Raw genomic sequence first — 57,671 nt, forward strand, 5'->3', positions numbered from 1 at the left:
TTTACTATGGCACCAGATAACGCTTTTGCCAAACCCTGACTGAAAAGTCTTTTTTGTGCATTCTACACCTTAATGGCCGGTTCAGTGTTTTGTGTTGTTCGATTCAACTTGTGTATAATGCAATACTCTCAATCAGAAAAAACAGACTAAAAAATGTCACAAGAAAATCATCTCGCGTTAGTCTGCGCCCTCAGTAAATGGGTCGAAACCCACTTAGGAAGGGTCATCTACCTCGAAGAGCTAGCTGCTTACTCAGGCTATTCACTTTGGCATATGCAAAAAATATTCAAAGAAGTTACCGGCGTATCACTAGGTAAGTACATCAGAGAAAGGCGTTTGGCGGGAGCCGTTTATCAACTAAGAAGCAGTGAGAGCACTATTTTCGATATTGCTTTGGATTTTGGCTTTGGCTCACAGTCACACTTTACATACATGTTCAGAAAACGCTACGGCATAACGCCGTATGACTTCAGACAAAATACAGATATTGATCTGAATATCGCACTACCACTGCATGCGATTAATCAGAAGCTAGCATGACATGCCGCTATTCCTCATTTCGCCTGAGATGCGTACAAGTGCAATCCGGCGAATAATACCCTTCAGTCCTTTTTGTAGCAATTTTGCACATCGATGAATTGTACTTCGTTACGTTGACGATCAGCCATGTACGTCATCACAAACATTACGCTAACGACGATGAGTGCAGCCATCAATAAACCAATCAGTGCGATGACTTTATTATCATCAAACAAACTCTTATCCACATAGTCTCCCTAATATCTGTAGTTCATCAAATCAACCACAGGATCGCAATCAAGGTCATTGCAATCAGCAAACATGATGTTGTTAGTAAAACCACGAGCGCAAACTGCGCATCGCCAATGCCCGTGGGGTAATCACTACCTTGGGCGATATCTTTTTGTTTTTTCAAAGCAATACCTGCAAATGAACGCTCATCAGCCACAACTCGCATAAGAAGAATCGTGCTTATTATCAAATACCGTCAGTGATAAAAGAACATCAGACCATTTCAATATTGAGTTATAACCACACGATCCTGTCGTAGTCTGCGTTATAGATCAAGCCCATCCATTGTAAAGTTAAAGGCATTAGACAGACACATTAATAACTATTAAGTATTTTGACCTCTAGAAAGAGCACACGATGCCACGTACTTCATTTAACCGTTTCGCGATAAACAGCCGAATCGTAACGCGACATAGATAGATCGAATCGCCATTATACCGAGATAATGCCCGTCGCCAGACTGTATATCGCAGCAGTGGCAGCAATAATTGCCACCGCAAAAAGGCACTTTTCAATCGGCATAAATACGGGTTTATTCTGCTCACGCTTTGCAATAATGAACAACATAGTTCCTGGGCCGTAAATCACCGCCGATAACAAGATATACTTCAGGCCACCCGCATAGACCATTAATAGCGCATATAGCGTTGCTATCAATGCAAGGATGAGATCTTTTTTATGGCTGGATGAGCCAGGCAGGTAAGTTTCCTGAGTCCAGGCAAGTTTCAGCCCATAAGCGGCAACCAAAAGATACGGGATCAAAACCAGTGAACTGGTTAATTCCAGAGCAAGTTGGAAAGCATATTCAGTAAAGAGAGTGACAATTAAGAATAACTGGATGAAAATATTCGACATCCACACGGCTGCTGAAGGCACTCCACGCTTATTCTCGGTTGCAAATATCTGCGGCATGATGTCGCTTTTCGCGGCAGAATATAGCGCTTCAGCCGCCAGCAGCGTCCAGGACAGATAAGCGCCCATGACCGAAATAATCAGGCCAACACTGATAAATATCGCTCCCCAGCGGCCAACAATATGCTCCAATACACCGGCCATTGAAGGCTGGCGTAAAGCTGCAAGCTCCGGGCGCAGCAGCACACCATAAGAGAGCATGGTGACCAATACCAACAGGCATAGCACACCAATAAAGCCCAATACCGTTGCGATACCAACGTGCTTTCTATCCTTGGCATAGCGGGAATATACACTCGCCCCTTCAATACCCACGAATACAAATACCGTGACCAGCATTGTGCTACGAACCTGCGAGAATAAAGATTGGGATGTCGCGCCTATTTCCAGCGCCGCATGGCCGGTATAGCCATAATCATCAAGATGGGAGAGATCCCCCACAGCGCCCAACGCATCACTACCCCAGAAATTCAATGCAAAAGTGTCAGTGCGAAAGGCAAATGCCAGCACGATAACAAAGATAAATATCGGAATAACTTTAGCAAACGTGGCTATAGTATTAATCGCCGCGGCTTCTTTGATACCGCGCAGCACCATAAAATGAAAACTCCACAAGATACATGAAGCAATCAAAACGGCCAATAATGTATTACCATCACCAAATATCGGGAAAAAAGCCCCCAGTGTGGATTTGATCAAAACAAAATAGGATACGCTGCCAATACAGGCTCCAGCCCAAAAACCAATTGCAGAAGCGAAGCCAGCATAATCACCAAAACCCGTTTTAGCATAAATATAAACGCCAGAGTCCAGATCAGGCTTACGTTGTGCTAACGTCTGGAATACAAAAGCCAGCGCGAGCATCCCTCCCCCCGCAATAATCCAGGCAATAATGGCACCGAACCCTCCGGTTGCACGGCCAAATGTAGCAGGTAAAGAAAAAATGCCAGCACCGATCATGGAACCTACTACCAAAGAGGTTAATGACCATAATGACAGTTTTTTAATTGATAAATCCGCCATATTCAGTTCCATATACATTGGTTAATACAATGTAAAACAGAATAGCCTAATAGGTGACGAAGTCCTATAGATGCTATTCAGGGAATAGGTAAGCGTCTCATAAAATTTTGACTAAATAATAACGATGGTAGCCCCCAACCACATTCTCTAATGTCATTTTTAATTGGTAACCGTGCTTTTCATAGAAAGGCCGGGCCTGGAAGCTGAATGTATCTACTTGAGCGAATTGACATCCGCGTGAAATAGCCTCCTGCTCTGCCGCCTGCATCAATTTACTGCCTGCCCCCGAAAGACGTAATGTGTCGGATACCCATAGATATTCAATACTTAGGCAATTCCCTAAGGTATAACCGGCAATTCCGCCCAGCTTCTCATCTTGTTCGCCGGTGATAAATACAGCTAAAGGCTTACGGCCATTATCCCCCACGAATTTACGGTTAAACGCTTTTAGTCCATCTATGATTTCCGCTATATCCGCAGACGTTGGGGTATCAGTTATCGTCAGTTTCATTGCTATTACTCCTCTCTATTAGCTCACTAACAATACTCGATATAATGCAGACTTCAATGGCTATTCCTGTAAGTATCCCAGCTTTAGTTCCACGCACTTTTTGAGATTTCCGGGTTTTCAGCCATCAGCCGGTATTCTTCCGGTGTCAGGTTATTCAGGGATTCATGGGGCCGCTCACTGTTATATTCATTCAGCCAACGTTCCGTAATTTCCCGTGCTTCGTTCAACGTTCTAAACAGGTAAAAATCCAGTATTTCTGTCCGGTACGTCCTGTTAAACCGTTCGATAAATGCGTTTTGCGTCGGTTTGCCCGGCTTGATAAATTCCAGCATCACGCCATGCTCTTCGGCCCATTGCGCCAGAGCCAGTGATATCAGTTCCGGCCCATTATCCATCCGCATCTTCAGCGGATATCCACGGTTTGCTACTATTCTGTCTAGCACCCGCACGACCCGTTGCGCCGGGATATTTAGGTCAATTTCGATAGCCAGAGCTTCACGGTTAAAATCATCGACAACATTGAAAGTCCGAAAACGTCGGCCACATGTCAGCGCGTCGTGCATAAAATCAATCGACCAACTTTGGTTCAGGGCTTCCGGCGTTGCCAGCGGAGCCGGATTGCGTATCGGCAGACGTTGTTTACCCTTACGACGAAAATTCAGTTTCAGCAGACAGTAAATCCGGTGTACGCGCTTGTGGTTCCAGACGTGTCCCTGCCTGCGAAGTACCTGAAAAAGCTTCTTAAAGCCGTAGCGGGGATAGCGCTCGGCCACCTCTGTCAGCATTTGGATCACCGGTTCATCACGTCGTGTATCCGGTTGATAACGAAACACCGTCCTGCTCAGCGATAACGTCCTGCATGTCTGGCGTATGCTCATCGTAAACTGCGTGGTCAGATAGTTGACGAGCTCACGCTTTATCGCTGGTTTTAAAGCTTTTTTTCGATGACGTCTTTCAGTGCCCGGCATTCCAGACTCAGATCGGCAAACATCTGCTTCAGACGACGATTCTCGTCCTCAAGATCTTTGATTTTTTTGATGTCAGCGGCTTCCATCCCGCCATATTTCGCCTTCCAGTTGTAATAGCTGGCTTCGGAAATAGCAGCCTCACGGCACACATCTTTGACGGTCCTGCCCGCTTCGACTGATTTCAGTACGGCGATGATCTGGTGCTCTGTGAATCGGATCTTACGCATAGCGATCTCCTCAGGTGACATAATCAGTATGTCGGAAGATCTCTAAAAGTGAATGGGCCGTTTTGAGGGGATACTTACACTCCCATCGAAAATATTTTTATTGGCGGCCAATAATCACCAAAATTAATGCTATTAATAACCATTTACATTTATAATGCTGCAAACCGTTTCTCTTCGATACTGACACTGAATTCTTCATTTGTAACTGCTAAGGATGCCTTAATGCTCCGCCGTTTCTTTTCTTACTACGCCCCGTATAAAGGGCTTTTCTACCTGGATTTTGGCTGCGCTATTCTGGCGGGATTACTGGAACTGAGCTTCCCAATGGCGGTAAAGTTATTTATCGATAAGTTGTTACCTAATCAGGACTGGGTGCTGATTCTATGGGCAGCAACCGGTTTGTTACTGATTTATCTGCTAAATACCGCGCTGATGGCAATTGTGAATTATTGGGGTCATGCTCTTGGGGTCGGCATCGAAACCGACATGCGCCGTCAGGCATTTAGTCACCTGCAAAAGTTGTCATTCAGTTATTACGACAATACCAAAACCGGACACATCATTACTCATGTCACTAAAGACCTCGAAGAAGTGGGGGAGATTGCTCATCACGGCCCGGAAGATCTCTTCATCGCGATAATGACCTTTATTGGCGCATTTATCCTGATGGCTTCCGTTCATCTTCCGCTGGCGATGGTTACCATCATTATCGTGCCCTTTATGACTTATCTGGTCAGCCGTTACGGTGCGCAAATGACAGACACCTGGCGGCAGCTTTTCGGCCAGGTAGGGAATTTCAATGCACGCATAGAAGAGAGCATCGGTGGAATCCGGGTAGTGAAAGCCTTCGCCAATGAATCGCACGAGAAAAAGCTGTTCGCAAAAGATAACGAAGACTATCGCACCACTAAGCTGCGCGCTTATCGCATCATGACCACCAGCATGACCATGAGCTATCTCAGCACCCGTTTGGTACAGCTAATCGTCATGGTGGTGGGAACTTGGTATGTGGTACATGGCCAATTGAGCTACGGTGGATTTGTCGGTTTCTTGCTGTTGGTTGAGGTCTTTTTCCGCCCTGTGGCAAAAATCACCTCGGTATTGGAAAGTTATCCCAAAGGGATCGCCGGTTTCAAACGATTCACTCAACTGATTGATACATTGCCTGATATTGTTGATAAACCTCATGCAAAGTCGGTAGGACATTTGCACGGAGATATTCACTATCAGCATGTTAACTTTGGTTATTCACCCCATAATCCAATTTTTATTAACATGAACCTGCAAATTCGCGCGGGTGAAACGGTGGCATTCGTCGGGCCATCAGGGGCGGGTAAAACTACATTGTGCGCATTATTACCCCGTTTCTACGAGCTGGATTCTGGCAAAATCACCATTGATGGTATTGATATCCGTGATATGACCCAACAATCTCTGCGCAATAATATCGGTATTGTGCAGCAGGACGTCTTCCTGTTTGGTGGTTCAATCAGAGAGAACATTGCCTACGGCAAGCTGGATGCCACTGACGACGAAATCATGGCGGCAGCACGGCAAGCGCGGCTGGATGAATTGATCGAGAACCTACCCGATGGGTTAGATACCGTCGTCGGTGAGCGTGGTGTGAAACTCTCTGGCGGCCAGAAACAACGGTTATCCATCGCCCGTATTTTCCTGAAAAATCCGCCAATTCTGATCTTGGACGAGGCGACATCGGCGTTAGATACGGCAACTGAGCAGGCCATTCAGCTCGCATTGACCGCGCTATCGCAAGGTCGGACTACGTTAGTGATTGCCCATCGCCTGGCGACAATTCAAAATGCCGATCGTATCATTGTGGTCGATAAAGAAGGCATTGTAGAACAAGGGGATCACCACGAGTTACTGGCCCGTAAAGGGGCTTACGCCAAACTGCATAATGCTCAGTTCAGTGCCGCTGGATAATCAGTAAAAACCCCCCGTTAACCCTTACGGGTGGTAAACTGGAGGAAAATTCAGCCAAAGCCATTCCATCGCGGGCATAAATAGGGTACAAGGACGCCATGAAAATTCCAAAACGAATCCAACCGCTGGTTGATGACGGCTTGGTTGACGAAGTCATCCGTCGTTTGAAAAGTGGCAAAGAAGCTGATGTGTACGTTGTCCGTTGTGGATCTGAGATCCGCTGCGCAAAAGTTTACAAAGAAGCAGAGAACCGCAGTTTCAAGCAGGCTGTTCAGTATCAAGAGGGGCGTAAGGTACGTAATAGTCGCAACGCCCGCGCAATGGCCAAAGGCTCCAAATTTGGCCGTAAGCAACAAGAAGAAACCTGGCAAACCGCTGAGGTGGATGCGCTGTTCCTATTAGCCAACGCCGGTGTGCGTGTTCCACAACCCTATGCATGTCTTGATGGTGTTTTGTTGATGGAGCTGGTGACCGATGAAGATGGTCTGGCAGCGCCGCGCCTCAGTGACGTGCCATTTACTAAAGAGCAGGCTCTGACTGACCACGCAATAATGATTCAGTATGTGGTACGCATGTTGTGTGCTGGGGTGGTTCACGGCGACTTGTCTGAGTTTAACGTCCTGATGGATAAAGACGGGCCGGTGATTATTGATTTGCCACAAGCCGTCAATGCCGCAGCCAATAACCACGCCAAAGCTATGCTGGAGCGTGATGTCGAAAATATGACGCAGTATTATGGTCAATATGCCCCTGAGTTACTTCATCGTAAATACGCCAAAGAGATGTGGGCGCTTTATGAAGATGGCAAATTGCATCCGGAAACTGAGCTAACCGGCGAGTTTGCTGAGAGCACCGAGGCCGTCGATGTCGAGGGCGTGCTTGATGAAATTAAAGCCGTCATTGCGGAAGAAGAAGAGCGCTTACGCGAGGCCCAGGATCACAACAGCTAAGCCGTTTACTCTTGCTACGAACACATTGCGGCTTGCCTCTGGCCCATGTTGACGTAGCAAGTTTTCTTTTAGCGCCAACTTCAATATCTGTAAGGTAAGTTATCGCCCCCCTCCCCCACATTAACTATTGTGGTACGGCAATCCAGGCAGGTCGTAATGATAGACCATATTTCCTGGCATCCCGTAACAGAGCGAGATAAAAGTACCCTCAATGACTATCGCGTCACTTGAAGCATTGAAATCGCTGTAGCGTGGGTAATACACCACATCATTGATGTATCAATGCACCAGATACCCGCGGGCAGCGGTTAAGACTCTGCCCGTGGTTGCCTTTGCGCCATAATACGATGCAAGTTCTCCTCCAGCCATACCGCCAGCCCTTCCACTTGCTGCTGAATCTCTTTCCCCAACGGCGTCAGCTTATATTCCACATGCGGCGGTACTACCGGATAAGCTATCCGCTCAACAAAACCGTCTTCTTCCAGATTCTGTAGCGTTTGTGCCAACATCTTCTCGCTGACACCACCGATTTTGCGTCTCAGCGCACTAAATCGCAGAGTTTCATTGCTCAAGGCAATCAATACCAATACCCCCCAACGGCTGGTGACTCGCTTGAGAATCTCTCGTGACGGGCAATCTACATTGAGTAACTCACCGCGCCGTACCCGTTCCGGGAATGAAATGTGGCGGTTCAAATTTTGCGATCCCATTATTTCGATACTAACCTTTTGGTGCGTACTTACGTAAAGTTAGTATATTGCATATGATGATCTTAAGAATGAATTTTTGGTGAGAAAACGGTTCCTTTTTGTCATCAACAGTCACCTTTTCCTATAAATGCAAACGTGGAGTTTCATTATGATCGCAGTTACTGGTGCCACCGGCCAATTAGGCCGTCTTGTTATCGACGCATTATTAAAAAAAGTCCCTGCCAGCGAAATCATTGCCGCCGTGCGCAGCCCTGAAAAAGCCAAAGATCTGGCAGACTTAGGCATCCAGGTGCGTAAAGCTGATTATAACTTACCCGCCACACTGGATTCCGCTTTTAGCGGCGTCGATAAGCTACTGCTTATTTCATCCAGTGAAGTCGGTCAGCGGATAGCACAACATACTGCCGTGATAGCCGCAGCCAAACGTGCCGGAGTCAAACTGTTGGCGTACACCAGCTTGTTACATGCCGATAAATCGCCATTGGGTTTGGGTGAGGAGCACCGGGCAACTGAGGCGCTGTTGCATGAATCTGGCTTGCCAGTCGTATTACTGCGCAATGGTTGGTACAGCGAGAACTATGCTGCGAGTATCGCGCCTGCGATGGCTCACGGCGTATTTATTGGGGCCACTGGCACTGGGCGGATCGCCTCAGCCGCGCGTGAAGATTATGCACAAGCAGCGGCTACCGTGCTGTTAATGGAAAATCAGGCAGGTAAGACCTACGAACTGGCGGGTGATGACATTTATACGTTGGCTGAATTCTCCGCTGAGATTGCCCGTCAAGTCGGTAAACCTATAGAATATCAGGATTTATCACAAGCTGACTTTAAGCAAGCCCTCATTGGCGCAGGTTTACCTGAAGGTTTTGCCAGTTTATTGGCAGATTCTGACGCGGGGGCAGCTAAAGGTGGGTTATTTGATGACAGCCATACCTTAAGCAAACTGATTGGCCGCCCGACAGCACCTTATGCTGATGTGATAGCCGCAACACTGGCGACACGTTAAGCCTTAGAATGGTATAAAGGGGCGTATGTCCACGGTAGAAGACATACGCCATTTCTACTCAACATAACTGTTATTTATGTCTTTAACTCTAACTTACAGTGAAAATTTAATTTCATCGGCCAAGATATCACTGATATTCTCATGCGTTTTTGTCGTTGGATGCATATTATCCCAGAAAACGAATGCTCCATTGCTATTTTTACATTCCTCTCTCGGTGATGCTCCTGCAATATAATCAAGACTCGAATCTCTCAGATTAAGACAAGTATCCTTAGAATTTACATAATTAAAGCTTGCAGGATTTTTTATTATTTTATCAAAAGCTGAACTTAGATCGGGTATAATCCATTTAACATCCGGATAAGTTAATTTTAACATGTTGATTAACGAACTTAGTTTTGTATTAAACTCAATAGACTTGTTTTTTAATTTATTCTTTTCGGACAGACTCCAGTTTTTGACCGCAGGGATAGTTGAAAAATCAGGGAGAGTAAATATCGCGATCTGTTTAGCCCCCAGATTTTTCAATCGGACTAAAGAGGTTTTATAGTTATTAATAATATCATCCGGTGATTTACTTCCCGTGATAAAATCATTGCCGCCAAACATAGCAAGAAAAAGAGTTTGGCCGATATCGTATCCATTAGACTTTTTCAGATAAGACTCAAATGAGTCTAATTGTTGGCCCAACCCAGAGAATATCAGGTTATTACCACTCTCTGCATTTCCGGTTGCCCACGTATAGCCAGGCACCTTGATATGCTTTTTACTCAGGTATTCATGCCAAACGAGTCCGTTTGAAAAATGCCCTAAAAACCATGTATTACTGTTTGGCACTGTTCCATAAGAGCCGTTATAAACATTAATCGTATCAGATAAACTATCACCAAAAATAACCATTCTATCCAGTTTCGTTTTACCAATATCGATTGAGGGCATATTACCCCCCTCATTCCAGAATGAGTAGTAATAAGAAAGAGTGTAATCAGATGCGTAAGGTATTAAATCACTATAGTTAATGCCTTTATTACTTAGTGTATTAATACAAACATCTTTTATTTCCTGATGACTGGCTTTTGTATAGAACATATTAGATAAAATGGCGCCGGAATACCAATGACCGCTAACTGTAGCATAATTACTGGCTGAACTACCCATCCGCCCCCATTCCCAAGATGAAGTTACATCAAACTCTTTATCTTTATTTTTCCTATAAACACACTTTATGTAGGTATAGGTTTCACTATTCCTGATAGATTTTTGCATACTCCTTTCTGGTGGGATATTTGTTTCTGAAATTGAACTCATTTCTTCCACTGCATAGGCTGAAATGCAAAAAGTATATAAAAATAAAGCCAGAGGCATCTTATTCATTTCTACTTCCTTTTTATAATTAACTTAATATAAAGCTGCGAAATGCAGCTTTATATAGATTAGATTATTTATTTCACTGTTTCTGATGATAAGAAACACAAATATTTGCAGCTTGGCCGGCAAGTTCACTTCGATCGCTGGCAATAAAAATGCCAGAAATATAGTGTCCCTCAAGTGCAAACTTTCTGTAATTTGTTGAATAACGTTGACCGACAGTAAAGGTACGGCCATCGCTTAAGGTAAATTTAGCTTCGTCAATTGCGCCACTACCCCAAGTTTCCATTGTTTCAATGACACTCCCATTAAGGTCAATTGAACTAAATTCACCAGTAACAGTTCCTTGCGAGTACTTACTACCATTCTCAAAGGTGATTTCTAATCCACCTACCCGTAAAGCACCTCCGATACGTCGTATATAGCCTTTAACTGACTTAACTTGGTTTATACGGCCATTTATTAATTTTGGCTTAAATGGCTCCGGCATATTTATTTCGTCTTTTAATGCGAGAATTCGCGCCTGACTGGTTGGCCAACCAAAGAAAGTCGAGTAGCTCAGTATTTTTGAATACAGTCCCTGTGTATTGCTTCTATTCTTCTGAATACTTTGAATGATCTCGGTATACTCCAAACCATGCACCCGACAGTAGCCATGTACATACATAACATTGTTGGCTACAGTATTAGGTGCCGAGTCGTTGTATTGGATCTCTAATTCTGTATCGTAAATCTCTTGAATATAATCCTCGACATGTGTAACCAATAGATTAATATTTCGTTGAAGTTGCCCAACTTCATTACTGTTCAATCCGATATCGTCTTTACGCTCAATGCCCATGGTCCAGTACATTATTTGCATCAACGCGGTTGCTGAATACATCGGCAGGATATGGTAATTAGTTTTGTGATCAAAAGTAGTAAACTTGCGTTGTACGCTATCCAAATGTACCGATACGCTCATAAATAAACTTTTGGCTTCCGGTGTACCAGGATGGTCCTGCAAGGCCGCGACAACGGATGCAACCTTCCCTTTAAGTTCAGCAATATCGCCCAATAAAATGCCTTTAATAGCTTTAAGCACATTCTCTTCGATAAGTTGCTGTACCCGGCCCAAAATTTCCTGCCAGATATCTCTCTCTTGGTCTTTCCAAAAGAAGCCAATAATAGAGGATAAATAATCACCGACATAAGGAATGAATGATATACCTTTAAGCACTGCTTGCTTAAGAATGGCTGAAGAATCCCAGTCAAATTCAAAGGCTGAAGTAGCGTATACATTATAAGGGACAAAGTTCTCTGTATTGTTATATTCTGTAATGTTATTCATTTAATAGACCTTATAGTTGAAATTTAAAATAAAACTCACCTCACACCCTAGAAGTGATTGATTTATTTTTGACAATAAGCGGCCTCATTTCTGCTTAAACAGAAATCCAAACGTGAACGTGAATATTGGATCTTCATTATTATGAAGATGAGACCAATTAAATACTCACTTTCTTCCGTGGTAAAACCCAATTATATTAATTTGGATTCTATTTTTCCTCGGCAGTAACATATGCTTTACGGTTTGTGTTATTAATCAGAACAACCTTACTGTAATACAATGAGTTGGAGGGTGAGACTAATAGCTTAGAATCACCAACATTGACGTCAATAGACGTATATAAGAACCATTGACTCGTGAAACTATGCGACCAGTAGTATTGGGCTGTAATGACATTTGCAGCACCATCATTAGTGATCATTACATTTCGACGACTTTCAGGAATAATCGGTGTACTCCGATACAGAACTTCGGTGCTTGAATTAGGTGCGACCTCAGTTGGCACCCTGGCTCTAACTTGTGCAGTGGTCAACGCTAGACTTTCGGTATCAACCTCAGTTTGATTTTTAACTTCGACTTCATTTGAACAGCTATCAATAGTGATGGTTACCTTGCTCATATTTAAATCCTCTTTTTTATGCCAACCATTGTGTTGGTGAGAAAATAATACTCAACAAGTCGATTATTAAAAAATCAATATCAGGTTAAAAGTAATGTTATTAGTATTTATCAACTGTTATCTTAATTATTGATTATTTTCTTTACTTACGGGCCATAAAGTTAAATATTACTTTGAGTTATAGCGTAGTCATAATACGATTATTTTATTTCTCATTACAGTCAAGTCGCAAGTTAACCGGCCATTGATAGTCTAGGGGCTAATTAATTGATAGTGTCGAGTTGGTTAATTGATAGGTGTGGGGTTAATTAATTGATAGGATCTCTCGCTATAATAGAGAGAAGGCAAGATAAATCGCTTAATTTTCCGTAGGGGACTTTAAGTGTTTCATGTCATGAAAAATTAGCTCTGCGGCTGTGGCTTTATCCAGATTACATTTTTCCAACGCTAAATATAAGCGGGAAAGATAGTCTGGGTAATCGCCCCAGCGCTCAATATCGAATGGTGGTGCATCGCTTCTTTCAAAAATGGTGCGAGGAATAAGCTCGGCAGGATAGCTATTTTGGTTCGATGAGTTCACGTTGCAACCGGATAACATCAACAGGAATAGGCTGATTAGCGCAGGGGGTTTTCGCCAAAGCATCACGAGTATATTGACGGAATAAGTCATTTTTCGTCTCCAGTTCATTTTTATTCTGAGCTTGTTTAGTTATGACTAAGGCTAAACTTTCAGCCTGATTTTTCAGTTGTAATAGCCGATTATTTAATAAATCATTTTGCATTCTTAATTGCTGATTGTTTTGTTGAATTTGATTATACGCTCGTTGCTGATAACGCACCCATAATACACAAATAAGCAGTATAACTAGAAATAGTCCAATACTATACATCTTTGAAATAGATAATATCATGGGTAGCTCTTTCGTGAGAGTTCAAAATGTGGGCCATCTTTTAACGTCTGCCAATCGCCGCCCCAAACTATGGGAATCGTTAATTTTTCTGCGGAGACTTTCATAGCATCGGCAACGACCTTAAATGCACTCCAGTTATCCCACGGAATAGATTGATTTATCCACGGGGCAAGATCTACAGCATGTCCAGTTAAATGACGACTGTTTAACGTTTGACTTTTCCCTGTTAGAACCATTTGGCGTTGACGTGATATATCACGAACGCCCTCAATGACACAAAAGTCTATATCTGTGATATCAAGTGCTAAATGTACAATGTTAATCAAATGAGGATGAACACCCCGTAAATTATTTTTACTGGTATTGCTAAGAATGAAATTACTCACTTTATCTCCCTGAAGGATTGAAGAAACGACGCCATATATAGCTCAGAGCGGTACTACCCATTGCACCAAACAACCCAGAAAATATGAATGTCATATAGTAGCTAGCACCGCTCTCAAAGCTTAATAACCCACCTAATAAACCGGTAAAACTCGATATTATCACTTGGCTAATTACAGCCATCCAGCTCCATTTACAACGGGTTCCTTGCCTATCCATTAGGTATCTCACTACCCCTCCCCAGGCAGATAAAACACCGATGATTATCCATGTAATAATTTGTGTTTCTGCTGGGGGCTTTAGTGACATTGTATCTCTCCATTTATTAGCCATGCTTAATGGCTGATTTTGAACATCTGCTCATTATGTTTCATCATAAAAACCAGCATAAATAATCATATTAACCTATGACTGTAGTTATTAGAGTTACTTCAAGGAATGCGACAAATAACAATTAGATCCATGAGCGTGTGTAAGAATGGATTTTCGGGCGTTATTCTTATTTAATGCCGCATGGATAAACCTAACACTTTCCTCATAATCGATTCATGTTCATTTCTCTTACTGGTTGGTTTTCGAATAATAGATGCTATCTCTATACTATCCAAGTCATTTACAATTATTTAGGTTTATCCTGTTTTTCATTTCTGACTTTATTAAGTTATATTTACTCTGAATTTATTTTCAGGGTATTAAGATTGCTTACCATCGAACTAACCAAGATTATATGGCATCATTTTTATTGATATTCAGTAATGACTTAACCAAGAAGCACAGAATCCCATTATCTGTTGTGATAATGGTTATCGCGTCTCGATGTACTTTACAGCGTCCACCACTATTCATAGAAATAGATATCTGAATAGCATCCCCTATGGCAGATAATTTCCCCCTTAGCCTATAGGCTAATTGTGAGACATTGCCTTTAACTATCGTGCTCTCTCTTCCACTCCAAACATGAGTTATGATGTCATCTATAGGTATGTTATTGCTTTTTCTCTTGCTCAACAGCAATTCGAGCATTAGGAATTCCTTTTCTGTTAACATTATTTTCTTATTGTTATAATGCAATGTTTTTTGTGCCCCATCGATAAACAAGATTCTCATTATCATTATCATTCTCCATATGAGTGAATCATCTATTAACTAAAGATGATAATTCATCAAGTGATTAATTAACATGCTAAATTATACTTGAGTTTTATTTTTTGAACAAAGTAACAGAACATGTGATTAGTAATTCTTTCTAAATTTTTGTTATTGTAATCTTGGGTATTATAGATTTGATTTTTCGAGGTTGGGTAGCATCATTAACGTAATTTCTCTGTCACGATGTTCCTGTTCGTTAAGTAAGGAACGCCATTGATTTTAATTGGAATTATCTTACTAGGAACATTGCTAGCATAATTATTCTTACGGAATATTTGATTCTCGTGCTCGTTTAACTTTTGTTTAAGTTTACTGAAAAACAAAACCACGCGCATATTTGTATCATTTGAATTACCCTACCTTTGTTAAGGATAGATTAACTTATAACTATCGTTAAATGTGGGGAAATCAACTAATGAACCAACACTGAGAAGAGGCGATGGCGATCTTGCCAAAGCGGGTGAATGACAGGCTACGGTACGTTGGTCGCGGCAGATAATACCAAATTAACTGATGTGCAAAGCTTTACCAATCACTCGCCCCCGCTCCAACTGAGCTTCTCCAACGAGTTAAGTGTCTTCATCTCAGCACTCATCCCATTGCCACCAACTCTGGTTGTAACAAATGATTCTTGTAATATGCATAATCACTAAATAATTGTGAGTATAAAATTGATTAACATCATTTCATGTAACATTTGAGCGATATTTAGATATGTTATTTCTAAATAATAGACAGTAACAATCCATCAAGAAACTCATTCCCCCTCCCTCACCAATGTAATTGATGAGCATAACAAAAATAAAATCAACCCATTGATTAATATCAATTAAATTATTATTCTATTCATTTAAATAGTTAGAAAAAATAATTAATAAAAATAAATAAATTGTTCCCATCAAATAACGTGACGCCTAAAATAAGTGCACATGTATAAATAAATAGCACTTTTATGGTGCGTTGAAAATTCAAGTAATAAAGGTATAAAGTTTTATCTTTTATCGCCGATGACCGTCAGCAATTGTTTTATTTATCTGTTATCCGGGATCTCCCCATTTACTGAGGTTATTATGAGAGTTAACAAGCCTGTCAGTCGGCAGGAGTATCCCATTGAGCGCGATACCACCTTGCAATCAACTACCGATACTCACGGTAATATTACCTGCGCCAACGCCGCTTTTGTGCGTGCCAGTGGCTTTGACTATCAGGATTTGCTGAGCAAACCCCACAATATGGTTGCCGGTGAGGTGCGCAATCTTGCACAGCGCTCGTCTACTGCGGCTAAAGAGATCAAGCAGTTAATAGAAACCAGTGTGGAAAGGGTGCGGGATGGCAGTACTCAGGTGCAACATGCCGGTGCCACAATGGATAATATTGTCGAACAGGCCGGTCAGGTTTCCACATTGATCAGCGAAATCAGTACCTCAACTCATGACCAAACGCAGGCGCTTGGTCAAATCAACCAATCAATTGGTCAGTTAAATCAAATGACCCACTAAAATGCAGCAATGGTAGAACAATATGCTGGCGCGGCAGAGGAACTGGCGCATCGAACTCTGCGGCTCACTGGACGGTGCGCATCTATCGGCCCGACAACCGATAAACGCCGTTCGGTCAATAGCATCAGTTGACAAGCCATTGACATTAAAAAGGAGATGACTTGGGGAAAACCCTCTTAATACCTGTTATAGCGGTTGTTACACAGGGTTCATCTGTCATAGCAATAAATAGAAACCCCGCTATAGTAGGCAGGAGATTATTCAATTATTAAATAAGGAGTTTTATGTCATCACTTAATCAAACATCTGTTAACGCTCACAAAGATGAAACCGATGCAAACTTATCTGGTGAAGATCATTTGATCGCCCATGAAGCTTTGCTGATCGCCTTAATGGTTGAATGTGCTAATGAATCAGATAACGACCTGTTTCTGTCAACCGTGCGTGACACGCTCAACAAAGTCTTAAGCTCGACGCATTATCTTGATGCCAACAAGATAGCCAATGGCCTGCTTGATAAGGCTGATGATAAAGCCAACCGTTAGCCCCCAGCCCTCACTCATCGAGGGCTTTTTGTTAGTAGCGAAAGTCAATACTGACACGCAGGTTGATCAATAATGGCAAGATAACGATAATCAACCAATAAAAGCGGTAACATAATCCATTGAGGAAAGTAATGGCTTCGCTGAAAGAAGTAGCAAATCTGGCGTCAGTTTCATTAATGACTGTTTCCAGGGCCATCAATAACCCAGAACAACTGCGACCAGAAACGTATCAGCGAGTCATGCAGGCCATTGAAACCCTCAATTATGTGCCAGACTTCTCCGCACGAAAAATGCGGGGGAATACTACCAAAACCTCAACCTTAGCAGTCCTTGCCTGGGATACCGCGACCACCCCTTTTTCCGTTGAGATTTTACTGTCTATTGAGCTGACGGCACGCGAGTTTGGCTGGAATAGTTTCCTGGTCAATCTAACTTCACAAGAAGATAGCAAGCGCGCGGTCAACCAACTGCTGGCCCAGCGTCCTGATGGCATTATTTTCACATCTATGGGGCTGCGGCAAGTCACTATCCCAGAGCGCCTACGGGAGAAAAATATCGTGCTGGCTAATTGTGTCAGCGAAAACCATTCGTTCCCCAGCTACATTCCTGATGACTTTGATGGTCAGTATCAAGCGATGAAAGTGCTGTTGCGCCGAGGATACCAGCGGCCACTGTGTATTTATCTTCCCGAATGTACGCTGGCCGGTAAAGCTCGACGTGCGGGCGCAGAAAAAGCATGGCAGGAATCGGCGTTACCGATAAAGCAGTTGCGCCAGAGCCATTTAGTGTGGGGGGATGAGCATTATCAGGATGTTATTCCACTACTCGATCGCTACTGCCCTGAGGGAAAACCTGATTTTGATGTGCTGATTTGCGGCAACGACCGTATCGCTTTTCTGGCCTACCAAGTGCTGCTAGCCAAAGGTATTACCATCCCACAACAAGTTGCGGTGGTAGGCTATGACAATATGGTCGGCATCGGAGAACTATTTTTGCCACCACTGACGACGGTACAACTGCCGCATTATGATATTGGTCGGGAAGCGGCCCTTCATTTGATTGAAGGGCGAGAATCACGCTCAACACACCGGTTGCCGTGCCCACTGCTGGAGCGGGCATCCATTTAATTTCAACGTGATGATTTAGCCACTAACTGCCAGTATTCGCCGTGTAGTAGCTGGGCCTGACCATTCTCCGCATACAGGGATAAACAGCGTTCATGCTCGGTTGGATAAATACGACTGCTCATACAAGCTTGCCCGCCATTGATAAATACCTCCACAGACGAACTATCAATAAATATACGTAATGATAATAACCCCTGTTCTGGTAATGCCACACTGCGACACCCCGTCAGTCCATATTGTGGGTAATATCTATCCAAAATCAGTCGACTAGCCTGATTATCGACATAAACTGAAACTTTACCCCCCGTTCCTTGGACATCGGCTAACTGCACACCATATCTTTCTGCATGACTGGCTGTGGTATCCCATGTCAGTTGCAGCTCCAGACTCTGGCAATTTTCATGTAAAAGTTGTTTCTCTTGGGCCAGTGTCATTGATGTGATGAATTGACCGGTTTGCCTTAGTGCTTCTACCTCTCGCACCGGTTGTATTAGTAATTTACCTTTAGAATCAATCAGTAGCTCTCGTGGTAAGGTTAAGCAGCCACTCCAATTATCGGTTTTGGTCGGCATCGGCGATTGCCACATATCCATCCAACCAATAATGACTCGCCGCCCATCGGCTGTAAGCAGAGATTGTGGTGCATAGAAATCATGACCCAGATCCAGTTCGGTAAAAAGTTGAGATGGCTTAAAACCGCCCCCTGGTTGCCATTTACCACGCAAAACCCCGCTTTGGAACAAATTGCGATTGTGGTAGCCTTTTGCTACCAGCCCCTGCGGTGAAAACATCAGAATGCGTTCATTCCCTAACGGGAAGAAATCTGGACATTCCCACATATATCCCATGCTGTCGTCTGCGCGCGCTAAAACTTGCATAAATTGCCATTGCTGCAATGAACTGCCGCGATATAACAAGACTTGCCCATGATCTCGCGCATCTCGAGCACCGACCACCATCCACCAACAATCATCTTCAAACCACACTTTGGGATCGCGAAAATGCATGATTCCCTCGGGTGGATTCAGTACCACACCTTGTTTGTCAAAATGTATCCCGTCCTGACTGGTCGCCAGGCACTGTACCTCGCGAATAGCGTTGTCATCACCCTCACCGTTAAGCCAAACATGTCCGGTATAAATCAGACTTAACACACCGTTATCGTCTACCGCGCAACCAGAAAAACAGCCGTCTTTATCCCATAAATCACCCGGAGCTAAGGCAATGGGTTGATGCTGCCAACTCAACATATCGAGGCTGGTTGCATGGCCCCAATGCATCGGCCCCCAATTTTCATCATAAGGGTGGTGCTGATAAAACGCGTGATACTGTCCGTTAAAAAAAATTAGCCCGTTGGGGTCATTCATCCACCCTGCTGGTGGAGCCAAATGATAATGTGGATAGAAATGTTGGCCGGCCTGAGAAGCTAACGTTTGCAGCGCATCATTTGCTCGCTCAATTAATGAATTCATAGTGCTCACTTGGTCGTTAATTGCAAAGAAGGATCATCGGTACGCGATTTATCGCGCAACATAAAACAGGAGATAATAGTTAATCCAAGGACGATTGCCCCCATGATCATATAAGTATCAGCGAACCCCATTTGGTCGTAACCCATCCCTGCCAGGGGTGAAAATATGCTCGCACAGACTTGGGTGACAAACTGGAAGCCGACTAAATACAGCGTTGCTGATAACCGTGGATCAAAATTGGCGGCGATATACTTAAATATCGCGATCAGCAGAATGGGTAATTCGACCGCATGTAAGAGTTTCATCAATGAAATAGTGGCGGTATCTTGAGCTAACCCTGAACCAAATATCCGCATTGCCATAATCAATCCACTCAGTAACAAACCTTTTTTAGCACCGATACGGTTAACCAAAAAAGGTGCGAGAAACATCCCGCCCGCCTCTAGGAATACTTGCAATGAATTAAGGAAACCGTACATCTCATTACCATGTCGCGCATCAGCAAATAAAGAAGAGAAATACACTGGGAATTGTTGGTCATATACGTTGTAAACGCTGACGCCAGTAACAAATGCCACCAGCGCCCAGAACCGTGGCAGACGGAATAACGACAGCGTATCCTGAAGTGTCAGAGCACTACTTTTGCCATATTCTAACTGCCCCATCACATCAACTTTCACTTCACGTAAACACCATAGCAGTAGTAAAAATAATGCGGCCGATGCCGATGCCATCCAAAAGTTAATATTAGGATTAATATTAAACAATATACCGGCAAAAAACGTGGCACCGGCCCAGCCCAGAGAACCCCACATTCGAGCCTTACCAAACTCAAACCCACTAATCCGACTAACACGCTCGGTATAAGATTCCAGAGCACCGATACCAGCAAAGAATGTCATCCCCATATATAAGCCGCCCACCACGGCACCGGCTAGCATATTGATACGCAATAAAGGGGCATAAACATAAATAAAAAAAGGACCACTGATCAGCAGCAAAATACCAATAGCCCATAAAAGATGTTTCTTAAGCCCCAGTTTATCTTGTATCACCCCGTATAACGGCTGCGCGCAAAGTGCCGTTATAGCAATGGCAGAAAACGTCGCACCGGTTTCTGCACCTTTTAGCCCGACATATTGATTTAGCCATATGGAAAATAAAGAGAATGCTGATGACCAGGTGAAGAAAAACGTAAACAGTAAACCACTTAAAATCAGATATTGATTGCGGGCAGAATGTTGCATGGCGATATCCTGTTGGAGATTTACGCCTATTGTTAACGTTAACTTTTTATTTTGGAAAGATCCGTCTGGTGATATTCGTGATGTTAATCACCGATGTTAACGTTAACAAATTATTTATGTGATAGTTATCACGAAAAAGACCGTTCTATTAAGGGGGCCGGAAGATTGCGCTGAGTAACTCTCTGGCAACATTAATCCGCTTATAAATAGAAGATTGTGGCAAAGGTAGAATCAGGCTACATGTCATCTGCCGCAAGGGTTCAGCGATAACCATCAACAACATTAAATCACGCCATTAAGAATAATCGCCAGACCTTAGCCAGCTTCACGTAACTCATATTCAGGTGTCTGAGGACCACCACGGGGTACGTCGGCTGAATAGAAATAGGTTATCACGGGGGTAAAAAGACATATTTGATAACCCTGCCCATGTGCTTATTAGGAAGTTAAGCTATCGCTACGCAATAATACGCCGGTTTGGTTTTACAACAGCTTAGACTTTAGTTCACGGCCAGAAGCATCAGACTAAACAGATAAAAAAACAGGTACCGCTTTGTGCACCTGTTTCCTGAATTTAACAAATATTTGATCTGTGAGTAGTTTTAGTCTGTTTGTTCTATTTCCAACCGTTCTTTGGGCGGTCGAACTGAATAACTGGCAACAATCGCCGTAAGGATAATAAATAAGTGCCCTTCCGAAGAATCCAGTAAGAAGGAGTTAAACAGATGACAAGCCAGATAACTACCGAGTATCGCCAATAGTACGTTTCTGACCTCACTTGGCAAACGCCAAGCCGCAAGGAAATAGCACCACATCCACCCCAGAAACAGAATTAATCCCACCAGACCGGATTGCACAGTTTGCATTAGATATTCATTATGCGGGTTAATGCTGTACTCATCTGCGGAGAATTGATACCAGAAACCGCCAGCACCATTGCCCAGCACCGGAGCTTGCTCAATCAGTTTTACCGACTCCAGCATAAATGCAGTTCGCAGCCCCATTGAGCTATCACAGGCAGTATCGGCCTGGCCATTAGATGCCGCCAAGCAGGTTTGAATCTCTGTCACGCCTTGTTGTAACCGATCAACTGCCCGGTTTGGCACCATAACAATTATCGCTGCGACGATAAGCCCGCAAACGATCATGCCCAGGCGCTGGCGGGTTGAGAGTGACATTACCCCCCACACACCAAAAGCCGCAGCCAGCGCTACATAACCGGTTCTACCCTGCACCATAAATACGATGTTATACACAGCCAGACAGACTAGCAAAACGTAACCCCAGCGCTTCACCCCGTGATGTCGGAACGCCAGAGAAAGCCATAGCGTAGCAGCCAGAGCCATAAAGAAGTTATGGGTAATTTGTAGTTTGAAGACTGAAGGATTAAGCGGGTCAATATGTCCTAACGGCAAATGAAGAACCCCCACCCACAAACTGGCAGCCAGGATAACCACATTAGCCACTAAAAAACCTTTGGCAAAATAGCTGGCAAGTGTTCGGGACAGTAAAAAAAACATCGCTAACGGCAGAATATACAATAATTTAGAATACTTACTCACCATCACTTTACCGTACAGGTTGTGATGCCAGAGCAATGATACAGCTAACAAAATAAACATCAGAGCCGGTAACCAAATCAATGGGTTTTTTACCAAGGCTTTGACATAACGGGTATCACGGCTAAATAACAAACAGATTACCGCCAGAACCAGCGATAAATTCATTATAAAATTTGAAGTGGGTAAACCAACACCTAACAGAAAGGCAGTTGCACAAGACAGTAAACCCACATAGCGGTGCACGGGAGGAGCGCTTGGCAAAGGAGCAGGAGAAATCATAAGTCACTCACTTCAGGTTGATAACCAGTTGAAACTGCACAACGTGTCGGCTTCAAACATGGCAGCGTCAGTCGATAATACCAATGAGCTGCCAGATAACGGCTCATTGAGGGAAATGACTCTACAGCAAGCAACGTTATGCCGAGAGCGTTCTGAACAGATAACGGAACCACCATAATGGCCGCCACCATATCTTCCGCTCAGGAACTGGTGCAGGACGTGAATGCACCTTTTTGATTTCCCAGTTAAAATTCAGGAATATTCTGCTGTGCCCATACTCAGGGCCAAACAGCGAAATTTCACGTTTTTTGCGATCATCAATTGGCGCGTTATGCGCCAAATCACGATTCAGAGAATGGTAGCTTTTCTTCCTATCAACATTACGCTCAATACATCTAAACTTTTTAGGCAGATAACGCGGCGTGGTGCCGTGATCTTTATGAAACTTCACAAAACGATAATCTTCCGACCCGTAATGACCCGCAAATTCTTCATCATAGCCAAACAACCGGAAAAAACGCGCTCGGGACATGAAGAAAAGATTTGGGTGACCCCGGTACGCTTTGCCTGTTTTTTCATCGGTCCGGTAGATACGATACAGTGAGCGCCCTGGGTTACGGGCATTGACCAGATAGCGCAGCGTGTCTGCAGGAAGCAGACAATCTAAGTCGGTGATGATAATTTTGTCAGATTTTGCGTAAGTTACGCCCAAATTGCGCGAACCTGCCTGATTCCATTGAATATCAGTGGTTATTCTTAACCATGTGAAATTCAAATCATAATCTTTTACTTCATACTCTAAAGGTGAGCAATCATCAACGATGACAAATTCGACAGCATCCTTAATATCATCAGGGTACGACTCATACTCCGCCAACAAAGACTCAACAGAGTCCATATTTCCCTGATTGCAGTAAAAATGAGTTACATAAGTTAGCTTGATATGCTGCTTATCTAACGGATGCCGTGCTTTAACGATTTCTACATCCTTCGTCACAATATAAACCTCTGTTTTAAGAGAGAAAAATAAAAATAAAATTTTTATAATATCTTGAACACTGATGGCTAAATAAGCTTAATATGGATAGATAGCAAATATATGCCAGATAACGTGCGGTAAAGGATAAAGAGTTACCATAATCAGTCAAATAATTTCTTCAAATTATTGCGGTAAGGAAGACTTGGTGCATGGATATTGAATCAATAACAAATAAGCACAAAACCGGCACAGTGATGAGCAGTCCCCCACCATCGCACTGTATTTAGATAAAAAAAAACCTCACGGCAGCCTACACTCCCGCAAGGTTCTCTTATTCTCAATAACTTACATGTTATCGATGATATCCTGACCAAACTCGCTACACTTGCGCAACTTAGCCCCTTCCATCAGGCGTTCAAAATCATAAGTTACGGTCTTGGCCTGGATTGCACCTTCGGTTCCTTTAATGATTAAGTCTGCCGCTTCAGTCCAGCCCATGTGACGCAGCATCATTTCTGCTGACAGAATAATTGAACCTGGGTTCACTTTATCCTGGCCGGCATATTTTGGTGCAGTACCGTGGGTGGCTTCAAACAAGGCACACTCATCACCGATGTTGGCACCCGGAGCAATACCGATGCCACCAACTTGTGCCGCCAACGCATCAGAAATGTAGTCACCGTTCAGGTTCATACAGGCGATAACATCATACTCTGCCGGACGCAGCAGGATCTGTTGCAGGAAAGCGTCAGCAATCACATCTTTAATAACAATCTCTTTGCCGTTATTTGGGTTTTTGATTTTAACCCACGGGCCGCCATCGATCAGCTCACCACCAAATTCCTCACGCGCTAACTGGTAACCCCAGTCTTTAAATGCGCCTTCAGTGAATTTCATAATGTTGCCTTTGTGAACCAGAGTCACTGAGTCACGATCATTGGCAATGGCATAGTCAATCGCAGCACGAACCAAGCGCTTGGTCCCTTCTTCTGAACAGGGTTTCACGCCGATACCGCATTGTTCAGGGAAGCGAATCTTCTTCACGCCCATCTCTTCACGCAGGAACTTAATCACTTTTTCAGCTTCTGGTGAACCGGCCTGCCATTCAATACCGGCATAGATGTCTTCGGCATTCTCGCGGAAAATCACCATATCGGTATCTTGTGGGCGTTTTACCGGGCTTGGCGTACCAGTGTAATAACGCACTGGGCGCAGACAGACATACAAGTCGAGTTGTTGACGCAAAGCAACGTTCAGAGAACGAATACCACCGCCCACCGGGGTAGTTAGCGGGCCTTTAATTGCAACACGGTAATCACGAATAAGATCCAATGTCTCTTCTGGCAACCAAACATCTTTGCCATAAACATGGGTTGATTTCTCACCGGTGTAAATTTCCATCCAGGAGATTTTACGCTCACCTTTATAGGCGTTCTTAACCGCAGCATCTACCACTTTGATCATGACAGGGGTCACATCAACGCCAATACCGTCACCTTCAATATATGGAATGATCGGATTATGCGGAACAACCAGTTTACCCTGAGCATCGACAGTAATTTTCTTACCTTCTGCCGGAACAACTACTTTGCTTTCCATCAACCTCTCCTTCAGCGCGATTTTGTTAATGCCTTGTAAGATTCGTGTCAATACTACTTGAATATTCGTTCCACGCCAATCCGAAACAGATTGAGGTATAATGCGCTAATCATCCAAAATCGCAATAATCATGAATAAATTCTCTGTTAAAAATCACAAAGTTAACCGATTCAGCACTAAGGCACAGGCGACACGAACTGCGGTTATCACCCCACGTCGGGTACTGTTATTCAATAAGCCTTTTGACGTATTGCCGCAGTTTACCGATGAGTCCGGACGCACAACTTTGAAGGAATTTATTCCTTTTAATGATGTTTATGCAGCAGGCCGCCTGGATCGCGACAGTGAAGGTCTGCTGGTATTAACCAATGATGGGAAGTTGCAAGCCAGGCTTACGCAACCGGCCCAAAAAACCGGTAAAGTCTATTTTGTGCAAGTTGAAGGTGTACCCAGCGATGATGCGCTGCTACAACTACAACGGGGAATAACCTTGAAAGATGGGCCAACCTTACCGGCGGGCGCTGAATTGGTGAGCGAACCAGAGTGGTTATGGCCACGTAATCCGCCGATCCGAGAGCGTAAATCCATCCCAACAAGCTGGTTAAAGATCACGCTTTTTGAAGGGCGTAACCGTCAAGTGCGCAGAATGACCGCCCATATCGGCTTCCCGACTCTACGTCTAATACGTTTTAGTATGGGCAATTTAAGCTTGGGCGACCTACAGCCTGGCGAATGGAAGGAGATAAACCATGTTTAAGCCCCACGTTACCGTCGCTTGTGTGGTTCACGCTCAAGGGAAGTTTCTGGTGGTCGAAGAAACTATCAATGGCAAAAAATTATGGAATCAGCCTGCTGGACATCTGGAAGCGAATGAAACGCTGCTTCAGGCCGCAGAAAGAGAGCTATGGGAGGAAACGGGTATTCGAGCTACCCCGCAATCTTTCCTGAGAATGCATCAATGGATAGCGCCAGACAACACCCCATTTTTACGCTTCGCTTTCGTCATTGAGCTATTAGCACCGCTAGCGACTCACCCTCATGACAGTGATATCGACCGCTGTCTGTGGCTCAGTGCGGATGAAATCCTGCAAGCAGACAATTTGCGCTCCCCATTAGTGGCAGAAACTATCCGCTGTTATCAGCAACCTGAGCGCTATTCACTCGATCTGGTTGGCTGCTTTAACTGGCCGCTATAAAAGCTGAATTTGATTTACTCAGATAATGTCAAATCGGCAATGCAGCACCGTCGCCAACGTGATAAAATCCGGCGCTTGTTTTTATAATGCCTTACCCGTGACGAAAAGTGGTTCAGATACCCTCATCATCCGCCATAATCGTCACAGGAACGTTAGTGAGACTCCCATGTCAGATAACAGCCAGAAAAAAGTAATCGTCGGTATGTCCGGCGGTGTCGACTCTTCCGTTTCCGCTTACCTGTTGCAACAGCAGGGCTACCAGGTAGCTGGCTTGTTCATGAAAAACTGGGAAGAAGACGATGGCGAAGAGTATTGCTCAGCAGCGACCGATCTGGCCGATGCGCAAGCGGTATGCGACAAACTGGGCATGGAGCTGCACACCGTCAATTTTGCGGCGGAATACTGGGATAACGTTTTTGAATTGTTCCTGGAAGAATATAAAGCCGGGCGCACTCCTAATCCCGATATTCTGTGTAATAAAGAAATTAAATTCAAAGCGTTCCTCGAATTTGCCGCCGAAGACTTGGGCGCAGATTATATCGCCACCGGCCACTATGTCCGTCGTCAAGATGTCGATGGCAAAAGTCGTTTATTGCGCGGGCTGGATGGCAATAAAGACCAAAGTTACTTCCTCTACACCTTAAGCCACGAGCAACTTGCCCAAAGCCTGTTCCCGGTGGGTGAGCTTGAAAAACCGGAAGTCCGTCGTATTGCCGAGCAACTTGATTTGGTTACCGCGAAGAAAAAAGACTCGACCGGCATCTGTTTTATCGGTGAGCGCAAATTCCGTGATTTCCTTGGCCGCTATCTGCCAGCACAACCCGGCCCTATCATGACCGTAGACGGCCAGCATGTGGGTGAACATCAAGGTTTGATGTACCACACTTTGGGGCAGCGCAAAGGCTTGGGTATCGGTGGTACTAAAGAGGGCGGCGATGACCCGTGGTATGTGGTTGATAAAGACCTCGCTAACAACATCCTGCTGGTCGCGCAAGGGCATGAACACCCGCGGCTGATGTCAGTTGGCCTGGCAGCGCAACAGCTTCACTGGGTAGACCGCCAACCGGTCACGGCACCGTTCCGCTGTGTGGTAAAAACACGCTATCGCCAACAGGATATTCCCTGCACCGTAACGCCACTGGATGACGAGCGCGTTGACGTTCGGTTTGACTCTCCTGTGGCCGCCGTTACGCCGGGCCAGTCAGCCGTCTTCTATCAGGGCGAAGTGTGCCTGGGTGGCGGTATCATTGAAGAACGTTATCCACTGACCGGCAGCGTAACAAACTAAACCAGAACGTTTACAGGAGTGACTGTGGCGAAGAACTATTATGATATTACACTGGCATTGGCAGGCATTTGCCAGTCTGCCCGTGTGGTTCAGCAACTGGCGCATGAAGGTCAGTGCGATAATGATGCACTGAATACCGTGCTGGGGAGCCTGTTACAGACCGATCCCTCGTCTACCCTTGCAGTCTATGGCGGCAATGAACAGTCGCTGAAAATGGGGTTAGAAACGTTGCAGAGCGTTTTGAACGCTAATCGTCAGGGGCCTGCGGCTGAACTCACCCGTTATACCCTAAGCCTGATGGTGTTGGAACGTAAGCTTAATGCCAACAAGTCCGCCATGAATACCCTGGGTGAACGCATCAGTCAGCTTGATAGGCAACTGGCCCATTTTGACCTTGAATCTGAAACGATGATGAGTTCGCTGGCATCGATTTACACAGATGTCATCAGCCCACTGGGGCCACGGATTCAGGTCACCGGTTCACCGGCAATCTTACAAAGTACGCTAGTGCAGGCCAAAATTCGCGCCGCACTACTGGGCGGTATCCGCTCTACCGTACTTTGGCAGCAAGTCGGCGGAAGCCGTTTGCAGTTGATGTTTTCGCGTAACCGCCTGTTTAAACAGGCGCAGAGTATTCTTGCTCATAGTTAAAATTGTTAAAATCTGACTTCAGGAGTCGCCACCAATGGAATTATCCTCACTGACCGCCGTTTCACCTATTGACGGGCGCTACGGCGATAAAGTCAGCGCGCTGCGCCCAATTTTTAGCGAGTTCGGTTTGTTAAAATTCCGCGTACAGGTCGAAGTACGTTGGCTGCAAAAACTGGCCGCCTGTGAAAAAATCAGCGAAGTTCCACCTTTTGATACCGACGCAAACGCTTACCTTGATAAAATCGTGCAAGAATTCAATGAAGAGGATGCGCAACGTATCAAAACCATTGAGCGCACCACGAATCATGATGTGAAAGCCGTTGAATACTTCCTGAAAGAGAAAGTAGCAACTGTCCCGGCGCTGCACGCAGTGTCAGAATTCATTCATTTTGCTTGTACTTCAGAAGACATCAATAACCTGTCCCACGCCTTGATGCTGCAAACTGCCCGTCAAGAGGTGATATTACCAATGTGGCGTCAGGTTATCGATTCAATTAAGGCCATGGCCCATGAGTACCGCGATTTACCCCTGTTGTCCCGTACCCACGGCCAGCCTGCAACACCATCGACGATAGGTAAAGAATTTGCCAACGTAGCCTACCGCATGGAGCGCCAGTTCCGTCAGCTCTCTCAAGTAGAGATTCTGGGTAAGATCAACGGTGCGGTAGGTAACTACAATGCCCATATTGTGGCTTACCCTGAAGTAGACTGGCATCAGTTTAGCGAGAGCTTTGTCACATCGTTAGGGATTAACTGGAACCCATACACCACGCAAATAGAACCCCATGATTACATCGCGGAACTGTTTGACTGTGTGGCCCGTTTCAATACTATTCTGATCGATTTTGACCGTGATATCTGGGGTTATGTGGCACTGAATCACTTCAAGCAAAAAACCATCGCCGGCGAGATTGGCTCAAGCACCATGCCACACAAAGTAAACCCAATCGACTTCGAAAACTCCGAAGGCAATCTGGGCCTGTCAAACGCAATGCTCGGCCATTTAGCCAGCAAACTTCCCGTTTCTCGCTGGCAGCGTGACCTGACTGATTCCACTGTACTGCGTAATCTGGGTGTTGGCCTGGGATATGCACTGATAGCTTATCAGGCGACGCTAAAAGGCATAAGCAAACTGGAAGTGAATCAAGCACACCTGCAAGACGAGCTGGAACATAACTGGGAAGTGTTGGCCGAGCCAATCCAAACGGTTATGCGCCGTTATGGCATCGAAAAACCGTATGAGAAGCTAAAAGAGTTGACCCGCGGTAAACGTGTTGATGCTGCCGGTATGCAAGCATTTATCGATAGCCTCGCCCTGCCAGAAGAAGAGAAAACACGCCTGAAAGCCATGACCCCGGCCAATTATATTGGTCGGGCCACAAAGATGGTTGATGAATTAAAGTAATGTTTTCGCCTCAACATACCCAAGTCGCGAAATTGCAGGCAGGTAACCTCCTGTAATTTCACTAACTCAATGAGGCGATGCCGGTGATTTATATCACCGGCATCGCCTCTATCACTTTTTATCCCCCTGCATCAGCCCCTGTTTAGTCATGGTTTAGTCGGCATCACCGATAATGTTCGATGTCAAAAGGACGTTAACCTCCAGGAGCAATCATCAATTATGCTAAAAAAAACTATATTATCCGTCGCACTAATGGGAGCCTGTACTACCGTTATGGCGAACAATTACACTTATGTGGCTGGCGGTTTACAATACGGTTCAATTAGCAGTAACGACCGTTTTGATAAACAATTCGATCGTAGTAATTACAGCCATATAGGCAATCGTGATATGGGGGGAGTTTACCTTAACGGTGGCTATGGTTTTGATAATGATTTATTTATTGATGGCCGCATAAGCAGTATTGCTAATAATGATCGTGGTCTTGCAGAAGCTGTACTCGGCTTAGGGTATCATTTTGCATTTTCACCCAATATCGATTTTTATACTCTGGTAGGCGGTAGCCGCCATGCGCTGGTTTTTGATGCCAGTAAAGACGGCAAGAAGACCAACACCTACAACAGTGCAACGGGTGAAGTGGGTATTAAAAGCAGACTGTCACAGGATATTGGCTTAGGCGTTGCCTATCGTCTGGCAAATTATGACCATAGGGCCTTCCATGAGGCGCGGATCACCACAGATTATGCCCTCACACAAAACCTTGCGGCTGAAGTCGGTTATACCTACCATAACTGGAAGGTCAATGATCAGGCAATGCAAGTCGGCTTACGTTATAACTTCTAAGTCGTTGATGTTATTTTTACTTCGCCGGGTAATTATTAGTTATCCGGCTAAAGTCTTATCGAGGAACGTGGTATGCGGGTTTTAGTTGTGGAAGATAATGCTTTGCTACGTCACCACCTTACGGTTCAAATGCGAGAAATGGGGCATCAGGTAGATGCGGCGGAAGATACCAAAGAAGCCGACTATTTCTTGCAAGAGCACGCCCCAGACATCGCAATTATCGATCTTGGTCTCCCCGGCGAAGATGGTTTAAGTCTGATCCGCCGTTGGCGTAGCCACCAAACAAACTTACCTATTCTGGTTCTAACCGCACGGGAAAGTTGGCAGGATAAGGTCGCAGTGCTGGAGGCAGGTGCAGATGATTACGTCACTAAGCCGTTCCATCTGGAAGAGGTGATCGCTCGGATGCAGGCGTTGATGCGCCGTAACATTGGTCTGGCTTCACAGGTGATTGAATTCCCACCGTTCCAAATAGACCTCTCGCGGCGAGAGTTGTGCGTAAATCAGCAACAGATTAAACTGACGGCCTTTGAATACACTATCATCGAAACTCTTATCCGTAATGCAGGAAAAGTGGTCAGCAAAGACACCTTGATGCTGCAACTGTATCCTGACGCAGAACTACGTGAAAGCCACACTATCGATGTATTGATGGGCCGCTTGCGCAAAAAACTGTTGGCAGAACATGAGGGTGAAGTGATTACGACCATTCGTGGTCAGGGATACCGTTTTGATGCCAACTAAACAACATGTTCAGAAAAGACAGTAAACCGTTTTCTCTTCGCGCGCGCTTCCTGATGGCGACCGCTGGCGTCGTTCTGGCGTTATCGCTATCGTATGGCATGGTTGCCGTGGTTGGTTATATCGTCAGCTTTGATAAAAATACTTTTAGCGCTCACCGGGGCGAAAGTAATTTATTCTTCAGTTTAGCCCAGTGGCATAACGATAAACTCAGTATTTCAGTCCCACCTGAGCTTGAACTGAATATCCCAACACTCGTCCTAATCTACGATAAAGATGGCAACATCCTGTGGCGTCAACGCCACGTACCCGAACTTGAATCTCATATCGAAAAAAGCTGGTTACAAAAACCGGGATTTTATGAACTGGATACTGGAACACATATCAGTAGTATGATGTTGGGTGATAACCCGAAGGCTCAGGATCAGTTAAAGAAATATGACGAGACTGACAACAGCGCCCTGACCCATTCTGTCTCAGTGAACACCTACCCTGCGACGTCACGCTTGCCAAAACTCACCATTGTAGTGGTAGATACTATCCCACAAGAGCTGCAACGCTCAGACTTGGTGTGGAACTGGTTCAGCTATGTTCTGCTAGCAAACTTATTACTGGTCATTCCCTTGTTATGGCTGGCGGCCTATTGGAGCCTGCGGCCCATAAAAGCATTGGTCAGCCAGATAACCCAGCTAGAGAAAGGGGAACGTGATCAGTTAGATGAAAACCCACCCCGCGAATTGCAAGGTCTGGTGCGTAATCTTAATATCTTGCTGACCAACGAACGTCAACGTTATACCAAATATCGCACTACCCTGTCGGACCTTACCCACAGCCTCAAAACACCGCTGGCGGTATTGCAAACCACGCTGCGCTCTCTGCGAACCGGCAAGCAAACGACGACTATCGAGGAAGTCGAGCCTATTATGTTAGAGCAGATAAGCCGTATTTCTCAGCAAATTGGTTATTACTTACACCGTGCCAGTATGCGTTCTGAGCATAATGCATTAATTCGTGAAATCCATTCGGTTACCGCACTGCTAGATAGCTTGTGTAGCGCACTGAATAAAGTGTATCAACGTAAAGGAGTGGTGCTAACGCTGGATATTTCACCGGAAGTTTCCTTTCTCGGTGAGAAAAATGACTTTATGGAGATCATGGGCAATGTTCTGGATAATGCCTGTAAGTACTGTTTAGAATTTGTTGAAATTACAGCTTTTCATACCGAAAAACAGCTCACCATCGTGGTTGATGACGATGGCCCCGGTATTCCAGAAAGTAAACGCAAATTAATTTTCCAACGAGGTCTACGGGTTGATACATTGCGCCCAGGACAAGGGCTTGGATTATCTGTCGCCGCCGAAATCATTGAACAGTATCACGGTGAGATTAACATTACTGAAAGCCCGCTAGGGGGAGCCAAAATGATGGTGACCTTTGGCCAGCAACACGATCATCACGATGATTAATAAAATTTGCCAGCTAGCCCCTGATACTAAAAGCTGGCATCCGTTATAATCACAGCCAAGCTCACCCCTCTCCTGGAATAAACATGGATTACCAACTCAATCTCGATTGGCCTGATTTTCTGCAACGTTATTGGCAGAAACGTCCCGTCATCCTCAAGCGCGGTTTCGCAAACTTCATTGATCCTCTCTCTCCGGATGAACTTGCCGGATTAGCGATGGAAAATGAAGTCGATAGCCGGCTGGTAAGCCATGAAGATGGCCGTTGGCAAGTTGCCCACGGCCCATTTGAAAGTTTTGATCATTTAGGTGAAAACAATTGGTCACTGCTGGTACAGGCGGTAGATCACTGGCATGAGCCGGCCGCCGCGTTGATGCGCCCTTTTCGCAAACTCTCAGACTGGCGCATGGATGACTTGATGATTTCGTTTTCTGTCCCAGGAGGCGGCGTCGGGCCACACTTTGATCAATATGATGTCTTTATTATTCAGGGTTCTGGCCGCCGCCGCTGGCGGGTTGGCGAAAAAACTGAAATGAAACAACATTGCCCGCATCCAGACTTACTGCAAGTTGGCCCTTTCGATGCCATCATTGATGAAGAAATGGAACCTGGCGATATCCTTTATATCCCACCGGGCTTTCCCCATGAAGGCTATGCACTTGAAAATGCGCTGAATTACTCTGTCGGTTTCCGTGCCCCCAATGGCCGCGAACTGGTCAGCGGCTTTGCCGACTATGTGTTGTCTCGCGAGCTGGGTAGCCACCGCTACAGCGATCCTGATTTGCCACTGCGTGAGCATCCAGCTGAAGTATTGCCGCAGGAAATTGATAAGCTGCATGCCATGATGTTGGATTTGCTCCAGCAACCTGAGCACTTTCAAAACTGGTTTGGCGAATTCACCTCTCAATCACGCCACGAACTGGATATCTCGCCTCCAGAGCCACCTTATCAGGCCAGCGAAATCTATGACTTACTGATGCAAGGTGAGGCATTACTGCGTCTTGGTGGCCTGCGCGCTCTGCGTATCGGAGACAACTGCTTCGTCAACGGAGAGTTGATTGATACACCTCACTTCGCCGCTGCCGATGCCCTGTGTCAGCACTTCAGTATCGATGCCAAGAAGCTAGGTAACGCACTGGAAGATCCGGCGTTCCTGACGATACTGTCAGAACTGGTAAACAGCGGCTATTGGTATTTCAAAGACTAATGTCCGCTGCGAGTCACACGAAAACGCCCCAACTGTGGGGGCGTTTTGCTATCATCAACTGGCTAATAACCAGTAAGTTATGACTCTTTAGCTCGCCTGGCCGTCAATTCCGCAATTCGCATAATAACTGCAACCGCTTTCTCCATGCCTTCCAGCGTAATAAACTCATGTTTTCCATGATAGTTATAACCACCGGTAAAGATATTTGGGCATGGTAAGCCGAGAAAAGAGAGTTGCGCGCCATCCGTACCGCCACGAATGGGTTTCATAATCGGTGCAATACCACAATCGCACATCGCTTCCTGCGCTAACTCTATGATATGTGGATGCTTAATGATATGTTCACGCATATTGTAATAGCTGTCATCAATAATGATTTCGATATAACAGTCGCGATGCAAACCTTTACCGACGAATTTGGCGATATCCATTATCTTCTTCTTCCGCGCTTCAAAACCATCACGGCTGAAATCACGCACAATATAGTGCATCTCTGCCCGCTCTACCGTGCCTTTAATACTTTGCAGATGATAAAAACCGTCATACCCGTCGGTACATTCGGGTGTTTCATTGACTGGCAGCTGCTGATGAAAACGGGTTGCCAGTGACAAAGCATTCACCATCACTCCTTTGGCACTTCCTGGATGAACATTATTACCAACAATCTTTATCGTCACAGATGCTGCATTAAAGTTCTCAAACTCCAACTCCCCCACACCGCCGCCATCAACGGTATAGGCCCACTGCGCATTAAAATCAGCCACATCAAAGAACCGCGCTCCCCTGCCTACCTCTTCATCAGGGGTGAATCCGATACGGATATCACCATGCGGAATATCGCTATTTTTTAAACGCACCATTGCCGTAATGATTTCCGCAATACCGGCTTTGTCGTCTGCACCGAGCAAGGTTTTACCATCGGTAGTGATTAGCGTTTGCCCTAATAACTTATGTAATATAGGGAACATGACCGGCGACAGAATTTCATCCCCCATCCCCAAAGCGATATCGCCTCCACGGTAGTTTTCGACAATTTGCGGATTGACATTTTTACCAGAAAAATCAGGTGAGGTATCAAGGTGTGCAATAAAACCAATGGTGGGGACCTGCCAGGATACATTCGCTGGCAATGTTGCCATCACGCAGCCGTGGCAGCTTAAGGTGACGTGGGAAAAACCCAGCGCAATCAACTCTTGCTGCAACGCCTGAGCCAGCTTGCGCTGACCTTCAGTGCTCGGCACGGATTTTACATTGGCTTTTGCTTGTGTATCAAAAGAGACATAATTGAAAAAGCGGTCGAGTAATTTGTCCATGGTTCCCACCCTCATAATAGTGGATATCATTATGGGGAAGTGATCACCATCAAATATTGCGTCAGGTCAGCTTTAGACAAACTTAAACCAGAATAGTAAAAGTCATGGCAGAACCGAACCGGGTGAATTATCCATCAACCGGTTCGGTTTATAGCTTATTTATTCATTCATTTTTTACTTAATCAAAGCGGTGGCTCCGATTAAGCAGGGTAATTAGTCACCCTGGCGGTTCTCACCGCAGGTTGTCAAAAATTCGCGCACATATTCGGGAACCACTTTGCTGGCTAAACCATAGTGTTTTTCATCAAACTGACTTTCCACCTGACTCGGTTCCAGATTCAACTCTACGGTATGCGCGCCCTGCGAACGCGACTCATGAACAAAACCGGCTGCGGGATAAACATGGCCGGAAGTCCCGATCGAGATAAAGAAATCAGCTTCAGCCAATGCCTGATAAATATCATCCATTCCCATCGGCATTTCACCAAACCAAACAATGTGTGGCCGCAGGGGGGATGGGAATTGGCAGCAATGGCAGCGCTCATCCGCACTGAGATCGCCCGGCCAATCCAATACCTGGCCAGACTGAGTGCAACGCACCTTCAGCAGCTCACCATGCATATGGATAACGCGCTTACTGCCCGCCATTTCATGCAAATTATCAATATTTTGGGTAATCAGTACGAAGTTATCACCCAGCACCGCTTCCAAATCTGCCAGCGCGAAATGCGCGGCATTCGGTGCAATTTCGGGTTGCTGCAACTGGCGGCGACGCGCATTATAAAATGCCTGTACCAATTCAGGATCCCGTCGATACCCTTCAGGAGTAGCCACATCCTCAACTTGGTGTTCTTCCCATAAGCCGTCAGCGGCACGAAAAGTACGGATACCTGATTCGGCAGAAATCCCCGCACCGGTAAGAACCACGACAAACGGTTTTTTCATTTCTGATGTGACGGCACTGTCCCGATGAAAAATGCGGGAGCGAAAACGTTGGTGCCGCAAATGCTTGTTCTTGCGAAAGCGACATAGCCGATGGCGAATGCGCATAACCTTTTGCCTCTATTATCCCTACTTATTTGAAATTACAGCGTTGTTAGCAGCGCTCACTCACCCGTATCACTTACCAATGTAAGCTCACCGGGATTCATTCGTCTGCTGCCGACCTGCAACATCAATTAGTTTGGGTATGTTATTAATAATAACTAACGCTCACTCAAATGCAGAAACGCCGCCCCACGAACACCACCAGCATCACCATAACGCGCTTTTTCAATGCGTGGTAATTGCGCCACGCGCAATAAATGCTGCGGCAAGCGTTTTGGCAGTTCCTGATAAATTTTTTCGAAATTAGACAGCCCGCCACCGATAACAACCAAATGCGGATCAAGTATCGTCAATAGATTACCTAAGCATATGGCCAGCACATCCATAAAGCGTTCAACATGTGCTACAGCGTTAGGTTCACCCGTATTATAGTTAGCAATAATCTGGATGGCAGGTAAAGATTCATGATTGAAATGCTGATACATCCACTCAAAACCGCGCCCGGAAATATAATTTTCAATACAACCAGTATGGCCGCAACCGCATGGCACTCGTGGAATATCGGCACCCAGGATATCCAACGCATCGATTGGTAAACGGAAGTGGCCAAACTCACCGGTGATATGGTTTCGCCCACTGACAATATTACCGTTCACAATCAGGCCGCCACCGACACCAGTACCGAGGATTAACCCCAGAACCGTTGGGTAGCGACGAAACTCCGCATCCAAGGCTTCAGACAATGCAAAACAGTTAGCATCATTATCGATACGGACCTCACGTTCAATCAGGCGAGAAAGGTCACCCTGCAACGATTGCCCCATTGCAGCGGGCACATTGGCTGTGAACACCGTACCATTATCAGCATTAGGTAAGCCGGGAATACCGATACCGACACTGCCTTTAACACCACAGTGCGCATCGGCTTCCAGCGTTAGATTCTGCAATATTTGCAACAGTTGCGGGTAGTCTTCACGCGGTGTAGGAACGCGTTTTTGCCACACACATTGCAGGTTGGCATCAAATACACCCAGTTCTGTCTTGGTACCACCCATATCAAAACCGTAATACATCCGCTCACCCTTATTAATGACTGCCCGCACAGTATCGCCAGCGAAGTGATTACCCGATAAGCTACTTCCCGCTAAGCACCTGTGCCGGATCAATACGGCTGGCACGACGGGCCGGATACCAACTGGCAATTAAACTCAACACCAACGCAGTCGCCAGCACACACGCCACATCAAACCAATGCAATTCTGATGGCAAGAAGTCGATAAAATAGATATCGCCCGATAAGAATTGATGCCCGACCAACCGTTCCAGTCCGCGAATAATGTGAGTCAGTTGCAGAGAAACAATCACGCCAATCACCGCCCCGCAGACACTGCCGATTAGCCCAGCCAGCAAGCCATACCAGATAAAGATTGCCCGGATCAGACCATCTTTAGCCCCAAGTGTGCGTAACACGGCAATATCACCACTTTTATCTTTTACCGCCATCACCAGCGTGGAAACGATATTAAAACTGGCCACACCAATCACCAATACCATCGCCAGATACATGATAGTACGGATCATTTGGATATCGCGATACATATAGCCGTAGGTACCAATCCAGCTACTGATATAGACGTAAGCATTCGTCACCTCGCCCGCACTGCGTACCAGTTTGTTGGCGTTATAGACATCATCTACTTTGATGGCTATTCCAGTGACACTGTCACCCATGTCCAGATAGTGCTGTGCATCCGCCAGCGGCACCAGTGCCAAGCTGTGATCTAACTGGCCACTGAGCTGAAACACCCCGGCAACCTGTAAACGAATACGCTTAGGTTGCAATAATTTCATCTCGGGGTCGCTGTTGGGGATCATCACCGTCAGCCACGAACCTTGCTTCACGCCTAAGGCGTCCGCCAGGCCTTTCCCTAAAATAATCTGCTGCTGCCCGGCTTTAAAACTTTCCCAGGCATTGCCTAGCACGAAGCTCGGCAGCGCACTAAGATGCTGTTCTGCCTGTGGATCAACCCCTTTTATCTGCACTGCACGCAGTTGAGCATTGTTTTCAATCAAACCGGTGAAATTGATATACGGTGCCGCAGCGACGATACCCGGCACCTTTTCGATGCGCTGTAGGGTTTGTGGCCAGCCACTGAATGGCTGATTAACCACTGCAATCTCGCCATGCGGTACAACAGCTAAAATACGGTTTTTCAGCTCACGTTCGAAGCCGTTCATTGCACTTAAGCCGACGATCAGTACCGCAACGCCCAAGGCGATACCCAAGGTGGAAATCACCGAGATTAACGACACCATACCGCCACGGCGACGGCCACGGCTAAAGCGCAAACCAATCAGCAGTGACAGTGGCGACACCCCCATTCCCATTGCCACTATTGCGCCCCCACCAACGTCAAATGTTGCTGCAACTGACCATCACGCATTTCAAGCTGTCGGCTCATCCGTTTCGCTAATTGCAAATCGTGGGTGACCACTAAGAAGGCCGTGCCCTGACGGACATTCAATTCACCCAGCAAATTGAAGATACTGTCGGCATTACGCTGATCCAGATTACCGGTCGGCTCATCCGCCAGCACTAATGAAGGGTTATTCACCAGCGAGCGGGCAATGGCAACACGCTGGCGCTCGCCACCGGATAACTCCGAAGGGCGATGCTTGCTGCGTTTCTCCAGCCCGACTGCGGCCAGCATCGCACGGGCTTTATCTTGTGCCTCGACCGGTTTGGCACCGCCAATCAGCAGTGGCATCGCGACATTCTCCAGCGCGGTAAAATCAGGCAATAAATGGTGGAATTGATAGATAAAACCTAATTCACGGTTACGCAACTCTGCCTTTGCACTGGACGATAATTGATTCAATGAACGCCCCTGATAAATCACTTCACCGGACGTTGGGGAATCCAGGCCGCCTAGCAAGTGCAGCAACGTGCTTTTACCCGAACCGGAACTGCCGACAATCGCCATCAGCTCACCGGCTTCAATAGTAAACGATACATTGCGCAGGACGTCGGTATGCAGTTGGCCTTCCTGATAGCGTTTGCACAGGTTTAAACACTGTAATAAAGGATGGTTACTCATAGCGTAAAGCCTCGGCAGGTTGTGCGGCGGCAGCGCGCCAGGAAGGGTAGAGCGTGGAGAGCAAAGCAATTACCATCGCCAACAGGGCAATCACCGTGACCTGAACGGGGTTAATTTCAACCGGCAAGGTGGCACCGTCGATCAGCAAACCAAGGATCGGAATGAGGGTGTTCAATTGGCTGGCAAGTAAAATACCCAGCCCTGCACCGAGCAACGCGCCGATAACACCGGCCGTCGCGCCCTGCACCATAAACACCAACATGATTTGGCGGCGACTCAACCCCTGAGTTTGCAAGATAGCCACTTCGCCCTGTTTTTCCATCACTAATAAGCCGAGCGAAGTAATAATATTGAAGGCCGCGACAGCAATAATCAGGCTAAGCAGCAGCCCCATCATGTTCTTCTCCATCCGCACCGCCTGGAATAGCTCACCTTTGCGGTCACGCCAGTCCTTCCATACCGTACCCTCCGGCAAGGTCTGCTGGCTCAGGCTATCTACCGACAGCGGCTGGTCAAGGAAGAGGCGCCAGCCGGTAATATTACCCGGCGGATAGCGCATCAGTCGTGAGGCATCCTGTTGATTAACCAGCATCTGATAGCCATCCACTTCACTGTCAGCGGCAAATGTACCGATAATAGTGAACAAACGCTGACTGGGAATGCGCCCCATCGGGGTGAACTGGCTGGCGCTCGGCACCATCAAACGCAGGGTTTCACCCCGTTTAACGCCCAATTGAGCGGCCAGTTTTTCGCCAAGAATCATATTATAGCTACCCGGCTGCAAATCTTTCAGATGCACGTTCACCAAATAATCTGCCAGCGGTTCATGTTGATCTGGGGAAACGCCCAACATAACGCCAGCGGCCAAATTACGCGCGCTCTGCAACACCACATCAGCCGTGGTCAGCGGCACAATATCCGTCACGCCGCGCAGTGATTTCAGTGCCGAGGCAGGAATTTTATTCGGGTCAAGCGAGCCTTGCGGCGTGGTAATCAGCGCCTGCGGCATCAGCCCTAAAATATTATTCTGCAAATCACGCTCAAAACCATTCATCACCGACAATACGGTGATCAGCGCCATCACGCCCAAAGTGATGCCAATAGTAGAAAGCCATGAGACGAACCGACCAAAACGGTCCGATGCACGCCCACGCATGTAGCGCAGGCCAATAAATAATGCGACAGGTTGATACATGAAATCTGTTTAGATCCTGTTGCTAAAGCAAAGTGATTGAGGATAATAAAGGGTACTACCGCTTTATGGAACCATTAACCGCCTATATCTTCGGCTTTTATTCCAAATCAGAGCGCCAGTCTGTGGCTATCCCCTCTCGCGTGCTAGGATAGCCGCCGAGATAATTTATCATCTGTTGCTGCTGTACAGCTGAAATAACCGGTTAACCATAAACCAAGAGACTGTTTAACTACTTATGTCCCAACAATATCGTTATTCATTGCCGACACGACGCGGTGATACCCGCCAGTTAGGCCAGTTGACTGGCTCTGCTTGTGCGGTCGAATGTGCGCAAATCATTGAACGCCATGATGGCCCGGTGATGTTAATTACTCCGGATATGCAAACAACACTGCGCCTGCGCGATGAAATCCAGCAATTCTCTTCGCAACCGGTGAGCACCCTCTCCGACTGGGAAACACTGCCCTACGACAGTTTCTCGCCGCATCAGGATATTATTTCAGCGCGTCTGTCTTGCTTATATCACCTCCCAGCAATGGAACGCGGTGTTATTATTCTCCCGATTAATACCCTGATGCAGCGGGTATGCCCGCACGAATTCCTGCATGGTCATGCGCTGGTGATGAAGAAAGGCCAGCACCTGTCACGGGATAAGTTGCGCGCTCAGCTTGAGCAAGCAGGATACCGCAGCGTCGATCAGGTGATGGAACATGGTGAGTTTGCTACCCGTGGTGCATTGCTTGATCTGTATCCAATGGGCAGCGAAGAACCCTATCGCATTGATTTTTTTGATGATGACATTGACAGCCTGCGAGTGTTTGACGTTGACTCACAGCGCACGTTGTCTGAAGTTGAACAGATAAACCTGCTGCCCGCTCATGAATTTCCGATAGACAAAGCCGCGATTGAGCTGTTCCGCAGCCAGTGGCGCGAACAGTTTGAAGTGCGCCGTGATGCTGAACACATCTATCAGCAGGTGAGTAAAGGTATTTGGCCTGCCGGTATCGAATACTGGCAACCGCTGTTCTTTAGCCAGCCACTGCCCTCGCTATTCAGTTATTTACCTGAAAATACCTTATTGGTGAATACCGGCGATCTGGAAGGTTCAGCCGAGCGTTTTTGGCTCGATGTCAACCAGCGTTTCGAGAGCCGCCGTGTTGACCCGATGCGCCCACTGCTGACTCCAGATACCCTGTGGTTGCGAGTTGACTCGCTGTTCAGTGAGTTAAAGCAATGGCCACGCGTCCAATTTAAGACCGATGAACTCGCGGATAAAACCGCCAATACCAACTTACATTATCAGCCACTGCCCGATTTAGCGGTTCAGGCGCAGCAAAAAGCGCCATTGGATAACCTGCGCCGCTTTATTGAGTCATTCAGCGGCAGTGTGGTGTTCTCGGTGGAAAGTGAGGGCCGTCGTGAAACATTGCAGGATTTGCTGGCACGGATAAAACTCAGCCCAACGGTGATAACGCAATTGTCTCAGGCGGGAAAACCCGGTCATTATTTAATGATTGGTGCCTCCGAGCGCGGCTTCCTTGATACTGACAAACAGTTAGCGCTAATTTGTGAAAGCGATTTGCTGGGTGAACGCGTCAGCCGCCGCCGTCAGGATAACCGCCGCACCATCAATACCGATACCCTGATCCGCAATCTGGCAGAACTGCGCCCAGGTCAACCGGTGGTGCATCTGGAGCACGGCGTGGGCCGCTATCTGGGTTTAACCACACTGGAAACCGGTGGCATCAAAGCTGAATACCTGATACTGACTTACGCCGGTGAAGATAAACTGTATGTGCCCGTCTCATCGCTCCATCTGATCAGCCGCTATTCCGGTGGGGCCGATGAAAACGCACCGCTACATAGACTGGGTGGCGATGTCTGGAGCCGCGCACGGCAGAAAGCCGCAGAAAAAGTGCGTGATGTTGCCGCCGAACTGCTGGATATCTACGCTCAACGCGCCGCTAAAGCGGGCTTTAAATTTAAGCACGATCGCGAACAATACCAGTTATTCTGCCAAAGCTTTCCATTTGAAACCACGCCGGATCAAGAACAGGCTATCAATGCCGTACTCAGCGATATGTGCCAACCGTTGGCGATGGATCGTTTAGTATGCGGAGATGTGGGTTTCGGTAAAACCGAAGTGGCAATGCGGGCGGCGTTCCTCGCGGTAGCCAATAACAAACAAGTGGCAGTATTGGTGCCAACCACCCTGCTGGCGCAACAGCACTTTGATAACTTCCGCGATCGTTTCGCCACCTGGCCGGTGCGCATTGAAATGATGTCTCGCTTCCGCAGTGCCAAAGAGCAACAAGTTATCCTGGAACAAGCCGCCGAAGGCAAAGTCGATATTATTATCGGTACGCATAAATTGCTGCAAAGTGACCTGCACTGGCACGACCTTGGTCTTTTGATTGTCGATGAAGAGCACCGCTTCGGGGTGCGCCACAAAGAGCGCATCAAAGCGATGCGCGCCGATGTAGATATTCTGACCCTCACCGCCACACCTATTCCGCGAACATTAAATATGGCGATGAGCGGTATGCGCGACTTATCGATTATTGCCACGCCACCGGCACGCCGACTGGCAGTGAAAACCTTCGTGCGTGAATACGATAGCTTGGTGGTGCGAGAAGCGATTCTGCGTGAGATTCTGCGTGGTGGGCAGGTTTATTATCTCTATAACGATGTGGAAAATATCGAAAAAGCCACCCAACGGCTGGCTGAGCTAGTGCCAGAAGCACGAATTGCCATTGGTCATGGGCAGATGCGTGAGCGGGATCTGGAACGGGTGATGAATGATTTCCATCACCAGCGCTTTAACGTTTTGGTCTGTACCACCATTATCGAAACAGGGATTGATATTCCCAGTGCAAATACCATTATTATCGAACGTGCTGACCACTTTGGTCTGGCGCAGTTACACCAATTACGTGGCCGTGTCGGGCGCTCCCACCATCAGGCTTATGCTTATCTGTTGACGCCAAATCCGAAAGCCATGACCACTGATGCCAAAAAACGGCTGGAAGCAATTGCCTCATTGGAAGATTTGGGGGCCGGTTTTGCGCTGGCAACCCATGATCTGGAGATTCGTGGTGCCGGTGAGCTATTAGGTGAAGACCAAAGCGGCCAGATGACCACCATCGGCTTCTCGCTGTATATGGAGCTGCTGGAAAGTGCGGTGGATGCCCTAAAAGAGGGGCGAGAGCCTTCATTGGAAGATTTGACCAGCAACCAGACCGAGATAGAAATGCGGATGCCGGTGTTGCTGCCAGAAGAATTCATTCCAGATGTGAATATCAGGCTTTCGTTCTATAAGCGTATCGCCAGCGCACGTAATGAGAAGGAGCTGGATGAACTCAAAGTTGAGCTGATCGATCGCTTTGGCAAGCTGCCGGATGCGGCACGCTACCTGTTACATACCGCACAATTGCGCCAGCACGCGCAGAAGCTCGGAATCAAGCGGATTGAAGGTAATGAGCGCGGTGGTTTTATCGAGTTTGGTGATAAAAACAGAGTGGACCCGGTTTATCTCATCGGGCTGCTACAGCGCCAACCACAGATTTTCCGGCTGGAGGGGCCGACAAAACTGAAGTTTATGCAGGATTTGAGTGACAGGACGCAACGGTTGAAGTTTATCAGTGAGCTGTTGGCGGCATTTGCCCAACACTGCGTAGCTTAATCAAGTCATGTCACTTAATCATATGGTTAGCGCGGGTATTCAGAAATGAAAAACCCGCGCTAATGTTAATGCCACTCGCTTATAAATCACGTTAAACGATCAGAATTAACACTAGGTCGCGAGCTATTGGTACCAGGTTTTCGACAACAGAGTTTATATTATGCTCGGTTGTTCAGTATCAGTTGACCATTTTTATCGACCGGGATCTGCGTACCTGGATCACGATCCATGCGAATTTTCCCCTGCTGATCGCCAATTTTGTAGGTGACGTCATATCCCAGCATCTTCTGCGACTTGTCGTAAACCGTCTGGCAACGCTGTTGAGTGGTGGTGTAAGTATCACTTTCCTGCATATTACTTTGCACTCGGTTACCGGCATAGCCCCCCGCCAGTGCGCCTGCTACGGTAGCGATATCCTTACCACGCCCGCCCCCGACCTGATGCCCCAGCACGCCACCGGCTACCGCGCCCAAGACTGAACCGGCAACCTGATGCTCGTCTTGCACCGGTTTACGGTGAGTGACGCTAACATTGCGGCATTCCTGTCGTGGCGTTTTTATCGTCTCTTTTATCGGTGTCGCAGTAAGAACTTGTGCGTATTGCGGTCCGCTGGAGAAAACATTCATACTCGCAACAGCAGCAATACCCAGAGCTGCCGCAATGCCGATACCCACACCTGCTAACATTGATTTATTCACAGGAAATCCTCCTGAATGTCAAAGACAAACTTAAAGTGTTACCACGCATTTTCTGCGGCAGATGCCAGCCTAAACTTATCTTGTTCCAGCCATAAAATCTGACAGCGCTCAGTCTCAGTGTTCCCCGGATGACCGAATACGGCGTGCGTGACTCGCCGTTTGTAGCCATAGGAAGTCTGCACAATGTGCTCTAACCTAACAATAGGACAAATGGACTAAACATCCAGATAATAGGTGTGAATGAGTGTGTTTAGGAGGAATCCGAGCGTGGTATTTTGCAACAACAAAATTTTATGCTGGGAATTTTACATTACGTGCGAATGGCTTTAGCAAAACGTGCGCAGATTTGAGATTGATGACAACGCGACTTATCACTCACCGCACCCTGGGGAATGACGACCGCAACGCCTTCATTTGGCTTTATAAGTAGCCTAAAACCGCCGCCATAATTAACTGGCAGCGGTATATTTAAAGCTCTAAACATTCTCCACAGTCATTGGCGTTTCAGTAAAGCAGCAAGCGAGTCACTCCCGAGAAGCTTACATAAGTAAGTGATTCGGGTGAGCTAGCGCCGCTGTAGCGCCAAGGACAAAGGATAATTAATGGAGTTTAAGACGCGGGCGAATAACCCGGTTAATCCCACCCACCAGCATCATCAGGCCGGTCTTGGTGTAACCATGCAGTGCCACCTGGTGCATACGATACAACGAGATATAGACGATGCGGGCAACACGCCCTTCAACCATCATTGAACCGCGCATCAGATTGCCCATCAAGCTGCCGACAGTACTGAACTTAGACAGTGATACCAGCGAGCCGTGATCTTTATACACATAAGGTTTTAGCGGCTGCTCATTGAGCAGTGCCAAAATATTGCGGTAACAGCGACTAGCCATTTGATGCGCGGACTGCGCGCGTGGTGGCACAAAGCCGCCATTCGGCTGCGGGCAAGAGGCACAGTCACCGATAGCAAAGATGTGAGGATCACGGGTGGTTTGCAGCGTTGGCTCCACCACTAACTGATTGATACGGTTGGTTTCCAGCCCAGCGATATCTTTCATAAAGTCCGGAGCCTTGATACCCGCCGCCCATACCATCAAGTCAGCATTAATGAATTCACCGTCTTTGGTATTCAGGCCATTTTCATCAGCGCTGGTAACCATAGTCTTGGTCAATACACGCACACCCAGCTTAATCAATTCCTGATGGGCGGCGGCAGAAATACGTGGCGGCAACGCAGGCAGAATACGTTCACCCGCTTCGACCAACGTGACATTCAGCGCTTGATTATCTAACCCACCATAACCGTAGCTGTGCAGTTGCTTCACCGCGTTATGCAGCTCGGCTGACAACTCCACACCCGTTGCCCCACCGCCCACGATAGCAATATTAACCTTGCCCTTCTTGCCTGGCTGTGCGGAATATTTCAGGAACAGGTTTAGCATTTCGTTGTGGAAACGGTGTGCCTGGTGTGGGTTATCCAGGAAGATACAGTGATCTTTTACGCCCGGAGTACCGAAATCGTTAGAGGTGCTGCCCAGCGCCATGACCAGAATGTCATAGGTCAACTCACGCTGAGTAAGCAGCACATCACCGTGTTCGTCGCAAATTTCAGCCAGACTGAGGGTTTTAGTGTCACGATTGATGTCAGTTAAGGAACCCAGTTGGAAATTAAAAGAGTGATTACGGGCATGGGCCAGATAGCTCAGCGCATCCACACCATCATCCAGAGAACCCGTTGCAACTTCATGTAGCAGCGGTTTCCATAAATGGCTATGGTTGCGATCGACCAATACTATCTCGGCTTTTTTGTGGCGACCCAATTTGTGACCCAGACTGGTTGCCAGTTCAAGACCACCGGCTCCCCCACCAATAATAACGATTTTTTTCTTCGGCGTAGTCAAAACAACCCCCTAAATGTGAACCAATTGTTAGCTAAGGGTAAAAGAATAATATCCTTAGATAACATAGGGTTCGCTGATGCTAAATCAATAATCTGTTGTCAGAATATCACGCAGGGTTATTTGGTCATACCAAAATTGATATATATCAACTTTTTTTGATTAAAGAGCCAGCATAGGGATTTTTTCTGGAATAGGATTCAAATAGTTAGCATTTAGTCACAGTTTAGGTTTTTTTTATCTGCGGGGAGGTAAATTTGAATTTTGGGTTTTTTAGCGATAAAAACGGCCTAAAAAAAGCACAAAAAGTATTTTTCTCAGGCCGCAAATGACGCGAGATCAAAAGCGTAAACCAACAATTCATTAACAATGAGACGCATTTAATCCCGCGTTTTAAAGGCTTTTATCCGCTGTAGATGCGGTGAAAGATCCTTAAACTTATGACCTTGGTTCTCATCCCAAACAATTTCATAGTAGCGATGTAAATCATCGGCAGCGCGTTGACTATCGAGCACCTCATCATTGCGGGAGAGCACCACCAGGCAGCGATCGCGATTCTTCTCACGAAAGCCATCAATGCACTTGCTGGCAATATCATTGTACTCTTCCGGGCGATCAATTTTGCCGCTCATATTTTCCTGCGGATACAGGTTGGGGTTAAATGCAACCTGACGAATACCGCACAGAAAACCGATACGTTCCGCCCAGAAACCGCCCAAACCAACACCGCAGATCAATGAGTTAGCATCACCGCCCTGTTGGATGGCTTTATCTACCTCTTTCAGCAAATGCTGCATATCATGACGCGGATGTAAGGTGCTGTAGCTGATAAAACGGACATCCGGATCGATGAATTGCAACTGCATGACTTTCTCGTGATTGCCAGGGCTATTGGAATCAAAACCATGTAGATAGACGATCATATTTATCCTCGCGACTGATACTCGTCATGTTTCAAGCTGCATGGGCGTTGGCTGCACTTCATTCTCCGCCCAGCGCTGCAACCCGAATTAGGTAGAGTATATGACTTATCTCAATAAGCTCTTATGCACATCCCAACGTTCGCTGAGTGCAGATAATGCTGTATTTGCCTGCTGCCAGCGTGATGATGCCATCAGCTCCTGACGATTGAACTGCCCACAATGATACAAGCGTGTCAGTTTGTCTGCTTTGACCGGTGACAGGTTATCCAGCACGCTAACCGCGCCTTGACGGTTATTACACACCAAAATCATATCGCAGCCCGCATCCAGAGAAGCCTGGCCGCGTTCAGCATAACTGCCCATAATCGCCGCACCTTCCATCGACAAGTCATCTGAGAAAATAATGCCATCAAAACCCAGCTCCTGACGCAATATTTTCTGTAACCAATACGCCGAACCACTGGCCGGGCGCGCATCAGCTTCAGTATAAATCACATGGGCTGGCATGATGGCGTCCAGTAACCGCCGCTGGATCAATTCACGAAATATAACCATATCATGAGTACGGATTTCTGCCAGTGGCCGATTGTCACGCGGTGTCTCTTTATGTGAATCCGCCGTCACAGCGCCGTGGCCGGGGAAGTGCTTACCGGTGGTTTTCATGCCCGCACTGTGCATCCCACGGATAAAGCATTCAGCCATGACCAGTGCCTGCTGTGGGTCGCTGTGGAATGAACGCTCACCGATGGCAGCGCTGACGTGGCCAATGTCCAATACCGGTGCGAAGCTGATATCAATATCCATTGCCATCATTTCAGCCGCCATCAGCCAACCAGCATCTTCGGCTAATTTTGCCGCCGTGACCGTATCATTGATTGCAGCAAAAGACTGCGCAGCAGGCAGGCGAGTAAACCCGTCGCGAAAACGCTGCACCCGGCCCCCTTCTTGATCCACCGCCACCACCAAACGCGCATGGGATGCCGCACGAATTTGGCGCACTAACTCGCGCAGTTGGTCTGCGTCATGAAAGTTTCGGCTAAATAAAATCAGGCCACCCACCAGCGGGTGTTTTAAAATCTCACGTTCTTCAGCATCCAGCTCATAGCTGGCAACATCTAACATTACTGGACCCACGACAACCTCATTTTAAAACGATAAATTAAACCGCTGACGCAGCGGCGCTGCCCATTGCAAGAATGTCTCATCATTAGTTTGCTGCCAGCGCACTTCAAACCACATCAACATCAGATAATTAACCCACGGCAGCCAGCGTTGTATCTGGCGGGATAAACGTTCAATGTCATGATAACCGTGCTCACTGCGGCAATAGTGCTGTAAAAACACCTGTTGCCGAGCCACTGACCAATTATTACCACAAAACAGCGCCGCAATATCCAGTGCAATATCACCGTCAGCGGCATACTCCCAGTCAATAAGCTTCAGTCCATCGGCCGTCGTTAACAGATTGCCGGGGTGAATATCCATATGTAACGGCGCCAGTTTCAATGCTTGCGGCTGTGCTGTGCGGATAAAACCACGCTGTAGCCGCAACCAATCTGGCGAACGACGTTTGGGATCAATCAACCGCGCATAACGAATTAACTGAGCATGTAAATCGAGGCGATAACCACTGGCGGGCAGACGGTGCAAACAAGAAAGCAGTTGTGCCAACTCACCATTATTCAATAAATCAATAAATTGCGCACCAGTGACAACGTCACCTTCGAGCCAATTGACGACCAACCATTGCCGGTTAGCACCCATGACAACCGGTGATAGATGAGACGGTGCCACATGGTGCAGCAGTTTGCGTTCACGACGGCGGTTAACACCCAACTGACTTTTTTGCGCTGATTGCTCACGGGCCAGCCAGTCGATATTCGCCGCCGTAATACGCCAACTTTCCCCCGTCAAACCTGATACCGGGCTAATGTGACAACCCACGGTTTTCGCCGCCGGGTTGATACACGCTATTAGCGCATGAAGCGAGAGATCAGCGCTGGACAGGGCCATTGCCTGACCAGATGATTTCACCACTTTGAGCCTGCATCAATTGCATCTCAATAGTGGGTGATTTCACATCGCCGCTCACATCGCTGTACAACACATATTGCGCGCTGACATAACGTGCCAGCCCAATCGCTTTGCTACGTGAACCCAGGCTGTCTTCTTCGGATAAGCCAAGTGTTTGTTTAGCCACCGCCAATTGCTGCGGTGAAATTAAGACAAACTTTTTATTAGATGACAGCACCTGATGCAGTGCTGCTGTCGCTTTCGCCGTTTGCAGCGCGCCATTGGTGTTATTTTTAACACTGTCGAGCAGCAGGATGCTGCCCATCGCCACATCCTTGCTGTTCACCATCTGAGCCACTAACGGCTCAACGCTGGCGGCCCAGTCGATTGATTGCACTTTCGGCGGCTGCGGCACTGTATCGACCGGCGGTGGCGTCTCAATGACCGGTGGAGTTACCGGTTCAATGGTCGCTGGCGGCTCGGTTGGCTCAACCGGTGCCCGCGAAAGACAGCCGGTTAGCACCAGTGCAACCAGCGCCACAGATAAATACCTTTTCATTGTCCCACTCCAATATCCCTTTATCCTTGCAGCCGCACGGGGTTCGCTTGCTGCCCACCTGCAACGCCAATGACTTTGGGTATAAAATATATGCGGTTATAGGAATAGATGAACACGCGCGCTGCGCGCATTGAAACTATTGTTAACTGACTGAATATCCACATCATCACCCGGTGCAATAATCACCGAGCGCGGTGCTTCCAGTGGCGGTACATCCAGTCCTTGCGCGTCATACCAGTAAAAACGATAGTATATTTTTATCGATTTATGCTGGCTGTTACTCACAACCGAACGTGCCACGTTATTACCTGAAGATGTTGATATGGCGGGTTGGGAAGCCAAAATACCCGCAGTCAGTACCGATGAATCCATCACCACGGTTTGTCGTTTATTGACCGCAATCCCTTTCGGGCTGCCGCACCCTAGCAACGTCGCGATGCAAGCGAACGTCATCAGCGGTAATAAAAACGCCTTAAGACGGCGCATAGGCTTACCTCAGTTATTAGTCAATTATTTATGTGACAACAAGGCACCTAAGTCGCGGCCACCGACCAAATGCATATGGATATGATAGACCACCTGCCCTGCGTGCTTGTTACAGTTAATTATCAGGCGGTAGCCATCTTCGGCAATCCCTTCCTGCTCGGCAAGTTTAGCCGCCACAGTTATCATACGGCCAAGCGTTGCTTCATGTTCTGCCGTGACATCATTCACGGTTGGAATAAGAATATTGGGAATGATTAAGATATGGGTCGGTGCCTGTGGGGCGATATCTCGAAACGCGGTCACCAGTTCATCCTGATAAACCACATCGGCAGGGATTTCACGGCGTATAATTTTGCTGAAAATCGTTTCTTCGGCCATAACGCATTTCCTTTGTCATCGTAAAATAGAGAAGACGCAGTATGAGCGACAATTTCTATTCGTTTCAACCTGATTAAACATTTTCCGCAGTGAATGGTGTAGAAATACCCAACACAACGGTAGAGAGATCCGTAACAGCTCGGGCGCGATTGCGAGAAGTAGTATGAACACCTCATAAAATACCCAAAAAAAGGGAGGCTTTCGCCTCCCCTTGGTACTCCCCATGCCTGAATTAATGGTTACGGATATACTCGTCCATATCCGTTTTCAGGTTATCAGATTTCGTTCCGAAGATAGCCTGAACACCTGAGCCTGCGACCACGACGCCAGCAGCACCCAGTTTCTTCAGACCCGCCTGGTCAACCTTGGCAATATCCGCCACGCTGACACGCAGACGAGTGATACACGCGTCCAGGTTAGTGATATTTTCTTTACCGCCAAAGGCTGCGACCAGTGCTGCTGACATTTCAGTGCCGCTCTGTGCAGTTTGTTCAGTAGAAGAGTCTTCACGACCCGGAGTTTTCAGATCCAGTTTAGTAATCAGCACACGGAAGATGGTGTAGTACACCAGACCGTAGCAGATACCCACCAGCGGGAACAGCCAGATACGGCTGCTGTTGCCGCTCAGTACGATGAAGTCAATCAAACCGTGTGAGAAGCTGGTACCGTCACGCATCCCAAGCAAGATACAGATTGGGAACGCCAGACCGGCCAGAATTGCATGGATAACATACAAAATGGGTGCCACGAACATGAAGGAGAATTCGATTGGCTCGGTGATGCCGGTCAGGAATGAGGTCAGTGCTGCGGAGATCATGATCCCGCCCACTTTGGCACGGTTTTCCGGCTTGGCTGAATGCCAAATGGCAATCGCTGCCGCTGGCAGGCCGTACATTTTGAACAAGAAGCCACCAGACAGTTTACCCGCAGTTGGGTCACCTGCCATGTAACGAGGAATGTCACCGTGGAATACTTGACCCGCTGCGTTGGTGTATTCACCAATTTGCATTTGGAATGGTACGTTCCAGATATGGTGCAAACCAAATGGAACCAGCGAACGCTCTACCACGCCGTAGATACCGAAGGCAACGACGGAGTTCTGATACGCAGCCCACTGAGAGAAGGTCTGGATTGCGGTACCGATGGGTGGCCACACGAAGGACAGCAGCACGCCCAAGAAGATCGCTGTGAAACCAGAGATGATCGGAACGAAGCGTTTACCCGCAAAGAAGCCCAGATATTCAGGTAATTGAATACGGTAAAAGCGGTTAAACATGTAGGCGGCTATTGCGCCTGCAATGATCCCGCCCAGCACCCCGGTATCGGCTAAATGCTTGGCAGCAATTTCTTCTGCTGGCAAACGCAAGACCAGTGGTGCGACCACCGCCATGGTTTTCACCATGATGCCGTAAGCCACAACGGCCGCCAACGCGGATACACCGTCGTTATTGGTAAAGCCGAGCGCGACGCCAATAGCAAAGATCAACGGCATGTTGGCAAAAACGGAACCGCCTGCCTCTGCCATTACGTGAGAGACTACCAAAGGTAGCCAGCTAAAATTCGCGGAACCGACACCCAGCAGAATACCTGCGATGGGTAAGACGGATACCGGTAGCATTAGCGATTTACCTACCTTTTGCAGGTTTGCAAATGCGTTCTTAAACATAGTTGAGTGTGCTCCTGAGTAATGGTGCTTTTCAGCTGTTTCTCGCGTTCTTAATTTTCGCGTTATTGGCGTTACAAAGGGGGGAGTAAGCCTTTGCGAATAAGGGTATCTAAAGCACCCTTTTAATTTTTACGAAGAGTAAAATAAATAGCCTGCTTAATGTTTGATGGCAATCACGTTTCTTTCAAGAAAGCGCTTAATTTGCTTAAAATCGCGCATTTTTTGTAAAAAAACGTCAATGAGAGCTGCCCTCACCCACTAAATTGGGTGAGAACATTACTCGTTTCGACGATTAATTACGAGCTTAAAAAAAAGTATTATTAAGGAAGTTGGGGCGTTCCACTGGTCAGCCGCGCAGAGTCCAGATGAAATAACCGGCAGAAGTTGTCTGTGGTGGCTTGGGCTAAGGATTCAAGGCTGATCCCCTTCAGTACTGCCATATATTCTGCAACATCACGCACATAGGCTGGTTGGTTCTCTTTACCACGGTGCGGAACCGGTGCCAGATAAGGCGAATCGGTTTCGACCAACAGCCGGTCCAATGGCACATAGCGAGCGACTTCACGCAGTTGGTCGGCGTTACGAAAGGTGAGAATTCCTGAGAACGAGATGTAAAAACCGAGATCCAACAGTGTTCCAGCCGTGGCTTTGTCTTCTGTAAAGCAATGTAAAACCCCGCCACACTCTTGGGCCTGTTCTTCATGCAAGATGGCAAGTGTGTCTTCGCGAGCATCGCGAGTGTGTACAATGACCGGTTTATTTAATTCGCGGCCAATACGAATATGTTCACGGAAAGAGGCTTGTTGCAGCGGAATATTGTCTTGCTGATAAAAGTAATCCAGCCCGGTTTCCCCTAGCGCAACCACCTTATCCGCTGCCGCAAGCGCCCTGAGCTGCTGAAAATCATAACCGCCGTCAAGATTGAGTGGATGCACGCCACAGGAGAACGCGACATTTTTCCGCTCGCCAATAAGTGCCGTCATCGCGGTAAAACCCGGCAAGGTGGTGGCAACGGCCAGTACAAAACCCACATCCCGCGCATTGGCTTTGGCTAATACATCATCAACGCTACTGTGTAACGTCTGGTAATCAAGGCTATCGAGATGGCAGTGTGAATCGACTAACAACATAATATTAAACTCTTCTACTTTGAGTATTTAATCAAGGTGACGTGGAATAAGTGCCCGTGGACAGCGCGGTTTCCCAGCTGAGTAAAAACTCGGTGAGTAACAATTCGCGGTTAACACCGACCACCGATAATAATTGGTGATGACACTTAGCCAGTTGTTTCGTTGAGTGGAGCAACACGGGAGGAGTGGCCACTTGTGCTAATTGTTGCACCAACAGCAATTGATCCTGATTAACCATAAACTCACCCGCGCCCTGCTGCCACTTCAATGCGTCCAGCAGTAATGAAGCGACCCATTGCAGGCGCTCGGTGGCGTCATCGTGGTTCAATTGTGCCATCATTGAGAGTAAGTCCATACTGCTGAGTGCGGCACCCAATGCAGCACACAGCGCAGAACGCAGACTCCACCGCTCAGGTTGCAACAAGCGCTCTGCCGCCAGCGGTGCTCCCTCACTCAATTTAAGCGCAGTCAGCATTGCAACTGGCTCTGCCGTCAATTGCCGATTTAACCATTGCAAACTGGTCGCCGTATCAGGGCAAGCCAGATGCCAATAGAAACAACGGCTGCGCAGGGTGGCTAACAAGCTGGCCGGCTGATGGCAATCGAGCAAGAAATAGGTTTTTTCCGGTGGCTCTTCCAGTGTTTTCAACAACGCATTCGCAGCAGCATCAGTCAGTAATTCGGCATGGGGTAACCACACCACTTTAGCCCCGCCTTGTTGCGCATGGGAATAGAGTTTTTCTATCTGCTGGCGCACCAGTTCGACACCAATACTGTTTTTGCCCTTCTCCGGCGACAGCACGTACCAATCTGGGTGGTTGCCCGCCAGCATCAGACGGCAGCTATGGCATTCACCGCAGCTTTTCTCACCTTGCCGCTGTCGGCACATCAGCCAGCGGCTCAGACCGTAAATCAGCGCTTCCTCACCATTGCCAGGCAAGGAGTGCAGTAATAATGCGTGGTGCCCGCGCCCGGCGGTATGCTGCCCCACCCACTGACGATAAGGAACTGTAAGCCACGGATACCACTTCATTACACCACGTCCTGCGTTGCCAACCAGTGTTGCAGTACCTGGCTGATAGCGGCACTCACCTGTTCAAGCGGTACAGAAGCATCAATGGTTTTAATGCTGGCATCGGCGGCGGCCAGTTCAAGGTAGCGTGCTCTGGTGCGTTCAAAGAACGCCAACGACTCTTGCTCGATGCGATCCAACTCACCGCGTGCGCGGGCACGTTCCAGCCCAATGACTGGCGGCAAATCAAGATATAAGGTCAGATCAGGGCGGAAAGCCCCTAATACCGTGTCACGCAGCGACGCCATCAATTGGCTGTCAATGCCACGCCCACCGCCCTGATAGGCTTGTGAGGACAAATCATGGCGATCGCCAACCACCCAACTGCCACGCGCCAGTGCAGGTTTGATTACATTTTCAACCAATTGCACACGAGCGGCGTAGAGCATCAGCACTTCGGCTTTGTCGGTCAGAACCTCACCATCAATGCCCTGTTTGATCAAGTCACGCAGTTTTTCTGCCAGTGGCGTGCCTCCCGGTTCGCGGGTAAAGACGATATCGTTAATCCCTTGAGCGCGCAATGTGGCAACCACGGTATCTCTGGCGGTGGTTTTTCCTGCCCCTTCAAGCCCTTCAATAACGATAAATTTACTGTTCATTCTTATCCTTTAGCGACTGGCGATAAACGCGCACCGCTTGGTTATGACTGGCTAAATTGGTGGTGAATGTATGCCCGCCTTTACCGTCCGCCACAAAATAGAGGTAAGGCGTTTTGGCCGGATGCGCAGCCGCCGTCAACGATGCCAGGCCCGGCATGGCAATCGGCGTTGGCGGCAAGCCTGAAATCACGTAAGTATTATAAGGTGTAGGCGTTTCTAAGTCTTTACGGCTAATGTTACCGTTATATTTATCACCCATGCCGTAGATAACCGTCGGATCAGTTTGCAGCCGCATCCCAATGCGCATTCGGTTGATAAACACCGATGCCACTTTAGTGCGCTCTTCATTGACCGCCGTTTCTTTTTCAATAATTGAGGCCATCGTGACCAACTCAGCGGGCGTTTTATAAGGCAGAGACTGATCCCGCCCTTGCCAGATCTCATCAACGGTCTTCACCATCTTCGAATGAGCGCGTTTGAGTAATGTCAAATCAGTGGTTCCGGCAGTATATGAATAGGTGTCAGGATAGAGCCAGCCTTCAGGATGTTCGCTGTCCTTTAATCCCAGTAATACCGCAATTTCGGCATCACTCTTTCCGTCCAATACATGCTTTATATATTTTGATTGTTGTAATTCATCCATCCAATCACGTAGCCGCTTTCCTTCAATAAAACGCACCGTGAATTGTGCTTCTTTGCCACTGGCGAGCAGCTCCAGCATTTGCCGTACCGTCATTCCAGGCAGAAAACGATAGGTCCCAGCTTTAAACTTGGCTAACTCTGGTTCAATGCGCAACAACCAGGGGAATAAACGGGTATTTTTAATTAGGCCATCACGTTGTAGCAAATTCTCCAGTGCAACCCGCCCGGTGCCCGCAGGAAGGGTAAAAATAGTCTCTTGCTGGATAGCCAATGGCTGATCGGCAAAATCTTGAACTTTCTGATAACCCAGCAGCAGTAACCCCAAACAGGCGGCAACAAACAGGATTAATGTTCTGGTGCTTTTTATTTTCATCGGGCAGCCATCTTTAAATTAAATATAATAATGATATATAACAGTGGATTATTTTAACCCGCATCACTTAAACATCACAGCAATACTAGACTCAGAGACTCAAACAACCGCCGTGAACTGTAGGCCCATTGGTCGGCACGATTTACCGGCAGCAGGGGCATCAACGCATTGCAGACCATGACTTCATCCGCATCAGCCAGTGTTTCTAAGGGCTGCGAAACAATGTTGACAGGGGTTCCCTGTGCGGCCAAAAAGGTCATAATTCGCTGGCGCATAATACCATCAACGCCCGACTGACTGAGGTCTGGCGTATAGACGCGCTCCCCTTTGCGCCAGAATAAATTAGCCGCACAGCATTCTACCAGCATACCGTTAGTGTCAAGCACCAGCGCCTCTTCAGCGGTTGTCTGCTCAAGATGTGTGCGAATCAGTACTTGTTCCAACCGATTTAAGTGCTTAACCCCCGCCAGCAACGGGCTACGCGCCAACGGTATCGGGCTAAGTGCCAATGAGACACCTATCTCCCGCCAGCTATGATAATGAGCTGGGTAATCACTCAGATAAATAATACGAGTCGGATGCTGGCAGGCTGTACCGCTGTAACCTCGCCCACCACTGCCACGGCTGATTATCACTTTCAGCACCGCATTTTCAGTCTGTTGTGCCGCATTAAGCATTTCTGTTCTTAATACGGTCCAGTTCACGGGTGGCATAAGAAGACGTTCAGTCGCGCGCTGCAAGCGCTGTATATGCTGATCAAGCCAGACTATTTGACCGTTATATATCCGAGCGGTTGTAAAACAGCCATCACCAAACTGCACCGAACGGTCTGAAACCGATATCAAACTTTGCTCTACGCCATTAATCCAAAACATTCAGATTCTCTTTAAATCAGATGGGTTTCGTCTATCAGACAGACCGTTGTCATGCATATAATGACTCTACAGACAAAAATGCCCTGACAGTATCA

General features: G+C 47.0%; 55 protein-coding genes and 2 pseudogenes. 17 read left to right on the forward strand and 40 right to left on the reverse strand.

Annotated features, from left to right (window positions below; all coding sequences use genetic code 11):
• The first annotated feature begins 153 nt into the window (after positions 1-153).
• Positions 154-540: a helix-turn-helix domain-containing protein gene (locus AT01_RS04070; RefSeq protein ID WP_042546185.1), complete on the forward strand. Its 387-nt coding sequence runs from the start codon at positions 154-156 to the stop codon at positions 538-540.
• A 62-nt stretch (positions 541-602) separates the two neighbouring features.
• Here AT01_RS04070 and AT01_RS22020 read toward each other — a convergent pair whose 3' ends face one another.
• The 5 genes from AT01_RS22020 to AT01_RS04095 form a co-directional block, all read right to left on the reverse strand.
• Positions 603-767 (reverse strand): hypothetical protein, encoded by a 165-nt coding sequence (locus AT01_RS22020; protein ID WP_004701652.1) that lies wholly within the window; start codon positions 765-767, stop codon positions 603-605.
• A 26-nt stretch (positions 768-793) separates the two neighbouring features.
• Positions 794-976, reverse strand: coding sequence for a hypothetical protein (locus AT01_RS04080; RefSeq protein ID WP_042546186.1), 183 nt, complete (start codon positions 974-976; stop codon positions 794-796).
• Positions 977-1,242: 266 nt separating this feature from the next.
• Positions 1,243-2,745 carry an amino acid permease gene (locus AT01_RS04085; protein ID WP_042546187.1) on the reverse strand — a complete coding sequence of 501 codons (1,503 nt, stop codon included), beginning with the start codon at positions 2,743-2,745 and terminating at the stop codon, positions 1,243-1,245.
• A gap of 97 nt (positions 2,746-2,842) precedes the next feature.
• A complete protein-coding gene (locus AT01_RS04090; protein ID WP_042546188.1) occupies positions 2,843-3,256 on the reverse strand; it encodes a GNAT family N-acetyltransferase in 414 nt (137 codons plus the stop codon).
• Between the two features lie 83 nt (positions 3,257-3,339).
• A protein-coding gene (locus tag AT01_RS04095; RefSeq protein ID WP_144404905.1) for an IS3 family transposase occupies positions 3,340-4,451 on the reverse strand; the annotation gives its coding sequence in 2 pieces (ribosomal slippage) (positions 3,340-4,190 and positions 4,190-4,451; 1,113 coding nt in all).
• Between the two features lie 222 nt (positions 4,452-4,673).
• Here AT01_RS04095 and AT01_RS04105 point away from each other — a divergent pair.
• Entirely contained in the window at positions 4,674-6,395 is a 1,722-nt protein-coding gene (locus tag AT01_RS04105; RefSeq protein WP_042546190.1) for an ABC transporter ATP-binding protein, read from the forward strand.
• A gap of 98 nt (positions 6,396-6,493) precedes the next feature.
• The gene (locus AT01_RS04110) at positions 6,494-7,345 is read left to right on the forward strand and encodes a PA4780 family RIO1-like protein kinase (RefSeq protein WP_004701640.1); all 852 of its coding nucleotides are present in this window, start codon (positions 6,494-6,496) and stop codon (positions 7,343-7,345) included.
• A 308-nt stretch (positions 7,346-7,653) separates the two neighbouring features.
• On the opposite strand, the gene AT01_RS04115 is transcribed toward AT01_RS04110, so the two are convergent.
• Positions 7,654-8,064 carry a winged helix-turn-helix transcriptional regulator gene (locus AT01_RS04115; RefSeq protein WP_071841485.1) on the reverse strand — a complete coding sequence of 137 codons (411 nt, stop codon included), beginning with the start codon at positions 8,062-8,064 and terminating at the stop codon, positions 7,654-7,656.
• A 139-nt stretch (positions 8,065-8,203) separates the two neighbouring features.
• Here AT01_RS04115 and AT01_RS04120 point away from each other — a divergent pair, with 139 nt between their 5' ends.
• On the forward strand, positions 8,204-9,061 hold the full coding sequence (locus AT01_RS04120; protein WP_042546192.1) for an SDR family oxidoreductase: 858 nt from the start codon (positions 8,204-8,206) through the stop codon (positions 9,059-9,061).
• A gap of 93 nt (positions 9,062-9,154) precedes the next feature.
• On the opposite strand, the gene AT01_RS04125 is transcribed toward AT01_RS04120, so the two are convergent.
• From AT01_RS04125 to AT01_RS04155, 8 genes are all read right to left on the reverse strand, one after another.
• On the reverse strand, positions 9,155-10,435 hold the full coding sequence (locus tag AT01_RS04125) for an SGNH/GDSL hydrolase family protein (protein ID WP_042546193.1): 1,281 nt from the start codon (positions 10,433-10,435) through the stop codon (positions 9,155-9,157).
• A gap of 73 nt (positions 10,436-10,508) precedes the next feature.
• Positions 10,509-11,759, reverse strand: a complete 1,251-nt coding sequence (locus AT01_RS04130) for an insecticidal delta-endotoxin Cry8Ea1 family protein (protein WP_042546194.1) — start codon at positions 11,757-11,759, stop codon at positions 10,509-10,511.
• A gap of 208 nt (positions 11,760-11,967) precedes the next feature.
• On the reverse strand, positions 11,968-12,378 hold the full coding sequence (locus AT01_RS04135) for a hypothetical protein (protein ID WP_052489939.1): 411 nt from the start codon (positions 12,376-12,378) through the stop codon (positions 11,968-11,970).
• A 358-nt stretch (positions 12,379-12,736) separates the two neighbouring features.
• Positions 12,737-12,958, reverse strand: a complete 222-nt coding sequence (locus AT01_RS21565) for a hypothetical protein (protein WP_144404906.1) — start codon at positions 12,956-12,958, stop codon at positions 12,737-12,739.
• Positions 12,936-13,289 carry a DUF2570 domain-containing protein gene (locus AT01_RS04140; protein ID WP_042546195.1) on the reverse strand — a complete coding sequence of 118 codons (354 nt, stop codon included), beginning with the start codon at positions 13,287-13,289 and terminating at the stop codon, positions 12,936-12,938. Before AT01_RS04140 ends, AT01_RS21565 begins: the two co-directional genes overlap by 23 nt.
• Positions 13,286-13,675 (reverse strand): M15 family metallopeptidase, encoded by a 390-nt coding sequence (locus AT01_RS04145; RefSeq protein ID WP_042546196.1) that lies wholly within the window; start codon positions 13,673-13,675, stop codon positions 13,286-13,288. The genes AT01_RS04140 and AT01_RS04145 overlap by 4 nt, the downstream gene beginning before the upstream one ends.
• A gap of 1 nt (position 13,676) precedes the next feature.
• Positions 13,677-14,006 (reverse strand): phage holin family protein, encoded by a 330-nt coding sequence (locus tag AT01_RS04150; protein ID WP_407703524.1) that lies wholly within the window; start codon positions 14,004-14,006, stop codon positions 13,677-13,679.
• Between the two features lie 390 nt (positions 14,007-14,396).
• The gene (locus AT01_RS04155) at positions 14,397-14,786 is read right to left on the reverse strand and encodes a winged helix-turn-helix domain-containing protein (RefSeq protein WP_042546198.1); all 390 of its coding nucleotides are present in this window, start codon (positions 14,784-14,786) and stop codon (positions 14,397-14,399) included.
• Positions 14,787-15,976: 1,190 nt separating this feature from the next.
• On the opposite strand from AT01_RS04155, the pseudogene AT01_RS20550 reads away from it, so the two are divergent.
• The 3 genes and pseudogenes from AT01_RS20550 to AT01_RS04175 form a co-directional block, all read left to right on the forward strand.
• Positions 15,977-16,425, forward strand: a pseudogene (locus AT01_RS20550) (methyl-accepting chemotaxis protein); the annotation flags it as partial.
• A gap of 180 nt (positions 16,426-16,605) precedes the next feature.
• Positions 16,606-16,866: a hypothetical protein gene (locus AT01_RS04170; RefSeq protein ID WP_004701621.1), complete on the forward strand. Its 261-nt coding sequence runs from the start codon at positions 16,606-16,608 to the stop codon at positions 16,864-16,866.
• A 131-nt stretch (positions 16,867-16,997) separates the two neighbouring features.
• Positions 16,998-17,993 (forward strand): LacI family DNA-binding transcriptional regulator, encoded by a 996-nt coding sequence (locus tag AT01_RS04175; RefSeq protein WP_042546201.1) that lies wholly within the window; start codon positions 16,998-17,000, stop codon positions 17,991-17,993.
• Between the two features lie 2 nt (positions 17,994-17,995).
• Here AT01_RS04175 and AT01_RS04180 read toward each other — a convergent pair whose 3' ends face one another.
• From AT01_RS04180 to icd, 5 genes are all read right to left on the reverse strand, one after another.
• Positions 17,996-19,465 carry a glycoside hydrolase family 32 protein gene (locus AT01_RS04180; RefSeq protein WP_042546202.1) on the reverse strand — a complete coding sequence of 490 codons (1,470 nt, stop codon included), beginning with the start codon at positions 19,463-19,465 and terminating at the stop codon, positions 17,996-17,998.
• Between the two features lie 5 nt (positions 19,466-19,470).
• Positions 19,471-20,712: an MFS transporter gene (locus AT01_RS04185; RefSeq protein WP_042546203.1), complete on the reverse strand. Its 1,242-nt coding sequence runs from the start codon at positions 20,710-20,712 to the stop codon at positions 19,471-19,473.
• A gap of 602 nt (positions 20,713-21,314) precedes the next feature.
• Positions 21,315-22,553 carry an O-antigen ligase family protein gene (locus AT01_RS04190; protein ID WP_042546204.1) on the reverse strand — a complete coding sequence of 413 codons (1,239 nt, stop codon included), beginning with the start codon at positions 22,551-22,553 and terminating at the stop codon, positions 21,315-21,317.
• 136 nt (positions 22,554-22,689) lie between these two features.
• Positions 22,690-23,550: a glycosyltransferase family A protein gene (locus tag AT01_RS04195; RefSeq protein ID WP_042546205.1), complete on the reverse strand. Its 861-nt coding sequence runs from the start codon at positions 23,548-23,550 to the stop codon at positions 22,690-22,692.
• A 327-nt stretch (positions 23,551-23,877) separates the two neighbouring features.
• Complete coding sequence (gene icd, locus AT01_RS04200; protein WP_004701608.1) at positions 23,878-25,131, reverse strand: NADP-dependent isocitrate dehydrogenase; 1,254 nt, start codon at positions 25,129-25,131, stop codon at positions 23,878-23,880.
• Positions 25,132-25,261: 130 nt separating this feature from the next.
• Here icd and rluE point away from each other — a divergent pair, with 130 nt between their 5' ends.
• The 9 genes from rluE (at position 25,262) to AT01_RS04245 (ending at position 33,926) form a co-directional block, all read left to right on the forward strand.
• Positions 25,262-25,888: a 23S rRNA pseudouridine(2457) synthase RluE gene (gene rluE, locus AT01_RS04205; RefSeq protein ID WP_042546206.1), complete on the forward strand. Its 627-nt coding sequence runs from the start codon at positions 25,262-25,264 to the stop codon at positions 25,886-25,888.
• Entirely contained in the window at positions 25,881-26,327 is a 447-nt protein-coding gene (locus tag AT01_RS04210) for an NUDIX hydrolase (RefSeq protein ID WP_042546207.1), read from the forward strand. Before rluE ends, AT01_RS04210 begins: the two co-directional genes overlap by 8 nt.
• A gap of 166 nt (positions 26,328-26,493) precedes the next feature.
• Positions 26,494-27,615, forward strand: coding sequence for a tRNA 2-thiouridine(34) synthase MnmA (mnmA, locus tag AT01_RS04215; protein ID WP_004701601.1), 1,122 nt, complete (start codon positions 26,494-26,496; stop codon positions 27,613-27,615).
• A gap of 24 nt (positions 27,616-27,639) precedes the next feature.
• The gene (gene hflD, locus AT01_RS04220; protein WP_042546208.1) at positions 27,640-28,266 is read left to right on the forward strand and encodes a high frequency lysogenization protein HflD; all 627 of its coding nucleotides are present in this window, start codon (positions 27,640-27,642) and stop codon (positions 28,264-28,266) included.
• Positions 28,267-28,300: 34 nt separating this feature from the next.
• A complete protein-coding gene (purB, locus tag AT01_RS04225) occupies positions 28,301-29,671 on the forward strand; it encodes an adenylosuccinate lyase (RefSeq protein WP_004701598.1) in 1,371 nt (456 codons plus the stop codon).
• 219 nt (positions 29,672-29,890) lie between these two features.
• On the forward strand, positions 29,891-30,514 hold the full coding sequence (locus tag AT01_RS04230) for a YPO1635 family putative outer membrane beta-barrel protein (RefSeq protein WP_042546209.1): 624 nt from the start codon (positions 29,891-29,893) through the stop codon (positions 30,512-30,514).
• A 72-nt stretch (positions 30,515-30,586) separates the two neighbouring features.
• A complete protein-coding gene (gene phoP / locus AT01_RS04235; RefSeq protein WP_004701595.1) occupies positions 30,587-31,258 on the forward strand; it encodes a two-component system response regulator PhoP in 672 nt (223 codons plus the stop codon).
• 5 nt (positions 31,259-31,263) lie between these two features.
• On the forward strand, positions 31,264-32,721 hold the full coding sequence (gene phoQ, locus AT01_RS04240; RefSeq protein WP_004701593.1) for a two-component system sensor histidine kinase PhoQ: 1,458 nt from the start codon (positions 31,264-31,266) through the stop codon (positions 32,719-32,721).
• A gap of 83 nt (positions 32,722-32,804) precedes the next feature.
• Positions 32,805-33,926, forward strand: coding sequence for a ribosomal protein uL16 3-hydroxylase (locus tag AT01_RS04245; protein WP_042546210.1), 1,122 nt, complete (start codon positions 32,805-32,807; stop codon positions 33,924-33,926).
• Between the two features lie 77 nt (positions 33,927-34,003).
• Here the strand turns inward: AT01_RS04245 and pepT are convergent, their stop codons facing one another.
• The 6 genes from pepT to lolC form a co-directional block, all read right to left on the reverse strand.
• Complete coding sequence (gene pepT / locus AT01_RS04250) at positions 34,004-35,239, reverse strand: peptidase T (protein ID WP_042546211.1); 1,236 nt, start codon at positions 35,237-35,239, stop codon at positions 34,004-34,006.
• Between the two features lie 213 nt (positions 35,240-35,452).
• Entirely contained in the window at positions 35,453-36,289 is an 837-nt protein-coding gene (gene cobB / locus AT01_RS04255; protein WP_004701585.1) for a Sir2 family NAD+-dependent deacetylase, read from the reverse strand.
• A 155-nt stretch (positions 36,290-36,444) separates the two neighbouring features.
• The gene (gene nagK / locus AT01_RS04260; protein ID WP_042546212.1) at positions 36,445-37,359 is read right to left on the reverse strand and encodes an N-acetylglucosamine kinase; all 915 of its coding nucleotides are present in this window, start codon (positions 37,357-37,359) and stop codon (positions 36,445-36,447) included.
• A 61-nt stretch (positions 37,360-37,420) separates the two neighbouring features.
• Positions 37,421-38,668 carry a lipoprotein-releasing ABC transporter permease subunit LolE gene (lolE, locus tag AT01_RS04265; RefSeq protein ID WP_042546213.1) on the reverse strand — a complete coding sequence of 416 codons (1,248 nt, stop codon included), beginning with the start codon at positions 38,666-38,668 and terminating at the stop codon, positions 37,421-37,423.
• 11 nt (positions 38,669-38,679) lie between these two features.
• Entirely contained in the window at positions 38,680-39,384 is a 705-nt protein-coding gene (gene lolD, locus AT01_RS04270) for a lipoprotein-releasing ABC transporter ATP-binding protein LolD (RefSeq protein WP_042546214.1), read from the reverse strand.
• Complete coding sequence (lolC, locus tag AT01_RS04275) at positions 39,377-40,579, reverse strand: lipoprotein-releasing ABC transporter permease subunit LolC (RefSeq protein WP_042546215.1); 1,203 nt, start codon at positions 40,577-40,579, stop codon at positions 39,377-39,379. The genes lolD and lolC overlap by 8 nt, the downstream gene beginning before the upstream one ends.
• Positions 40,580-40,814: 235 nt before the next feature.
• On the opposite strand from lolC, the gene mfd reads away from it, so the two are divergent.
• Complete coding sequence (gene mfd / locus AT01_RS04280) at positions 40,815-44,261, forward strand: transcription-repair coupling factor (RefSeq protein WP_042546216.1); 3,447 nt, start codon at positions 40,815-40,817, stop codon at positions 44,259-44,261.
• Positions 44,262-44,419: 158 nt separating this feature from the next.
• Here mfd and AT01_RS04285 read toward each other — a convergent pair whose 3' ends face one another.
• The 15 genes and pseudogenes from AT01_RS04285 to pabC all read right to left on the reverse strand — a co-directional run bounded on the left by AT01_RS04285 (position 44,420) and on the right by pabC (position 57,576).
• Positions 44,420-44,959: a glycine zipper 2TM domain-containing protein gene (locus AT01_RS04285; RefSeq protein ID WP_042546217.1), complete on the reverse strand. Its 540-nt coding sequence runs from the start codon at positions 44,957-44,959 to the stop codon at positions 44,420-44,422.
• A 38-nt stretch (positions 44,960-44,997) separates the two neighbouring features.
• Entirely contained in the window at positions 44,998-45,141 is a 144-nt protein-coding gene (locus AT01_RS21945; RefSeq protein ID WP_158503532.1) for a hypothetical protein, read from the reverse strand.
• 417 nt (positions 45,142-45,558) lie between these two features.
• On the reverse strand, positions 45,559-46,863 hold the full coding sequence (locus AT01_RS04290) for an NAD(P)/FAD-dependent oxidoreductase (protein ID WP_004701563.1): 1,305 nt from the start codon (positions 46,861-46,863) through the stop codon (positions 45,559-45,561).
• Positions 46,864-47,240: 377 nt separating this feature from the next.
• Positions 47,241-47,783 (reverse strand): alpha/beta hydrolase YcfP, encoded by a 543-nt coding sequence (gene ycfP / locus AT01_RS04295; protein WP_042546218.1) that lies wholly within the window; start codon positions 47,781-47,783, stop codon positions 47,241-47,243.
• Positions 47,784-47,888: 105 nt separating this feature from the next.
• Positions 47,889-48,905 (reverse strand): beta-N-acetylhexosaminidase, encoded by a 1,017-nt coding sequence (gene nagZ, locus AT01_RS04300; protein WP_186367584.1) that lies wholly within the window; start codon positions 48,903-48,905, stop codon positions 47,889-47,891.
• A gap of 24 nt (positions 48,906-48,929) precedes the next feature.
• Positions 48,930-49,796 carry a thiamine kinase gene (gene thiK / locus AT01_RS04305; RefSeq protein ID WP_167335173.1) on the reverse strand — a complete coding sequence of 289 codons (867 nt, stop codon included), beginning with the start codon at positions 49,794-49,796 and terminating at the stop codon, positions 48,930-48,932.
• Complete coding sequence (gene lpoB, locus AT01_RS04310) at positions 49,777-50,355, reverse strand: penicillin-binding protein activator LpoB (RefSeq protein WP_042546220.1); 579 nt, start codon at positions 50,353-50,355, stop codon at positions 49,777-49,779. The genes thiK and lpoB overlap by 20 nt, the downstream gene beginning before the upstream one ends.
• Positions 50,356-50,451: 96 nt before the next feature.
• Positions 50,452-50,841 carry a YcfL family protein gene (locus AT01_RS04315; RefSeq protein ID WP_042546221.1) on the reverse strand — a complete coding sequence of 130 codons (390 nt, stop codon included), beginning with the start codon at positions 50,839-50,841 and terminating at the stop codon, positions 50,452-50,454.
• Positions 50,842-50,865: 24 nt separating this feature from the next.
• Complete coding sequence (gene hinT, locus AT01_RS04320; protein WP_042546222.1) at positions 50,866-51,219, reverse strand: purine nucleoside phosphoramidase; 354 nt, start codon at positions 51,217-51,219, stop codon at positions 50,866-50,868.
• A gap of 232 nt (positions 51,220-51,451) precedes the next feature.
• Positions 51,452-52,885, reverse strand: coding sequence for a PTS glucose transporter subunit IIBC (gene ptsG / locus AT01_RS04325; protein ID WP_042546223.1), 1,434 nt, complete (start codon positions 52,883-52,885; stop codon positions 51,452-51,454).
• 320 nt (positions 52,886-53,205) lie between these two features.
• On the reverse strand, positions 53,206-54,015 hold the full coding sequence (locus AT01_RS04330) for a metal-dependent hydrolase (RefSeq protein ID WP_042546224.1): 810 nt from the start codon (positions 54,013-54,015) through the stop codon (positions 53,206-53,208).
• Positions 54,016-54,046: 31 nt separating this feature from the next.
• On the reverse strand, positions 54,047-55,048 hold the full coding sequence (holB, locus tag AT01_RS04335; RefSeq protein WP_004701547.1) for a DNA polymerase III subunit delta': 1,002 nt from the start codon (positions 55,046-55,048) through the stop codon (positions 54,047-54,049).
• Positions 55,048-55,686 (reverse strand): dTMP kinase, encoded by a 639-nt coding sequence (gene tmk / locus AT01_RS04340; RefSeq protein ID WP_042546225.1) that lies wholly within the window; start codon positions 55,684-55,686, stop codon positions 55,048-55,050. Before tmk ends, holB begins: the two co-directional genes overlap by 1 nt.
• The gene (gene mltG, locus AT01_RS04345) at positions 55,676-56,701 is read right to left on the reverse strand and encodes an endolytic transglycosylase MltG (protein ID WP_004701545.1); all 1,026 of its coding nucleotides are present in this window, start codon (positions 56,699-56,701) and stop codon (positions 55,676-55,678) included. Before mltG ends, tmk begins: the two co-directional genes overlap by 11 nt.
• Before the next feature lie 67 nt (positions 56,702-56,768).
• Positions 56,769-57,576, reverse strand: a pseudogene (gene pabC, locus AT01_RS04350) (aminodeoxychorismate lyase).
• Positions 57,577-57,671: the final 95 nt, after the last annotated feature.

The sequence above is a fragment of the Yersinia aldovae 670-83 genome (assembly GCF_000834395.1).
GTDB lineage: Bacteria > Pseudomonadota > Gammaproteobacteria > Enterobacterales > Enterobacteriaceae > Yersinia > Yersinia aldovae.

Excerpts from the sequence above, each read along its gene's own strand:
- AT01_RS04070 (WP_042546185.1), top strand. The coding sequence starts at position 154 with ATGTCACAAGAAAATCATCTCGCGTTAGTCTGCGCCCTCAGTAAATGG.
- AT01_RS04080 (WP_042546186.1), bottom strand. The coding sequence starts at position 976 with ATGCGAGTTGTGGCTGATGAGCGTTCATTTGCAGGTATTGCTTTGAAA.
- AT01_RS04085 (WP_042546187.1), bottom strand. The coding sequence starts at position 2,745 with ATGGCGGATTTATCAATTAAAAAACTGTCATTATGGTCATTAACCTCT.
- AT01_RS04090 (WP_042546188.1), bottom strand. The coding sequence starts at position 3,256 with ATGAAACTGACGATAACTGATACCCCAACGTCTGCGGATATAGCGGAA.
- AT01_RS04105 (WP_042546190.1), top strand. The coding sequence starts at position 4,674 with ATGCTCCGCCGTTTCTTTTCTTACTACGCCCCGTATAAAGGGCTTTTC.
- AT01_RS04110 (WP_004701640.1), top strand. The coding sequence starts at position 6,494 with ATGAAAATTCCAAAACGAATCCAACCGCTGGTTGATGACGGCTTGGTT.
- AT01_RS04120 (WP_042546192.1), top strand. The coding sequence starts at position 8,204 with ATGATCGCAGTTACTGGTGCCACCGGCCAATTAGGCCGTCTTGTTATC.
- AT01_RS04125 (WP_042546193.1), bottom strand. The coding sequence starts at position 10,435 with ATGAATAAGATGCCTCTGGCTTTATTTTTATATACTTTTTGCATTTCA.
- AT01_RS04130 (WP_042546194.1), bottom strand. The coding sequence starts at position 11,759 with ATGAATAACATTACAGAATATAACAATACAGAGAACTTTGTCCCTTAT.
- AT01_RS04135 (WP_052489939.1), bottom strand. The coding sequence starts at position 12,378 with ATGAGCAAGGTAACCATCACTATTGATAGCTGTTCAAATGAAGTCGAA.
- AT01_RS04140 (WP_042546195.1), bottom strand. The coding sequence starts at position 13,289 with ATGATATTATCTATTTCAAAGATGTATAGTATTGGACTATTTCTAGTT.
- AT01_RS04150 (WP_407703524.1), bottom strand. The coding sequence starts at position 14,006 with ATGGCTAATAAATGGAGAGATACAATGTCACTAAAGCCCCCAGCAGAA.
- AT01_RS04155 (WP_042546198.1), bottom strand. The coding sequence starts at position 14,786 with ATGATAATGAGAATCTTGTTTATCGATGGGGCACAAAAAACATTGCAT.
- AT01_RS04170 (WP_004701621.1), top strand. The coding sequence starts at position 16,606 with ATGTCATCACTTAATCAAACATCTGTTAACGCTCACAAAGATGAAACC.
- AT01_RS04175 (WP_042546201.1), top strand. The coding sequence starts at position 16,998 with ATGGCTTCGCTGAAAGAAGTAGCAAATCTGGCGTCAGTTTCATTAATG.
- AT01_RS04180 (WP_042546202.1), bottom strand. The coding sequence starts at position 19,465 with ATGAATTCATTAATTGAGCGAGCAAATGATGCGCTGCAAACGTTAGCT.
- AT01_RS04185 (WP_042546203.1), bottom strand. The coding sequence starts at position 20,712 with ATGCAACATTCTGCCCGCAATCAATATCTGATTTTAAGTGGTTTACTG.
- AT01_RS04190 (WP_042546204.1), bottom strand. The coding sequence starts at position 22,553 with ATGATTTCTCCTGCTCCTTTGCCAAGCGCTCCTCCCGTGCACCGCTAT.
- icd (WP_004701608.1), bottom strand. The coding sequence starts at position 25,131 with ATGGAAAGCAAAGTAGTTGTTCCGGCAGAAGGTAAGAAAATTACTGTC.
- rluE (WP_042546206.1), top strand. The coding sequence starts at position 25,262 with ATGAATAAATTCTCTGTTAAAAATCACAAAGTTAACCGATTCAGCACT.
- AT01_RS04210 (WP_042546207.1), top strand. The coding sequence starts at position 25,881 with ATGTTTAAGCCCCACGTTACCGTCGCTTGTGTGGTTCACGCTCAAGGG.
- mnmA (WP_004701601.1), top strand. The coding sequence starts at position 26,494 with ATGTCAGATAACAGCCAGAAAAAAGTAATCGTCGGTATGTCCGGCGGT.
- purB (WP_004701598.1), top strand. The coding sequence starts at position 28,301 with ATGGAATTATCCTCACTGACCGCCGTTTCACCTATTGACGGGCGCTAC.
- AT01_RS04230 (WP_042546209.1), top strand. The coding sequence starts at position 29,891 with ATGCTAAAAAAAACTATATTATCCGTCGCACTAATGGGAGCCTGTACT.
- phoP (WP_004701595.1), top strand. The coding sequence starts at position 30,587 with ATGCGGGTTTTAGTTGTGGAAGATAATGCTTTGCTACGTCACCACCTT.
- phoQ (WP_004701593.1), top strand. The coding sequence starts at position 31,264 with ATGTTCAGAAAAGACAGTAAACCGTTTTCTCTTCGCGCGCGCTTCCTG.
- AT01_RS04245 (WP_042546210.1), top strand. The coding sequence starts at position 32,805 with ATGGATTACCAACTCAATCTCGATTGGCCTGATTTTCTGCAACGTTAT.
- pepT (WP_042546211.1), bottom strand. The coding sequence starts at position 35,239 with ATGGACAAATTACTCGACCGCTTTTTCAATTATGTCTCTTTTGATACA.
- cobB (WP_004701585.1), bottom strand. The coding sequence starts at position 36,289 with ATGCGCATTCGCCATCGGCTATGTCGCTTTCGCAAGAACAAGCATTTG.
- nagK (WP_042546212.1), bottom strand. The coding sequence starts at position 37,359 with ATGTATTACGGTTTTGATATGGGTGGTACCAAGACAGAACTGGGTGTA.
- lolE (WP_042546213.1), bottom strand. The coding sequence starts at position 38,668 with ATGGGGGTGTCGCCACTGTCACTGCTGATTGGTTTGCGCTTTAGCCGT.
- lolD (WP_042546214.1), bottom strand. The coding sequence starts at position 39,384 with ATGAGTAACCATCCTTTATTACAGTGTTTAAACCTGTGCAAACGCTAT.
- lolC (WP_042546215.1), bottom strand. The coding sequence starts at position 40,579 with ATGTATCAACCTGTCGCATTATTTATTGGCCTGCGCTACATGCGTGGG.
- mfd (WP_042546216.1), top strand. The coding sequence starts at position 40,815 with ATGTCCCAACAATATCGTTATTCATTGCCGACACGACGCGGTGATACC.
- ycfP (WP_042546218.1), bottom strand. The coding sequence starts at position 47,783 with ATGATCGTCTATCTACATGGTTTTGATTCCAATAGCCCTGGCAATCAC.
- nagZ (WP_186367584.1), bottom strand. The coding sequence starts at position 48,905 with ATGTTAGATGTTGCCAGCTATGAGCTGGATGCTGAAGAACGTGAGATT.
- thiK (WP_167335173.1), bottom strand. The coding sequence starts at position 49,796 with ATGGCCCTGTCCAGCGCTGATCTCTCGCTTCATGCGCTAATAGCGTGT.
- lpoB (WP_042546220.1), bottom strand. The coding sequence starts at position 50,355 with ATGAAAAGGTATTTATCTGTGGCGCTGGTTGCACTGGTGCTAACCGGC.
- AT01_RS04315 (WP_042546221.1), bottom strand. The coding sequence starts at position 50,841 with ATGCGCCGTCTTAAGGCGTTTTTATTACCGCTGATGACGTTCGCTTGC.
- hinT (WP_042546222.1), bottom strand. The coding sequence starts at position 51,219 with ATGGCCGAAGAAACGATTTTCAGCAAAATTATACGCCGTGAAATCCCT.
- ptsG (WP_042546223.1), bottom strand. The coding sequence starts at position 52,885 with ATGTTTAAGAACGCATTTGCAAACCTGCAAAAGGTAGGTAAATCGCTA.
- AT01_RS04330 (WP_042546224.1), bottom strand. The coding sequence starts at position 54,015 with ATGTTGTTAGTCGATTCACACTGCCATCTCGATAGCCTTGATTACCAG.
- holB (WP_004701547.1), bottom strand. The coding sequence starts at position 55,048 with ATGAAGTGGTATCCGTGGCTTACAGTTCCTTATCGTCAGTGGGTGGGG.
- tmk (WP_042546225.1), bottom strand. The coding sequence starts at position 55,686 with ATGAACAGTAAATTTATCGTTATTGAAGGGCTTGAAGGGGCAGGAAAA.
- mltG (WP_004701545.1), bottom strand. The coding sequence starts at position 56,701 with ATGAAAATAAAAAGCACCAGAACATTAATCCTGTTTGTTGCCGCCTGT.